This is a genomic window from Streptomyces sp. NPDC001373 (assembly GCF_042895815.1).
Taxonomy (GTDB): Bacteria; Actinomycetota; Actinomycetes; order Streptomycetales; family Streptomycetaceae; genus Streptomyces.
In genome coordinates this window covers 127838-185508 of record NZ_JBIAWQ010000009.1, presented here as the reverse complement: position 1 = coordinate 185508, position 57671 = coordinate 127838, and the positions used below count along the sequence as shown (strand labels likewise).

Genomic DNA, 57671 nt, shown 5'->3' with positions numbered 1-57671 from the left:
GTGCCGGGCCGGACGAGGGCGAGGGCCGCCGCGAGCTCCTCCGTCAGCCGGCCCTCGTCGTAGACCGGCCCCAGCTCGAAGGAGGCCGGCACCACCACGGTGTCGGCCGTGGCGAGCAGCTCCGGGCCGTGCTCGACGTGGATGGCGAAGTCGGCGTCCGTCCGCACCGGGCCGGGAACGAGTCCGCAGGTGAGGATCTCGTACAGGGGCCTTCTCTGCGGGTCCCGGGCCAGACCGAAGATCCGGTGGGGGATGCCGAGTTCGAAGGGCAGCAGCCCGGCGAGGGCGAGGACGACGACACGGTGCGGCTTCACTGCGGGGGCCATGGCCCGATCGTATCGAAGCGTGTCGGTCAGGCCACTGTCCTGCGACTCCCCGCCGACCGGAAACTTTCGGGGTGACGCAGACAGCACCCACCTCCAGCCCCCGGGCCGCCTCCCGCGCGCCCCGCGAGCCCGGCCGGATCCACCGGGCCTGGTTCGCCGCGGCCGTCGCCTTCGTGACGATCATCGGCGCCGCCGCCTTCGCCTCCCTCCCCGGACTGCTCATCGAGCCGCTGCACGGGGAGTTCGCCTGGTCGCGCGGCACCATCGGCTTCGCGGTATCCGTCAACCTGGCGCTCTACGGGCTCACCGCGCCCTTCGCGGCCGCGCTGATGGACCGTTTCGGCATCCGGAAGGTCGTCGCGGTGGCCCTGACCGTCATCGCCGGCGGTTCGCTGGCCACCGTGTGGATGACCGCGTCCTGGCAGCTGGTGCTGTTCTGGGGGGTGCTGGTGGGCATCGGCAGCGGCTCCATGGCGCTGGCCTTCGCGGCGACGGTGACCAACCGCTGGTTCACCGCCCGGCGCGGACTGGTCACGGGCGTCCTGACGGCCGCGGGCGCCTCCGGGCAGCTGATCTTCCTGCCGCTGCTGTCCTGGCTGGTGGAGCGCCACGGCTGGCGCCCGGCCTCGGTCACCGTGGCTCTGGCGGCCCTGTCCGTCGTCCCCTTCGTGTGGCTGCTGCTGCGCGACCACCCGGCGGACGTGGGCCTCGCCCCGTACGGGGGCGCCTACGAGCCCAAGCCCGCGCCGACCCGGGGAGCGGCCCGCCGGGCGGTGAGCGTGCTCTTCCGGGCGGCCCGGACGGGACCGTTCTGGCTGCTGGCGGGCACTTTCGCGATCTGCGGGGCCTCGACGAACGGACTGATCCGCACCCACTTCACACCGGCCGCGCACGACCACGGCATGCCGGTGACGGCAGCCGCCGGACTGCTCGCGGTGATCGGCGTGTTCGACGTGCTCGGCACCATCGCCTCCGGCTGGTTCACCGACCGGTTCGAGCCGCGCCGCCTGCTGGCGGTGTACTACGCCCTGCGCGGGGTGTCCCTGCTGTTCCTGCCGGTGCTGCTGGCGCCCGCCGTGCGCCCGCCGATGGTGTTCTTCATCGTCTTCTACGGACTGGACTGGGTCGCGACGGTCCCACCGACCATCGCCCTGTGCCGGGAACACTACGGGCAGGACAGCGCGATCGTCTTCGGCTGGGTGCTGGCCTCGCACCAGGTGGGCGCGGCGGTCGTGGCGTTCCTCGGCGGAGTGGCCCGGGACGCGCTCGGCTCGTACGACCTGGTCTGGTACGCCTCGGGCGCGCTGTGCGCGGTGGCGGCGCTGATGGCGATGGTGATCCGGCGCCGCCCGGAGCGGGGCGCCGCCGTCCCGGCCGCGGCCTGAGCCCGGCCGGGGCTGCGGCTCCGTGCGGAGCCGCCCGGCGGCGTCGGCGGATCAGGCCCCGGCGGGGGTGGTGGACTTCAGGGTGCCGTCGGGCCCTGCGAGCAGGACCGGGGTGGCCGGGCCGCCGAGGTCGCGGACGGCCGCGCGGTCGGCGGCGGCGGGGGCTTCGGCCGTGCTGACCACGGCCGCGGCCTCCAGGGAGCGGGCACCGCTGGCCACCGCCATGGCGACGGCCGTCTGGAGGGCGCTGAGCTTGAGGGAGTCCAGCTCCACGGTCCCGGCGACGTACGTGCGGCCGGTCTCGTCCCGTACCGCGGCCCCCTCGGGGACTCCGTTGCGGGCACGGGCGCTGCGCGCCAGGGTGATGATCTTGCTGTCCTCGGGGTCGATCCCCGCTCCCACGCTGCTCTCGGTCATAGGCGAAAGCATAGGGAGCACCCCGGCGGTGCCGTGCAACGACCCCGCCGGGGCGGTTCCCCCACGACGCCTCCCCCGGGGCGCAGAACAAACCTAAGCAGCGAAGGGCCCATGCCCTTCGATTCGAAGGTCCCGAACCCGTATGACCTTGGGCCCTAACCGTTCGACGGAGGCTCCGGTGTCACGGCCGGTCCAGCCGGAGCCGCTCCGCCCTCGGCAGCCCCGCGACGACCAGGTCGTACGAGTCCTCCACCAGCTCCCGCACCAGCACGTCCGGCAGGCCGCCGACCGTCACCGTGTTCCAGTGCCGCTTGTTCATGTGCCAGCCCGGGACGATCGCGGGGTGCTGCGCCCGCAGGCGCACCGCCGTCTCCGGCTCGCACTTGAGGTTGACCTTCAGCGGCTCGCCGTCCAGGGCCGACAGGGCGAACATCTTGCCCAGCACCTTGAACACCGAGGTCTCGGGGGTGAAGGGGAACTCCTCCACCGCCGCGTTGAAGCCCAGGCAGAACGCGCGCAGCTCCGCCGGCGTCATTGCGTCTCCTCCCCTTCGGCGTCCTCGGCGAGCACCGGCTCCACGAGCACCGTGACGATCTTGTTCCGGCGGCCCGCCGGGGATTCGGCCGTCAGCCGCAGCGGGCGCCCGTCCGGCAGGTCGACCACCGCCGAGGCCCCGGCGATCGGCACCCGGCCCAGGGCCTTGGCCAGCAGTCCGCCGACGGTCTCCACGTCCTCGTCGTCGAAGGCCAGGGCCCCGAACAGCTCTCCGAGGTCGGTGATGTCGAGGCGGGCCGTGACCCGGTAGCGGTCGTCGCCGAGCTCCTCGACGGGCGGGGTCTCCCGGTCGTACTCGTCGGTGATCTCGCCGACGATCTCCTCCAGGATGTCCTCGATCGTGACGATGCCCGCCGTGCCGCCGTACTCGTCGATGACGACGGCCACGTGGTTGCGCACCGACTGCATCTCGCGCAGCAGGTCCCCGGCGTTCTTGGTGTCGGGTACGAAGACCGCCGGCCGCATCACCGTCGAGACCAGGTCGGTCTCCGCCTCCCGGTTGATGTGGGTGCGGCGGACGAGGTCCTTGAGGTAGACGATGCCGACGATGTCGTCCTCGTTCTCCCCGGTGACCGGGATCCGCGAGAAGCCGGAGCGCAGGGCGAGGGTGGTCGCCTGGCGGATCGTCTTGTAGCGCTCGATGCAGACCAGGTCGGTGCGGGGCACCATCACCTCACGCACGAGCGTGTCGCCGAGCTCGAAGACCGAGTGCACCATCCGGCGCTCCTCGTCCTCGATGAGCGACTCCGCCTCGGCAAGGTCGACCATCGCGCGCAGCTCGGCCTCGGAGGCGAAGGGCCCCTTGCGGAAGCCCTTGCCAGGGGTGAGGGCGTTGCCGATGAGGATCAGCAGCTGCGGGACCGGCCCCATGATCCGCGCCAGCGGGACGAGGACGTACGCGGCCGCCGTCGCGGTGTTCAGCGGGTGCTGGCGGCCGATCGTACGGGGGGACACGCCCACCGCCACGAACGAGACCAGCACCATCACGGCGATGGCCACCAGCAGCGCCGTCCAGTTCTCCCCGAACGCGTCGAGGCAGACGTAGGTGACGAGCACGCCCGCCGCCATCTCGCAGGTGACGCGCACCAGCAGGGCCACGTTGACGTAGCGGGTGGGGTCGCCGGCGACCTGGGCCAGCTTGGCGCTGCCGCGCCGGCCCTCCCGTACGGCCTGTTCGGCGCGGAAGCTGGAGACGCGGGCGATCCCGGACTCGGCGCAGGCCGCGAACCAGGCCACCACGGTCAGCAGCACCGCCCCGGTGATCAGCTGATAGGCGCTGCTCACGAGACGGTCGGGGCCGGGGAGGGGCCGGTCATCCCGCGCTCGCCGCGCCAGCCGTCGACGATGGCCGCCTGGAGGCCGAACATCTCGGCCTTCTCGTCCGGCTCCTCGTGGTCGTACCCGAGCAGGTGCAGCACCCCGTGGACGGTCAGGAGCTGGAGCTCCTCGTCCATGGAGTGCTGCGTCGGGGCTTCCTGGCCCTGCTTCTTCGCCACCTCGGGGCACAGGACGATGTCGCCGAGGAGCCCCTGCGGGGGCTCCTCGTCGTCCTTCGACGGCGGACGCAGCTCGTCCATCGGGAAGGACATGACGTCGGTGGGTCCGGGCAGGTCCATCCACTGGATGTGGAGCTGCTCCATCGCCTCCTCGTCGACGACGATGACGGAGAGCTCGGAGAGCGGGTGGATCCGCATCCGGGTGAGCGCGTAGCGGGCAATGTCGAGGATCGCCTGCTCGTCGACTTCGGTTCCGGACTCGTTGTTGACGTCGATCGACATGGTGCGCTGGGTTCTACTTCCGCTGGTAGCCGTTCCGGGCCGCGCCGGTCTCCCGGGCCGCCTGGCTGTCGTCGTACTTCTCGTACGCGTCGACGATACGGCCGATCAGCTTGTGCCGGACGACATCCTCGGACGTGAGCCGCGAGAAGTGGATGTCGGGCACCCCTTCGAGGATCTCCTGGACCTGGCGCAGACCGCTCCTGGTGCCGGTCGGCAGGTCGACCTGCGTGATGTCACCCGTGATCACGATCTTCGTGTCGAACCCGAGCCGGGTCAGGAACATCTTCATCTGCTCGGGGCTGGTGTTCTGCGCCTCGTCAAGGACGACGAAGGCGTCGTTCAGCGTGTTGTGCGTCAGCAGGTAGTCCTGGGTCACGTACAGCGAGTCCTCGGCTGCCACCTGGATGCACACGGCCTCCTCGCGGCCCGCGGGCTCGATGGAGTCGATGAAGCGCATCGGACGGCCTCCGCCGCCGGCAGCGGCGTAGGCGTCCCGCTTGCGGGCGAGGCGGAACGGCTCGACGCCCTCGGGCAGCCGGATGTCGACGACATGGGCGTCGAAGCGGTGCCCCCCCAGGGCGGTTTCCCGCTTCCGGCCTTCGGCACCGCGGCGGCGGGTGTAGGCGACACCGCCGAGGGACTGCACCAGGGCGATCACGTCGTCCCGCAGGACGATCGACGCGGTGGAGTATTGGATCCGGCAGGTGCGGTCCTGCTGCGTGACCGGACCGCCGTCGGAGTCGAGGAGGCCCTGCAGCACCGCAAGGCGGACCTCGGCGGTGTTGAAGAGGTAGTCGTCCGGCACGAACTTGGAGTGCGAACGGCTGCCGATCAGGTCCAGCTCCCGCATCACCCGCGTGACGGGATTCTCGAGGGTGACCACGTCACCGGGCGACTTCACACGGTTAAGGACGTAGTCGGGGCCGCCCTTGTGCCTCGCCACGACCCCGGGCAGGGCCGCCTCCAGGGAGCGGACGAGGTCTTCGTCCTCGGTGGAGAACGAAGGAGCGGTGGTTCCGGTCAGACAGCCGTCGCCCAGCAACAGACCCAGGGCGTACGGGTCCATGGGGACCTGGCGCTCGGGGAACTCGACCGGCGCGGTGAGCAGCGGCAGCTCGTAGCGGCGGGCGTGCGCCGCGCGGAGGTTGCCGATCATCTCCTTGGTCTCCAGGACCCGCCACGGCTTGTCGCGGCGCCTGTCCGACGCCGTACGGACGGTCCACAGGTGTTCCCCGCAGCACAGGGTCCACGCACCATCCTGGGACGTGACGCGGTAGATATCCTTCTCGCCCTGTGGGTAGACGCCGAGGACCGGCGTCGGCTCACCGTTCGACCCGACCACGAGGTCGCCCACCTGAAGGTCGCCGATCGGGCGCCAGCCGTCCGGTGTCAGGACCTTCGTGAAGACAGGCTGCGCGCGGCCGCGCATGTACGCCAGCGGCGCCACCTCGATGGTGCCCGCGGCCATCAGCCGGGGGATGGAGTCCGGGTCCATCATGTCGTGCAGGGCGTCGTAGAGCGGGCGCAGGTACGGGTCGATCTTGTCGAAGAGCGTGCCCGGCAGGAAGCCGAGCCGCTCTCCCGCCTCGACGGCGGGCCGGGTCAGGATGATGCGGCTGACCTGCTTGGACTGCAGGGCCTGCACCGCCTTGGCCATGGCGAGGTACGTCTTGCCGGTACCGGCGGGGCCGATGCCGAAGACGATGGTGTTCTTGTCGATCGCGTCGACGTACCGCTTCTGGTTCAGGGTCTTGGGCCGGATGGTGCGGCCGCGGCTGGAGAGGATGTTCTGGGTGAGCACCTCGGCCGGGGTTTCCAGCGGGCGCCCCTCGGCGTCGCTGCCGTTCGCCTTGAGCATGGCGATAGAGCGTTCCACTGCGTCCTCCGTCATCGGCTGCCCGGTGCGGAGCACCAGCATCATCTCGTCGAACAGGCGCTGCACGAGGGCGACTTCCGCCGCCTCCCCGACCGCGCTGACCTGATTGCCCCGCACGTGGATGTCGACCCCCGGGAAGGCCTTCTCGATCACGCGCAGCAGCGCGTCACCCGAGCCGAGCACGGTCACCATGGGGTGTGTCGCGGGGACGGTGAAGTGGGCTCGCGCCTGGCCCGGCACGGGGCTGTGGGCTGTCGGTGTCTGAGTCATGGGCCGGCACTGTGGCCTGCGCATACCTCCCGCTGAGGGGCCGCGCCGGTCGACGGCCTCCGGAGTACCAAGGGTACGTCCACCCCGGACCGTCCCCGAGGGGTTTTCCGGCCCGGCCCCGCGCTCTGCCGGGCCTTGGGCTAGGCCGGGCTGCGGAAGCCGATGGTGGGGACGGCCCGGCGGCGGGAGCAGGGGCCGGCGCCCGGCGGGACCAGGGCGTCCAGGAAGGCGTAGCGGCCCCGCAGGGCCTCCGGGGCGGTGCGCCACCAGTGGGCCACCTCGGCCCAGCCGGGGGCGGAGAGGGAGCCGCCGAACTCCTGCACCGAGAGGGCGGCGGTCAGGCCTGCGAAGGCCAGCCGGTCCGCGAGCGGCCACCCGGCGAGGCTGCCGGTGACGAACCCGGCCACGTACACGTCCCCGGCGCCGGTCGGGTCCAGGGCGTCGACGGCGATGGCGGGGACCTCCGCCGTCTCGCCCGTCCGGGAGTCCACGGCGTACGAGCCCTCCGAGCCCATGGTCACCACGGCGACCGGCACCTTCTCGGCGAGCACCCGGGCGGCGGCGCGGGGGCAGTCGGTGCGGGTGTACCGCATGGCCTCACCGGCGTTGGGCAGGAAGGCCTCGCAGTGCTCCAGGTCGGCCAGGGCGCCCAGGTCCCAGCGGCCGGTGTCGTCCCAGCCCACGTCGGCGAAGATCCGCGAACCGCGGCGGGCCGCCTCGCCGATCCAGTCCTCGCGGCGGTCGGCGGCCAGCGAGGCCACGGCGGCGCGGGTCTTCGGCGGGCACCAGGGGAAGGGGCCGGGGCCGGCCGGGGGCGGGGCCTCGTGGCCGTGGGAGACCATCGTGCGCTCGCCCTCGTAGGCCATGGAGACGGTGACGGGGCTGTGCCAGCCGGGGACGGTGCGCGACATGGACAGGTCAATGCCCTCGCCCTGCTCCAGGGCATCCCAGCAGTACTCGCCGTAGTGGTCGTCACCGAAGGCGGCGGCGAGCGAGGTGCGCAGGCCGAGGCGGGCCAGGGCGGTGGCCATGTTGGCGACGCCGCCGGGACTGGAGCCCATGCCGCGCGCCCAGGACTCCGTCCCGCGGACGGGGGCGGAGTCGAGCCCGGTGAAGATGATGTCGAGGAAGACCGTGCCGGTCAGGAAGACGTCGCAGCCCGGCTCGCGGGGGTCGCGCAGCGGGCCCAGCGGGTCGAGTGTTCCGGGGCGGCTGGTGCGGCTGTCCCGACTGGTCACGGTGTACTCCCCGTTGAGGTGTCGTTTCTGCGTTCGGCGGGCGGGCTGCCAGGTCTGCCCGGGCGCCCCGCGGCCAAACCCAGTGTGACGCACCTCACCTGAGCCCGGCTCTCCTGCCGCCCTCGCCCCGCTGGTCCCGCCCTTGACGCGCCGTACGGCTAACGCTTCGGCAGGGGCACCCGGGCCAGGTCGGCCGCGATCGTCAGCTCCCCCTCGAACCCGGCCCCGCGGGCCTCCCGTTCGAACTCCGAGGGGTCCGGGTAGCGCTGGGAGAAGTGCGTCAGCACCAGGTGCCGCACCCCGGCGTCCCGGGCCACCCCCGCCGCCTGCGCGGCGGTCAGGTGCCCGTGGTCGGCCGCCAGGGCGGCGTCCGCGTCCAGGAACGTGGACTCGATGACGAGCATGTCGCAGCCCTGCGCCAGTTCCTCGACCCCCGCGCACAGCCGGGTGTCCATCACGAAGGCGAACCGCTGCCCGGCCCGGTGCTCGCTGACGTCCTCCAGGGTGACCCCGCCCAGCCGCCCCTCGCGCTGGATCCGCCCGACGTCCGGGCCCTTGATCCCGTGCCGCGCGAGCAGCTCCGGGCGCATCCGGCGCCCGTCCGGCTCGGTCAGCCGGTAGCCGAAGGACTCCACCGGGTGCGAGAGGCGCCTCGCCTCCAGGACGTACGAGGGCCCGTGCGCGAGCACCCCGTCCTGTGCCACCGGCTCCTCCCCGAGCCGGACCGTCTCCCGGTAGGCGGTCGCGTACCGCAGCCGGTCGAAGAACCTCTGGCCCGAGGCCGGGTAGTGCGCGGTCACGGGGTGCGGCACCTGGTCGAGGTTGATCCGCTGGATCACCCCGGCCAGGCCCAGGCTGTGGTCACCGTGGAAGTGGGTGATGCAGATCCGGTTGATGTCGTGGGCCGCGACCCCGGCCCGCAGCATCTGCCGCTGGGTGCCCTCGCCCGGGTCGAAGAGGATGCCCTCGCCGTCCCAGCGCAGCAGGTAGCCGTTGTGGTTGCGGTGCCGGGTGGGTACCTGGCTGGCGGTGCCGAGGACCACGAACTCGCGTACGGACACGGACTGCTACCCGGGGGGCCACTGGAGGCCGCGGCCTCCCAGGACATGCAGGTGGGCGTGGAAGACGGTCTGTCCCGCGCCGGCGCCGGTGTTGAACACGACCCGGTAGCCGTGGTCGGCGATGCCCTCGGCGGCGGCGATCTCCCCGGCCTCGCGCAGTATGTCGGCGATCACGGTCGGCTCGGCGGCGGCGAGGGAGGCCGCGTCGGGGTGGTGCACCTTGGGGATGATGAGCACGTGGGTCGGCGCCTGCGGGTTTATGTCCCGGAAGGCGACGGTGGTCTCGGTCTCCCGGACCACGGTCGCCGGGACCTTCCCCTCGACGATCTTGCAGAACAGGCAGTCCGCCTGCGGTTCCCCGGCCATGGCCACGCCTCCCGTGATGTTGATCGGTCGGGGCATGCTACCGGCCCGGCCGCCGTCGCGCGGCGCCTGCCGAGCGGGGCTCGACCCGCCGCCCCGCCCGCCCCGAGCCCCGCCTGCGGTCCGCCCCCGGCTAGCCCCAGCGGCCCGTGCGCGCCAGCAGGACCGCGGTGGCCGCCGTGCCCGCCGTCGAGGTGCGCAGGACGCTGTGCCCCAGGCGGTACGGGCGGGCGCCCGCCTCCGCGAAGACGGCCAGCTCCTCCGGGGCCACCCCGCCCTCGGGGCCGACCACCAGGACCACCGAGCCGGACGCGGGAAGCGCGGCCGTCGCCAGGGGCTCCGAGGCCGCCTCGCGGTCCTCGTGGAGCACCATCGCCAGGTCGGCGCCGGCCAGGAGCGCGGCCACCTGCTTCGTGGACAGCGCCTCGCCCACCTCCGGGAAGCGCACCCGGCGCGACTGCTTGCCCGACTCCCGGGCGGTGGCCCGCCACTTGGCCAGGGACTTGGCGCCGCGCTCGCCCCGCCACTGGGTGATGCACCGCGAGGCCTGCCACGGCACGATCGCGTCGACGCCCGTCTCCGTCATCGTCTCCACCGCGACCTCGCCCCGGTCGCCCTTGGGCAGCGCCTGCACCACCGTGATCCGCACGGCCGGCTCCGGCTCCTCCCGGATCCCGTGCAGGTCCGTGACCACCAGGCGGTCCTTGCCCTCGGCCGCCCTGACCACGCCCTCCACCCAGCGGCCGCGCCCGTCGGTGAGGACCACGTCCTCGCCAGGACCCAGGCGCTTCACGGACACCGCGTGCCGCCCCTCGGGGCCCTCCAGCACGAACTCCGGCCCCGCGGGGACCTCTTCGACCACGAACACGGGGGCCGTCATGACGCTCTCCTCATCTGCAACACCTTCAACGCGTTCTGCGCCTGGGACGTTTCGGCCGCCAGCACCTCCACCAGCTCCCCCGCCGGCAGCGCCCGGGCCAGCCGGTGCCCCTGCCCCGCCCACAGGGCCATGCCCTGCGGGTCCCCGGCCGCGGCCGCCGCAGCGCGCAGCCCCGAGGTCATGTGGTGGATCTGGGGGTAGGCGGCCGGGGCGTAGGGGCCGTGATCGCGCATGAAGCGGTTCACCAGGCCCCGCGCGGGCCGGCCCGAGAAGGCCCGGGTGAGCTCCGTGTGCGGGAACACCGGGTCGGTCAGGGCCTTCTTGTGCAGCGGGTGGGCGCCCGACTCCGGGCAGGCCAGGAAGGCCGTGCCGAGCTGCGCGGACTCGGCTCCGGCCGCGAGCAGGGCGGCGATCTGGGCCCCGCGCATCACCCCACCGGCCGCGATGATCGGCAGTGCCACGGCCTCCCGGACCTGGGTGACCAGGGCGAGCAGGCCGACGCCCGCCGTGCCGTCGGTCTGCGGGTCGTCGCGGTGGGTGCCCTGGTGGCCGCCGGCCTCGACGCCCTGGACGCAGACGGCGTCGGCGCCGGCCGCCTGGGCGACGCGGGCCTCCTCGGGCGCGGTCACGGTGACGATCGTGTACGTGCCGGCCGCCCTCAGGCGCGCGAGCGCGGCGGGTTCGGGACAGCCGAAGGTGAAGGAGACGACCCGCACGGGGTCCTCGATCAGGATGGCGAGCTTGGCGTCGTAGCCGTCGTCGCAGGTGCCGATGATGTCCTCTTCGGCGAGGGAGACGTCGTACCAGCTCGCCTCGCCGGCCAGCTGCCCGCGGTAGGCCTCGACGGCGGCGGGTTCGGCGTGGCCGGTCTGGGGCAGGAGGAGGTTCACGCCGAAGGGCCGCCGGGTGAGCCCGCGCGCCTGCTTGATCTCCTGGTACATGCCGTCGGCGGTCTTGTAGCCGCCGGCCAGGAAGCCTAGCCCGCCCGCTTCGCACACGGCGGCGACGAGCGGCGGGCAGGAGATCCCGCCCGCCATGGGAGCCTGCACGATCGGGTACGGGTGGAGACCGTTCGGTGCGGAGGACATGGACTGCATCGTGCCATGTCCGGGTCACGGCGCCGAATCATGCCATTCGCCTGGCATAGTCCGCTCTCCGGAGCCGGGGGCGGCACCGGCCCCTACGGCGAGGAGCCCGGTTCGGGGTGTCCGTACCGGGCTCCTGCACGCGCTGCCGCCGGGGCGGTCAGCGGCCGTTGAACGCGTCCTTCAGACGGCTGAACAGACCCTGCTGGCCCGGCGCGAACTGGCCCATGGGCCGCTCCTCGCCGCGCAGCTTCGCGAGCTGGCGCAGCAGCTCCTCCTGCTGGGCGTCCAGCTTGCCGGGGGTGGTGACCTCGACGTGGACGATCAGGTCGCCTCGGCCGCCGCCGCGCAGGTGCGTGACGCCGCGCCCGTGCAGCGGGATGGCCTGGCCGGACTGGGTGCCGGGCCGGACGTCGATCTCCTCCATGCCGTCCAGCGTCTCCAGCGGGCACTTGGTGCCCAGGGCCGCGGCCGTCATGGGGATGGTGACCGTGCAGTGCAGGTCGTCCCCGCGCCGCTGGAAGGTCGGGTGCGGCAGCTCGTGGATCTCCACGTACAGGTCGCCGGCGGGGCCGCCGCCGGGGCCGACCTCGCCCTCGCCCGCGAGCTGGATCCGGGTGCCGTTCTCGACACCGGCCGGGATCTTGACCGTCAGGCTGCGGCGGGAGCGGACCCGGCCGTCGCCCGCGCACTCGTGGCACGGGGTCGGGACCACGGTGCCGAAGCCCTGGCACTGCGGGCAGGGGCGCGAGGTCATGACCTGGCCCAGGAAGGACCGGGTGACCTGCGAGACCTCACCGCGGCCGCGGCACATGTCACAGGTCTGCGCGGACGTGCCGGGGGCGGCGCCCTCGCCGGAGCAGGTGCCGCAGACCACGGCGGTGTCGACCTGGATGTCCTTGGTCGTGCCGAAGGCGGCCTCGTCCAGCTCCAGGTCCAGGCGGATCATGGCGTCCTGGCCGCGGCGGGTCCGCGAGCGCGGTCCGCGCTGCGAGGACTGGCCGAAGAAGGCGTCCATGATGTCGGAGAAGTTGCCGAAGCCACCCGCTCCGAAGCCGCCCGCGCCGCCACCGCCGCCCGAGGAGGACAGCGGGTCGCCGCCGAGGTCGTAGACCTGCTTCTTCTGCGGGTCGGAGAGGACCTCGTAGGCCGCGTTGATCTCCTTGAAGCGCTCCTGCGTCTTCGGGTCCGGGTTCACGTCCGGGTGGAGTTCACGCGCGAGGCGGCGGAAGGCCTTCTTGATCTCGTCCTGCGATGCGTCGCGGCGCACGCCGAGTACGGCGTAGTAGTCCGTGGCCACTTACGACTCCGCCAGGATCTGTCCGACGTAACGTGCCACTGCGCGTACCGCTCCCATCGTTCCGGGGTAGTCCATGCGGGTCGGTCCGACCACGCCGAGTTTGGCGACTGCCTCGCCGCCCGAACCGTAGCCGACGGAGACGACCGACGTGGAGTTGAGTCCCTCGTAGGCGTTCTCGTGCCCGATCCGTACGGCCATCCCCGACTCCCCGGCCTCGCCCAGCAGCTTGAGGAGCACCACGTGCTCCTCCAGCGCTTCGAGCACCGGCCTGATCGTCAGGGGAAAATCATGTCCGAAGCGCGTGAGGTTGGCGGTGCCGCCGATCATCAGCCGCTCCTCCGCCTCCTCGGCCAGGGTTTCGAGAAGGGTCGCGAGCACCGCCTTGACGGTCGCCCGGTCGTCGATCTCGAACGACTCCGGAAGGTCCTGCACCAGGTTCGGGACGTCGGTGAAGCGACGTCCGACGACCCGGCTGTTGAGCCGCGCCCGCAGATCGGCGAGGGAGTTCTCGCCGAAGGGGGTCTGGGTGTCGACCATGCGCTGCTCGACCCGCCCGGTGTCGGTGATCAGGACGAGCATCAGCCGGGCCGGGGCCAGCGACAGCAGCTCGACGTGCCGGACGGTGGAGCGGCTCAGCGACGGGTACTGGACGACGGCGACCTGGCGGGTCAGCTGCGCGAGCAGCCGTACCGTGCGGCCGACGACGTCGTCGAGGTCCACGGCCCCGTCGAGGAAGTTCTGGATGGCGCGGCGCTCGGGCGTCGACAGCGGCTTGACGCCGGCCAGCCTGTCGACGAAGAGGCGGTAGCCCTTGTCGGTGGGGATCCGGCCGGCGCTGGTGTGGGGCTGGGCGATGTAGCCCTCCTCCTCCAGCACGGCCATGTCGTTGCGCACGGTGGCCGGTGAGACGCCCAGCTTGTGCCGCTCGGTGAGGGCCTTGGAGCCGACGGGCTCCTCCGTCCCGACGTAGTCCTGGACGATGGCGCGCAGCACCTCGAGTCTGCGTTCACTGAGCATCGCGCACACCTCCTGATGCGGTCGGTCGTCGGGCGGTCCTGGTCGGGCGGTCCCGGTCGGACCGTCCTGCGGCGGTGATCGGCTGGCACTCTGCTCGCCCGAGTGCCAGAGACCCCCCGGTCAGTGTACGGCCGGGCAGTACGGCGCAGGCAAGGGCGGCCCGCCAGGTAGCGTCGCGGCATGGAGACGCGATGGGAAGAGGCGGGCTGGGAACGGCTGACCGGGCGGGCGGGGCGGCGACGGCTCCCGGTGTGGGACTGCACGGTGGGGCTGGTGGTGGGGGACGACTCGGTACTCCTGATCGACCCCGGGTCGAGCGTCCGGGAGGGGGCAGGGATCCGCGCCGAGGCGGAGCGGCTGACCGGCCGGCACGTGACCCATATCGCATTCACCCACGGACATTTCGACCACGTACTGGGCGGTTCCGCCTTCGCGGGTGCCCAGGTCTACGGCGCGGTCGGCCTGGACCGGCTGCTGGCGACGCCCCGGGGCCGCGAGGAGCTCCGCTGCAGTGCGGTGGCCCACGGCCTGGCGCAGGACGCGGCCGCCGAGGCCTGCGGCCTGCTCAAGGCGCCGGAGCACCTGGTGTCGGGCGAGTGGACGCTGGAGCTGGGCGGCGTTCAGGTGCTGCTGGCCAACGTGGGGCCCGCGCACTCCCAGCACGACCTGGCGGTCTTCGTGCCGGGCGAGCGGGAGACGGTGTTCTGCGGGGACCTGGTCGAGGAGTCCGGGGAGCCGCAGGCCGGCTCGGACGCGGTGCCGGGCCAGTGGCCAGCCGCCCTGGACCGGCTGCTGTCGCTGGGCGGGGAGGACGCGCTGTACGTACCGGGGCACGGAGCGGTGGTGGACGCGGACTTCGTGCGTGCGCAACGCGACACACTGGCGGACCGGTTCGGCGTGTCGCGGGCGTGAGCGCGGCGGCGCTCCTAGTGTCGGCCGGATGCGTGAGTACTCCCCCGACCTGACCCCGCAGTGGAAGCGCCCCAAGGCCGTGCCGGAGGTGCCGGCCGACCCCGACCTGGTGGTCGAGGTGGCGGGTACGGACTTCTGCGGCGCGGTGGTGGCGTGCGAGGCGGGCACGGTGACCCTGGAGGACCGGTTCGGCAAGCGGCGGGTGTTCCCGCTGGAGCCGCGGGGCTTCCTGCTGGACGGGGCGGTGGTGACGCTGACCCGCCCCTCGCGGGCTCCGGCCGCGCCGGCCCGTACGGCCTCGGGCTCCCTCGCCGTCCCGGGGGCGCGGGCCCGGGTGGCGCGGGCGGGGCGGATCTACGTGGAGGGACGGCACGACGCCGAGCTGGTCGAGCGGGTCTGGGGCGACGATCTGCGGATCGAGGGCGTGGTGGTGGAGTACCTGGAGGGGATCGACGACCTCGCGGCGGTGGTGGCGGAGTTCGCCCCGGATCCGGACGCCCGTCTCGGGGTCCTGGTGGACCATCTGGTGCCGGGTTCGAAGGAGTCCCGGATCGCGGCCTCGGTGACCTCGCCGGACGTGCTGGTGGTGGGCCACCCGTACGTGGACGTCTGGCAGGCGGTGAAGCCGTCGGCGCTGGGCATCCCGGCGTGGCCGGAGGTCCCGCGCGGCCAGGACTGGAAGACGGGCGTCTGCCGGTCCCTGGGCTGGCCGCAGAACACGGGGGCCGCCTGGCAGCACATCCTGTCCCGCGTGACGTCTTACAGGGACCTGGAGCCGACGCTGCTGGGACGGGTGGAGGAGCTGATCGACTTCGTCACGGACAGCGGCGGGGCCTGACTCCTTGGAAGGTGCCGGACTCGCTCGTGTCCAGCTCGATGCCGAGCAGTTCCAGCGGCAGCGGCTCTCCGAACTTCGAGACCCGTTGCGAACGGGTGGTCGGCGCCGTCTCCCTTGCCGACGGGGACGGTCAGCAGGACGCATCGCCCGACGACCGGGTCCACGATCAGGCGACCGGGCACCCGGCCCGCGGGCATTCACCCCACCGGGTGATCAGTCCACCAGGTCCCGCACCACCGCGTCCGCCAGGAGCCGCCCCCGCAGGGTCAGGACCGCGCGCCCGGCCTCGTACGGGGCCGCCTCCAGGAGGCCGTCGGCCAGGGCGCGGCGGGAGGCCGCCAGGCCCGCCGGGGCCAGCAGGGACAGCGGGACGCCGTCGACGAGGCGGAGCTCCAGCAGGATCCGCTCCACCCGCCGGTCCTCCTCCGAGAGGAGCTCGCGCCCCGCGCCCGGGGAGCGTCCCTCCGCCAGGGCGGCGGCGTAGGCGCCGGGGTGCTTGACGTTCCACCAGCGGACCCCGCCCACGTGCGAGTGGGCTCCGGGGCCGGCGCCCCACCAGTCGGCCCCGCGCCAGTACAGCTCGTTGTGCAGGCAGCGGCCGGCTTCGGAGGTGGCCCAGTTCGACACCTCGTACCAGGAGTACCCCGCCCGCTCCATGACCTCGTCGGCGATCAGGTACCGGTCGGCGTGGACGTCGTCGTCGGTCATCGGGACCTCGCCGCGGCGGATCCGGCGGGCCAGCTGGGTGCCCTCCTCGACGATCAGGGCGTAGGCGCTGATGTGGTCGGGCCCGGCCCCGAGCGCGGCCTCCAGGGAAGCCCGCCAGTCGTCGTCGGACTCGCCCGGGGTGCCGTAGATCAGGTCGAGGTTGACGTGCTCGAAGCCCGCCGCACGGGCCTCCGCCACGCAGGCCTCGGGGCGGCCGGGGGTGTGGGTGCGGTCGAGGACCTTCAGGACGTGCTGCCTGGCGCTCTGCATGCCGAAGGAGATCCGGTTGAACCCGCCCGCGCGCAGCTCGGCCAGGTAGGCGGGGTCCACGGACTCGGGGTTGGCCTCGGTGGTGATCTCGGCGTCCTCGGCCAGGCCGAACTCGTCGCGGATCGCCGCGAGCATGCGGACGAGGTCCCGGGCGGGCAGCAGCGTGGGCGTGCCGCCGCCGACGAAGACGGTCCGCACGGCGCGCGGGTCGTCCCCGAGCACCTTGCGGGCCAGGCGGACCTCGTCGATCAGGGTGTCGGCGTAGTTCTCGCGGGAGGCGAGGACGCCGCCGGTGCCGCGCAGCTCGGTCGCGGTGTAGGTGTTGAAGTCGCAGTACCCGCAGCGCGTGGCGCAGTACGGGACATGGAGGTAGAACCCCAGCGGCCGCCGCCCGGCGCCCGCCAGGGCATGCGACGGCAGCGAGCCGTCTTCGGGCATGGGTTCACCGTCGGGCAGTGCGGAAGGCATGGGCCCATTGTCCCGCACCGCCCCATGGTCGTTTACGCCCTCGTCTACGCCTCGCGGGACCCGGCGTACATCTCGTCGATGAGGTGCTTGAACTCGCGCTCGACGACCGGGCGCTTCAGCTTGAGGCTGGGCGTGAGGTCGCCGTGCTCGACGTCGAGGTCGCGCGGGAGGATCCGGAACTTCTTGATCGTCTGCCAGCGCTGGAGGTTCTCGTTGAGGGTCTGGACGTAGGTCTCGACCAGGCGGTCGGTCTCGGGGGCGGCCAGGACCTCTGCGTACGTCCTGCCCTCCAGGCCGTTCTCGGCGGCCCAGCCGAGGATGGCGGGCTCGTCGAGGGCGACCAGGGCGGAGCAGAAGTTCCGGTCGGCGCCGTGGACGACGATGGTGGAGACGTACGGGCAGATCGCCTTGAACTGGCCCTCGATCTCGGCCGGGGCGACGTACTTGCCGCCCGAGGTCTTGATCAGGTCCTTCTTGCGGTCGGTGATGCGCAGGTAGCCGTCCGGGGAGAGCTCGCCGATGTCGCCGGTGTGCAGCCAGCCGTCGCTCTCCAGGACCTCGTCGGTCTTGTCGGGCTGGCAGTGGTAGCCCTGCATGATGCCGGGGCCGCGCAGCAGGACCTCGCCGTCGTCGGCGATGCGGACCTCGGTGCCGGGCAGGGGCTTGCCGACGGTGCCGGTGCGGTAGGCCTCGCCCGGGTTGACGAAGGAGGCGGCGCTGGACTCCGTCAGGCCGTAGCCCTCCAGGATGTGGATGCCGGCGCCGGAGAAGAAGTAGCCGATCTCGGGGGCCAGCGCGGAGGCGCCGGAGACGGCGGCGCGCAGTTTGCCGCCGAAGGCCTCGCGGAGCTTGGAGTAGACGAGCGCGTCGGCGACCTTGTGCCGGGTGGAGAGGCCGAAGGGGGCGGTGGCCCGGCCGGTGCGGCGGTAGTTGTCCTGGGTGACCTTGGCGTACTCGCGGGCGACGCCGGCCGCCCACTGGAAGATCTTGTACTTGGCGCCGCCGCCGGCCCGGGCCTTGGCGGCCACGCCGTTGTAGACCTTCTCGAAGATGCGGGGGACGGCCGCCATGTAGGTCGGCTGGACGACCGGCAGGTTCTCGATGATCTTGTCGATGCGGCCGTCGACGGCGGTGACGTGCCCGACCTCGATCTGGCCCGAGGTGAGGACCTTGCCGAAGACGTGCGCGAGCGGCAGCCACAGGTACTGCACGTCATCGCTGTGGATCATCCCGGTGGCGACGGTGGCCTTGGCCATGTACGACCAGTTGTCGTGCGGGAGGCGGACGCCCTTGGGGCGGCCGGTGGTGCCCGAGGTGTAGATGAGCGTGGCGAGCTGGTCGGCGGTGATGGCCGCGATCCGGTCCTTGACGGCCGCCGGGTGCTGCTCCAGGTACTCCTTGCCGCGTGCCTCCAGGTCGGCGAGGGAGAGCACCCAGCCCTCCGGGTCGCCCTCGGCGGCGACGGCGTCGGCGGCCTCGACGACGACCACGTGGGCGAGGTCGGGGAGGTCGGCGCGGCACTCGCGGGCCTTGGCCAGCTGGGCGGCGTCCTCGGCGATCAGCACCCGGCTCTCGGAGTCCGAGAGGATGAACGCGGACTCCTCCGCGTTGGTGCTGGGGTAGATGGTGGTGACGGCGCCGCCGGCGCACATCACGCCCAGGTCGGCGAGGATCCACTCGACGCGGGTGTTGGAGGCGAGGGCGACGCGCTCCTCGGGGTGCAGGCCGAGGGCGATCAGGCCGGCCGCGATGGCGAAGACCCGGTCGGCGGCCTGACCCCAGCTGAGCGACTTCCAGTCGTCGGGGCCGCCCTCGGGGCGGGCCGAGGGCACGGGGTAGCGGTAGGCCTCCCCGTTCGGCGTGGCGGCGACGCGGTCAAGGAAGAGGGCCGCCACGGTGGGCGGGCGGTTCTCGATCAAGGTCTGTGTGTCGCTCACGACATCCTCCGGACCGGGTCCACGCGGACAGGGCGTGGGCGTGGGGCGCTTGGGGCTGGCGGGTGCAGCCGCCGGGTACGCGACCGCAGTGCTTCGTTACCGGCCGGTTAACTGGCCGGTAACCGTCGGGCTTTGATCAGGGTAGAGGTCGCCCGGCCGGTGCGTAAGGGCCCCCGAGCGGCCGCTTCATAACGAAAAGGGCCCCCATGCGTGTGCATGTGGGCCCCTTCGCGCGACATGGGACGGCGCGGCTACTTCTTCTTGCCGCTGGACTCGTCGCTGGAGAGGACGGCGATGAAGGCCTCCTGCGGCACCTCCACGGAGCCGACCATCTTCATGCGCTTCTTGCCCTCCTTCTGCTTCTCCAGCAGCTTCCGCTTACGGGAGATGTCACCGCCGTAGCACTTGGCGAGGACGTCCTTGCGGATCGCGCGGATGGTCTCGCGGGCGATGACGCGGGAGCCGACGGCCGCCTGGATCGGCACCTCGAAGGCCTGCCGCGGGATGAGCTCGCGCAGCTTGGCGACCAGGCGCACGCCGTAGGCGTAGGCGGCGTCCTTGTGGCAGACGGCGGAGAAGGCGTCGACCTTGTCGCCGTGCAGCAGGATGTCCACCTTGACCAGGCTGGAGGCCTGCTCGCCGGTGGGCTCGTAGTCCAGGGAGGCGTAGCCGCGCGTCTTGGACTTCAGCTGGTCGAAGAAGTCGAAGACGATCTCCGCGAGCGGGAGCGTGTAGCGGATCTCGACGCGGTCCTCGGAGAGGTAGTCCATGCCGAGCAGGGTGCCGCGGCGGGTCTGGCAGAGCTCCATGATCGCGCCGATGAACTCGGTGGGCGCGAGGACCGTGGCCCGGACGACCGGCTCGAAGACGTCCTTGATCTTGCCTTCGGGGAACTCGCTCGGGTTGGTGACGGTGACTTCCTTGCCGTCCTCCAGCACCACCCGGTAGACCACGTTGGGCGCGGTGGCGATCAGGTCGAGGCCGAACTCGCGCTCCAGGCGCTCGCGGACCACGTCCAGGTGGAGCAGGCCGAGGAAGCCCACGCGGAAGCCGAAGCCGAGTGCCGCCGAGGTCTCCGGCTCGTAGACGAGCGCGGCGTCGTTGAGCTGGAGCTTGTCCAGAGCCTCGCGCAGCTCCGGGTAGTCCGAGCCGTCGAGCGGGTACAGGCCCGAGAAGACCATCGGCTTCGGGTCCTTGTAGCCGCCGAGGGACTCGGTGGCGCCGCCGACCTGCTGGGTGATGGTGTCGCCGACCTTGGACTGGCGGACGTCCTTCACGCCGGTGATCAGGTAGCCCACCTCGCCGACGGACAGGCCGTCGGCCGGCAGCATCTCGGGCGAGTTGGTGCCGATCTCCAGCAGCTCGTGCGTGGCGCCGGTGGACATCATCCGGATGCGCTCGCGCTTGTTGAGCGTGCCGTCGACGACACGCACGTAGGTGACGACGCCCCGGTACGAGTCGTAGACCGAGTCGAAGATCATCGCGCGGGCGGGGGCGTCCTTGACACCGACCGGGGCCGGGACGGTGTCGACGACGCGGTTGAGCAGGGCGTCGACGCCGAGGCCGGTCTTCGCCGAGACGCGCAGGACGTCGTCGGGGTCGCAGCCGACCAGGTTCGCGAGCTCCTCGGCGAACTTCTCCGGCTGGGCGGCCGGCAGGTCGATCTTGTTCAGGACCGGGACGATCGCGAGGTCGTTCTCCATCGCCAGGTACAGGTTGGCGAGGGTCTGGGCCTCGATGCCCTGGGCGGCGTCCACCAGGAGGATCGTGCCCTCGCACGCCGCGAGGGAGCGCGAGACCTCGTAGGTGAAGTCGACGTGCCCGGGGGTGTCGATCATGTTCAGGATGTGCGTGGTCCCCTGGCCCTCGCCCTCGGTGGGGGCCCACGGCAGACGGACCGCCTGGGACTTGATCGTGATGCCGCGCTCACGCTCGATGTCCATGCGGTCGAGGTACTGGGCGCGCATCTGCCGCTGGTCGACGACACCGGTGAGCTGGAGCATCCGGTCGGCGAGGGTCGACTTGCCGTGGTCGATGTGCGCGATGATGCAGAAATTGCGGATCAGCGCCGGGTCGGTACGGCTCGGCTCGGGCACGTGGCTGGGGATGGCGGGCACGCAGTGTCCTGATTCTCGGGTCGCTGTCGGATCTGCTGTCGAACGGTACGCAGGGTCCCATGGTCCCATGGACCGGGCGATGCGCTCGGTTTGGGCCGGTCGGAGCGCGCCTGGTAGCCTGGGTGGCTGTGTCTCGCATGCCCTCTCGGTTGGGGGTACCTCCCAGCGGTAGCTGGGGGAGAGACACATCCGGAAAAATACTCTGAACCTGAAAAGGCTCTTTCGTGGCGAACATCAAGTCCCAGATCAAGCGGAACAAGACCAACGAGAAGGCCCGCCTTCGCAACAAGTCGGTCAAGTCCGAGCTGCGCACCTTCATCCGCAAGGCCAACGAGGCCATCCTCGCCGGCGACGCTGAGAAGGCCACCGCTGCGGCCCGCCTGGCTTCCAAGAAGCTGGACAAGGCCGTCTCGAAGGGTGTCATCCACAAGAACGCCGCCGCCAACAAGAAGTCGGCGCTGGCCTCCAAGGTTGCCGCCATCTGAGTTCCGCACTCGATGTGAACGCCGGGACGGACCCAGCGGGCCCTCTCATCCGCTCCTGACCGGCACCCCGCGCCGCACGCGGCCTGCGTTCGCCACGCGGGTGCGGCGCACACAGCAGTGACCGAAGGCCCCGGCCTCCGCCCTTCCCCAGGGCGGCAGCCGGGGCCTTCGCGTGTCTGCCGTCCGCCCGCCCGGGAGGGGCCGGCAGGACCTCGGCGAGGCCCCTGCGGCACTCCCCGAGCCCTCTCTCCCCGAGCCCCGAGCGCCTCAGCGGCGCTGCGGCCTGGCGGCCCGGGCCACCGCCACGACGGCCTTCTCCAGCGCGTACCCGGGGTCGTCCCCGCCGCCCTTGACGCCCGCGTCGGCCAGGGCGACGGCGCGCAGCGCCTCCGAGACCCCGTCCGCCGACCAGCCGCGCATCTGCTGCCGGACCCGGTCGATCTTCCACGGGGGCATCCCGAGGTCCCGGGCGAGGTCTCCGGGACGCGCTCCGCGCGGGGCGGAGGCCAGCTTGCCGATCGCCCGGACGGCCTGCGCCAGCGCGCTGGTGATCAGCACCGGCGCCACCCCGGTGGCCAGGGACCAGCGCAGGGCCTCCAGGGCCTCCGCCGCCCGCCCCTCCACCGCCCGGTCGGCCACGGTGAAGCTGGAGGCCTCGGCCCGGCCGGTGTAGTAGCGGCCCACCACGGCCTCGTCGATGGTGCCCTCGACGTCCGCGCACAGCTGCGCCGCCGCGCTCGCCAGCTCCCGCAGGTCACCGCCGATCGCGTCGACCAGGTTCTGGCAGGCCTCGGGGGTGGCCGAACGCCCCAGCGCCCGGAACTCCCCCCGGACGAAGGAGAGCCGGTCCGCGGCCTTCGTCATCTTCGGGCAGGCGATCTCCCGGGCCCCCGCCTTACGGGCGGCGTCGACCACGGCCTTGCCCTTCACCCCGCCCGCGTGGAGGAGGACGAGCGCGATCTCCTCGTACGGGGCGGCGAGGTAGGCCTTGACCTCCTTCACCGTGTCCGCGCCCAGGTCCTGCGCGTTGCGCACGATCAGGACCTTGCGCTCGGAGAAGAGCGACGGGCTCGTCAGCTCCGCCAGGGTGCCCGGCTGGAGCTGGTCGGAGGTGAGGTCCCGCACGTCCGTGTCGGCGTCGGCCGCGCGGGCGGCCTTCACCACGTCCCGGACGACGCGGTCGAGCAGCAGGTCCTCCTGCCCCACCGCGAGGGTGATCGGGGCGAGAGGATCGTCGGTGGGGTTCTTCCTGGTGGCCATCGGCTCCAGCATCCCACGCCGCACTGACAGCGCCCGGCCCCCGGTGCCCGAGAATGGTCCGGTGAACCTGCGACATGTACTGGTCCTGCCCGACCGCGACGCCGCCGAGGAGGTGGCCCAGGAGGCCGTCGACCGCTTCGGACTCCCCGAGGAGCCCCAGCTGGTGCGCGACGCCCTGGCCGGCGAGGACGACGCCGAGGACGCCCAGTGGCTGGTGGTCGTCGAGGACCCGCAGGAGCGCCTCGACACCGCCGTACTGGACGAGCTCGCCGCTGCGTACGAGGGCTGGCTGGAGGCCCCCTGAGCCGGACGGCGCCGCCCTCAGGCCTTGTGGACGATCTGGACGTCCAGCGCCACTTCCACGTTCGAGCCGATCGCCGCGATCCCCTGCGCCAGCACCGACTGCCAGTTCAGGCTGAAGTCCTCGCGGTGCAGCTCGGCCGTGGCCCGGCAGGCGGCGCGCGGCTCGCCCTCCAGGCCCGTGCCGACGCCCAGGTACTGGGTGTCGAGGGTGACGGAGCGGCTCACTCCGTGGAGGGTCAGGGCGCCCGCGACCGCCCAGCGGCTGCCGCCGCGGTGGATGAACCGCTCGCTGTAGAACTCCACCGTCGGATGGCGGGCCGCGTCCAGGAAGTCCGCCGAGCGCAGGTGGTCGTCGCGCATGCGCAACCCGGTGTCGATGCTCGCCGCGTCGATGATGACGTGCATGGAGGAGTCCTCCATGCGCTCCGCGATCCGCACCGCGCCGGCGAAGGTGGTGAACCGGCCGTGGATCCGGGCGAAGCCGATGTGCTTCGCCGTGAACCCGATCGAGGAGTGGCTCGGGTCCAGCTCCCAGTGGCCGGGCTGCGGGAGCACCGGCGGCTCCACCGAGTCCAGGATGATCTCCGCGGTGCCGGGCTGCGCCGGGTCCCCCACGAGGGTCGCGCCGTGGAACGGGGCGTAGCCCTCGGCACTGACCGACAGCCGGTACTCCCCCTCCGGCATGGCCGCGGTGAACCCCCCGTACGGGTCCGTCTCCCCGCTGACGACCCGTCGGCCGATCGGATCGGTCACCTCGAACTTCGCCTGCCGGATGGGCTGGTGGACCGTGTCGAGGACCCGGCAGCTCAACAGGCGGGCCGTGGGCGGCAGTGTCAGTGTGGCGGACGTCTGCGAACTGCCGCTCCCGGCCGAATCCGTCCCCCGTCGGCGACCGAACATGGCTGATGCACCCCCGTGCTGTGTGTACTTGGTCGGTTCTGGCGAAGAGGCATTCGATCATGCTGTCGGGTTGTGGGCAAACAGAGCGGTCGCGCCCGGTATGACCGCGCCTTTTCGGACGCCGTCCAGCAGGGAAGGCGCGCATCCCCGCACCGCCTCCGCAGACGGCCACGGAACCGTCCTCGTCGGTGCGCAACACCGCCGCCCCAAGGGCTTTGAGCCGTGCGAGGGTGCCCCGCGCCGGATGCCCGTAACGGTTGCCGGCGCCGACCGGGACCAGGGCCAGCCGTGGCCGGATCCGATCGGTGAGGCCGGGGTCCTGGTGCGCCGAACCGTGGTGGGCGACCTTGAGCACGTCCACCGGACCCAGTCCCGGATGCTCCCTCAGCAGGGCCTGCTGGGCAGGCGGCTCCAGGTCCCCCAGCAACAGGAACGTCAGCCCCGCGGTGCGCGCCAGCAGGGCCACACTGGCGTCGTTGGGCCCCTGCGGCGGCGGCGCGGACGCCGACGGCCACAACACCTGCCACTCCAGCCTTCCCGCCCTTCGCCGCTCCCCCGCCACGGCCGGGATCACGGGCACCCCCGCCCTCGCCGCCGCCCGCCGCACCAGGGCCGCCTGGGCGGGCGGATCCGCGAACGCGGTGGTCTGGATCACACCCACCGATCGGCCCCGCAACACCCCGGACAGTCCGCCCACGTGGTCGGCGTGAAAGTGCGTCAGCAGCAGCAACGGGACGCGTTTCACACCGAGGGCGCGCAGGCAGGCGTCCACCGGCCCCGGCTCGGGCCCGGCGTCCACCACGACGGCCTCCTCCGGCCCGGCGGCGAGCACGGAGGCGTCTCCCTGGCCCACCGCGCACTGGACGTAGCTCCAGTCCGGCGGCGGCCAGCCGGTGAGCACACGGGTCAGCTGCGGCGGCCGCACCACCGCGACGAGCAGCACCACCACCACGGCAGCACGGACCGCGCGCCCCCGCCCGAACCGGACTCCCAGCCACACGAGGGCGCCCGTGACCGCCGCCAGCAGCGCACCCCCTCCCGGCCCGCCCGGCCACGGCAGCTCCGCCCCGGGAAGCCGCGCCCCGGCCCGCGCGACGGCTGCGATCCACCCGGCCGGCACCCCCGCGCACCGGGCGAGCAGCTCCGCGACGGGCATGCTCAGCGGGGCCGCGGCGAGCGTGGCGAAGCCGAGCACCGTGGCCGGCCCGGCGGCCAGCTCCGCCAGGAGGTTGCAGGGCACGGCGACCAGGCTCACCCGGGCCGACAGCACGACCACCACGGGGGCGCACACGGCCTGCGCCGCGGCGGCGGCCGCCAGGGCCTCGGCGAGCCGCGGGGGCACCCCCCGCCCCCGCAGCCCCGCCGCCCAGCGCGGCCCGAGGGTGAGCAGCGCCCCGGTGGCCAGCACCGAGAGGAGGAACCCGTACGCGCGGGCCAGCCAGGGGTCGTACAGCACGAGCAGCAGCACCGCCGCGGCCAGCGCCGGGAGCAGCGGCCTGCGCCGCCCCGTGGCCAGGGCCAGCAGGGTCACACCTCCGCAGGCCGCCGCCCGCAGCACGCTCGGGTCGGGCCGGCACACCACGACGAACCCCAGCGTCAGGACCGCCCCGCACACGGCGGTGAACCGCAGCGACAGCCCCAACCGGGGTGCCAGCCCGCTCCGCTCCGCATACCGCGCCCGTCCCGGCGGCCCGATGAGCAGGTACAGCACCACGGTCAGGTTGGAGCCGGAAACGGCCAGCAGGTGCAGCAGGTCCGTGGCCTCGAAGGCGTCGTGCAGGTCGGGCGGAACCCTGGAGGTGTCCCCCACCACCAGCGCCGGCAGCAGGGCACCGGCGTCCCCGGGGAGTCCCTCGGAGGCCTTGCGCAGCCCGGCCCGGAGCGTCCCGGCGATCCGCTGCGCGGGGTCCGGGCCGCCCCTCACCCGGGGCGGGACGTCCCCGGCGGGCCGGAGCAGCGCCATGGCCCGCTCGCCGTCCCGTGCCGGGGCCAGCCGGGCCGCCACCTCGACCCGGGTCGAGGGCTGGAGCCGGGCCCACGCCGGATGCCCGGCCAGCACGCGTACCGGCGTCCGCACCCGGGTGGAGGCGCCGTCCGGACCGGTCACCCCGGTCACCACCGCGTCCAGCACCACCACGGGCGGCCCGCTCCCGCTCCGGGCGGCCCGGGGATCGGAACCCACGGTGAGCTCGGCGCGCACCGTAGCGCGCTCTCCGGCCAGCCGGGCCACGGGCCCCGCCCGCGCCTCGGCCCGCTCCAGTCCGGCCACCCCGGCCCCGGCGGCCGCACACAGCAGGGCGGCGGCCGCGGCCGTACCGACCTGCCACACCGGACGCGACCCGCGACACCCCGCCACCAGCAGCATCCCCGCCGCGACCACCGCGGCCCCGGCCCCCACGGCGCACCACCGCCCCGGAATCACGAGCCCCAGACCGGCCGCCGCCCACGCGGCCACGGCGGGCCCCACGAGCCGCAGGTCCACCGGAACGCCCCGCTCGCTCCCGGCCCCTTCCGGCCCGCCCGGCTCCGGGCCGCCGCGGCCCACTGCCCGGGCCCCTCCGGGCTCCGCCGCCCCTTCCGACCCGGCGCCCACGCGACCGCCCCGTCCCGGACCGGCACCCGGCGCCCCGGGCGCCCTCACAGCCGCACCAGCTTCCGCAGCTCGGCGAACCTGCGCTCGCCGATGCCGTCGACCTGCCGGAGGTCCTCCACGGCCCGGAACCCGCCCCTGGCGGAGCGGAACTCCACGATGTGCCGGGCCAGTACGGGGCCGACCCCCGGCAGCCCGTCCAGCTGCTCGACGGTCGCGCTGCCGAGACTCAGCGGGCCGGGGCCCGGTCCGCCGCCGGACCCCGCGCCGCCGGGCGGCGCAGGCTGTGCGGTGACGCCCACCAGCACCTGTTCACCGTCCACCAGGAGCCGGGCCCGGTTGAGCCCGGTGGTGTCCGCCCCCGGCCGCACTCCCCCGGCCGCGGCCAGGGCGTCCTCCACCCGCGAGCCGGCGGGCAGCCGCCGCACACCGGGATCGCGGACCTTGCCCCCGACGTCCACCACGATGCGGCCGCCGGGGCCGCCGGACCCCGCTCCCGGCACCGGCGGCGGGGTCGCGGGCGGCGCCGGGGCGAGCACCGCGGGCGCCGTCACCGGCTGCGGCCGGGCCGCCGCGTACTGCTGGACGGCGAACCCCACCGCCACGGTCAGCACCACGCCCACGGCGGCCACCGCCCGGGGCTCCACCCCGCACCGGGCCTGCACCCACACCGGCAGCCGCTCCCCCACCGCCGGCCACCTCCCCGCCCCGGGCCCGGGCTCCGGTGGCGAAGCCCCGGGCAGGGCACCGGCCGGCCCCGCGCCGGCCCCCCGCTCCGCAACGGGCACAGCCGTGGGCGAAGGCACGGGAGGCTCGGACCGCGCCCGCTCCGGAACCGCCGCCGGAACCGGCCCCGGCGGCGGAGAAGCCCCCGCCAGCAGCACCTCCGCCCTGCGCCGCACGGCGGCGGGGTCGGGTCGGGGCCGGGACCGGGACCGGGCACCGCGCCGCTCGTGCGGAGCGGCGGGCGGCCACCGGCGTTCGTGGGATCCGGAGCGTCCCGAGGGGCGCTGAGCACGCGTTCGAAGAGTCATGCCCCGACGCTAGGGCCGGTCCCCGGCACCCCGCTCGGACCCCTCGATTCCGGTGCACAACCACCCCGTTGTGGACAACCCCGCCACTCGTTCCGGTGACCGTCATGGCGAGGGAAACCGCCCGCGAACGAGGAAACCCGCCGGCGAAGGCGTCAGCGCGGCGAGACGACGGCCGCCAGCAGCCCCGGCCCGGTGTGTGCGCCGATCACCGCGCCGACCTCGCTCACGTGCAGCTCGACCAGCCCGGGAATCCGCTCCCGCAGCCGCTCCGCGAGCTTCTCGGCGCGTTCCGGGGCCGCCAGGTGGTGAACGGCCACGTCGACGCTGCGCGTCCCGGCACGCTCGACGGCGAGCTCCTCCAGCCGCGCGATGGCCCGGGAGGCCGTCCGGACCTTCTCCAGCATCTCGATCCGCCCGCCGTCCAGCGTGAGCAGCGGCTTGACCGCGAGCGCCGACCCGAGGAGGGCCTGCGCCGCCCCGATCCGGCCGCCGCGCCGGAGGTAGTCGAGGCTGTCCACGTAGAAGTACGCCGACATCTCCGCGGCCCGCTTCTCGGCGGCGGCCACGGCCTCGTCGACGGAGCCGCCCGCCCCGGCCGTCTCGGCGGCGGCGAGGGCGCAGAAGCCGAGGGCCATCGCGACCATGCCGGTATCCACGACCCGGACCGGGACCGGGGCGGTCTTCGCCGCGACCACCGCGGCGTCGTAGGTGCCGGAGAACTCGGCGGACAGGTGCAGGCTCACGATGCCGGTCGCCCCGGCGTCCGCCGCCGCCCGGTAGGCCCGTACGAACTGCTCGGGGCCCGGGCGGGAGGTGGTGACCGGGCGGCGCTTCTGCAGGGCCGCGGCCAGGCTGCGGGCCGAGATCTCGGTGCCCTCCTCGAGGGCCTCGTCCCCCAGGACGACGGTCAGGGGGACGGCGGTGATCCCGTGCCGCGCCATCGCCGGAGGAGGCAGATAGGCCGTGGAATCGGTGACGATCGCGACATGGCGGGACATGAGCCGGAGGTTACCGCCCGAGGACGTGATCCGGCAGCCCGGGCCCCATCCGTCACCCCCGCCTCTCGGGATCACCCGGTCCGGCCTCCCCGGTCCCGGCCCCGCCCCGCCCCGGGAGCTCCGCTCAGGAAGTGGCCTCCGGCCTGGGGGTCTTCTGCCAGGGGTGGCCCACCGCAGGCGTGGAGGCGTCCAGCGCGGGCCGATGCTGCTGCCCCGGGGCCCGCCCCTGCGCCGACGCGCCGGCCGCACCACCACCGGCACCACCGGCAGCCGACCGCAGACCCTGGCCCTGGCCCTGGTCGGCGTCCCACGCCGCCGCGGCGGCGGCCAGGTCGTCGACCGACTCCCGGGACCAGTCGCGCAGCGCGCTCGACTCCACCTCGATCTGCGCCGACAGCGTGGCCAGGTCCTCGTCGGCGAACTGGCGGGCCCGGTCGCGCGCCGCCCACCGCAGCGAGTCGGCGGACTCGGTGATCTTGGCGGTGCGCTCCCGCAGCTCGGGCAGCCGCTGCGCGATCCGCTTGCGGTCCGGCTCCTGCTCCAGCCGCTTGAGCTCGTCGTCCAGCTCGTGTCCGTGCCGGCTCAGCCGCTCGAAGAGGGCGATCGACTCCTTCAGCGAGCCGTCCGCCTGGACGCCCTGGTAGAGGGCCGCCTGCGTGGCCCGCATCGAGGCCCTCAGGTCCAGCCGCAGCTGGGCCAGCCCGGCCGTGACCCCGACCTGGCCGAGGCTCCTGGCCTTGAGGGTGGTGTCCTCGACCGTCCGGCGGGCCTGCGTGATCGTCCGGTCCACGCCGCGCTTCGCGGCGCCGACCGCCTTGACCGTGGCCCAGGCGCCCAGCCCCAGGAAGGCGAACAGCACCACCAGGGCAAAGATGATGACCAACGCGCCTACCTCCATGAGGTTCCCTTCCCCGGCCTTTTCCCGTCACCTCCACCGTAAACGCCACGGGCAGGTCGGGGGTCCTGTTCCAACCCCCAACCTGCCCGTACGGGATCACCCCGAGAGGCCGGCGCTCAGCCGGCCCCCGGAGCGGCCGGTGCTCAGATGACGATGTTCACCAGCTTCGGGGCGCGGACGATCACCTTGCGGATCCCGGCGCCGCCCAGCGCGGCCACGACGGCCGCGTCGGTGACCGCCAGCTGCTCCAGGTCGGCCTCCGAGATGGCCGGCGGCACCTCCAGGCGGGCCTTGACCTTGCCCTTGACCTGGACGACGCAGGTGACCGTCTCGTCCACGACGTACGCCGGGTCCGCCACCGGGAAGTCCTGGTGGACCACCGAGTCGGTGTGGCCCAGGCGGTGCCACAGCTCCTCGGCGATGTGCGGGGCCAGCGGGGCGATCAGCAGCACCAGCCGCTCGGCCACGGACCGCTCCAGCGGGCGGCCGGCCTTGGTCAGCGTGTTGTTCAGCTCGGTGATCTTGGCGATCGCGGTGTTGAACCGCAGGCCCGCCATGTCCGAGCCGGCCCCGTCGATGGCCTTGTGCAGAGCGCGCAGCGTCTCCTCGGCGGGCTCGGCGTCGACGACCGTCACCGCGCCCGTCTCCTCGTCCACCACGTTGCGCCACAGACGCTGGAGCAGCCGGTACTGGCCGACCACGGCGCGGGTGTCCCAGGGACGCGAGACGTCCAGGGGGCCCATCGCCATCTCGTACAGGCGCAGCGTGTCCGCCCCGTACTCCTCGCAGATCTCGTCCGGGGTGACGGCGTTCTTCAGGGACTTGCCCATCTTGCCCAGCTCGCGCCTGACCGGCTCGCCCTGGAAGAAGAACGCGCCGTCGCGCTCCTCGACCTCGGTGGCCGTGACCGGGAAGCCGCGCTCGTCGCGGTAGACGTAGGCCTGGATCATGCCCTGGTTGAACAGCTTGTGGAACGGCTCGACCGAGGAGACGTGGCCCAGGTCGAACAGGACCTTGGACCAGAAGCGCGCGTACAGCAGGTGCAGCACCGCGTGCTCGGCGCCGCCGACGTACAGGTCGACGCCGCCGTGCGGGGCGCTCTCGCGCGGCCCCATCCAGTACTGCTCGATCTCCGGGTCGACCAGCGCGTCCGCGTTGTTCGGGTCCAGGTAGCGCAGCTCGTACCAGCAGGAGCCGGCCCAGTTCGGCATGGTGTTGGTCTCGCGGCGGTACGACCGCACGCCGCGGCCGTCGCCCAGGTCCAGCTCGACGTTGACCCAGTCGGCCTTGCGCGACAGCGGGGTCTCCGGCTGGGATTCCGCGTCGTCGGGCTCGAAGGTGCGCGGCGAGTAGTCCTCGACCTCCGGCAGCTCCAGCGGCAGCATCGACTCGGGCAGCGAGTGGGCGACGCCGTCCTCGTCGTAGACGATCGGGAAGGGCTCGCCCCAGTAGCGCTGGCGGCTGAAAAGCCAGTCGCGCAGGCGGAAGTTGACGGTGCCCTCGCCGAGGCCCCGCTCGGACAGCCATTCGGTGATGGCGGCCTTGGCCTCGACCACGCCCAGGCCGTCCAGGGAGATGCCCTCGCCGGCCGAGTTGACCAGCTTCGCGTCGTAGGAGCCGAAGGCGTCCTCCCACTCGGCCGGGTCGGTGCCCCGGCCGTCCGTGGGCTCGACCACGCAGCGCATCGGCAGCTCGAAGGCGCGGGCGAACTCGAAGTCGCGGGCGTCGTGTGCCGGGACGGCCATGATCGCGCCGGTTCCGTAGCCCATCAGCACGTAGTCGGCGATGAAGACGGGCACGTTCTCGCCGCTGACCGGGTTGACGGCGTACGCGCCGGTGAAGACGCCGGTCTTCTCCTTGGCGTCGGCCTGCCGCTCGACGTCCGACTTGGAGGCGGCCTGCTTGCGGTACGCGGCGACGGCCTCGGCCGGGGTGGCGTGCCCGCCGGTCCACGCGCCGTGGGTGCCCTCGGGCCATGCGGCCGGGACGAACTCCTCGACCAGCGGGTGCTCGGGCGCCAGCACCATGTAGGTGGCGCCGAAGAGGGTGTCCGGGCGGGTGGTGAAGACGGTGATGGCCTGGTCGCCCAGGGCGAAGTCGACGCGCGCGCCCTCGCTGCGGCCGATCCAGTTGCGCTGCTGCAGCTTGATGGCCTCGGGCCAGTCCAGCGCGTCCAGGTCGTCCAGCAGCCGGTCGGCGTACGCGGTGATGCGCATGTTCCACTGGCTCAGGCGGGACTTGAAGACCGGGAAGTTGCCGCGCTCGGAGCGGCCGTCGGCGGTGACCTCCTCGTTGGCCAGCACGGTGCCCAGCCCGGGGCACCAGTTGACGGGCGCGTCCGAGGAGTAGGCGAGGCGGTAACCGTTCAGGACGTCGGCGCGCTCGGCGGCGGTCAGCTCGGCCCAGGCACGGCCGCCGGGGACCTCACGGGAGCCGTTCTCGAAGGCGGCGACCAGCTCGGCGATCGGCCGGGCCTTGTTCGCGTCCGCGTCGTAGTAGGAGTTGTAGATCTGCAGGAAGATCCACTGGGTCCACTTGTAGTACTCGGGGTCGATCGTCGCGAACGAGCGGCGCTTGTCGTGGCCCAGGCCCAGGCGGCGCAGCTGGGCCTTCATGTTCTCGATGTTCGCCTCGGTCGACACGCGCGGGTGCGTGCCGGTCTGCACGGCGTACTGCTCGGCCGGCAGGCCGAAGGCGTCGAAGCCCAGGGTGTGCAGGACGTTGTGGCCGGACATGCGCTGGTGGCGGGCGAAGACGTCGGTGGCGATGTACCCGAGCGGGTGGCCGACGTGCAGGCCCGCACCGGAGGGGTACGGGAACATGTCCATGATGAACTTCTTGGGCCGGGCGACCACCGCCGGGTCGCCGGCCAGGTCACCGCTGGGGTTGGGTGCCTCGTAGGTGCCCTCCGCGTCCCATACGTCCTGCCAGCGTGCCTCGATGTCGGCGGCCATGGCAGCCGTGTAACGGTGCCCCTCGGCCGCCTCGGGGGCCGGGGTGTTCGTCTCGCTCATGATTCCTGAAGCTCCATCGATCGTCTCTGCCGTCTCTGCCTGCCCAAACGAAAAAACCCCTCGCACAGGAGGGGACGCCGCGCCGATGCCGACCTTCTCGGGGTCGGTGCTGCTCAGCGCGGCTCGGTAAGCAGAAGGCGTACGGCACGCATGGCGTCAGGGTACCGCAGGGGCCCCGACGGCCGCTCGATCGTTCCGCGCAGCGAACACGGTGCGGACGGCCCCGCGAACGGAAAGGGGCCACGACGCGAAGAGGGCCACCCGAACCGGGTGACCCTCTTCCACACTGTGGAGCTAAGGAGAATTGAACTCCTGACCTCCTGCATGCCATGCAGGCGCTCTACCAACTGAGCTATAGCCCCTTGTTTCTCTCTGCCGCCGGGCCCCTTCTCGGTTTCCCTTGCCGGTTCCCCCTGGCGACATCGAGAACATTACACGGTCCTGGCCCCAGACCAAAAATCGGTTTCCCGGGGCCCCGTTATGTCCGATTCATCCCTCATTGACCCCCGTCAAGCCCGGGCGAACTGGTAGAAGCGCTTGAGCGTGCAGTGCTCATCGAGGAGCCGTCCGTAGATCGGCTCGCCCTCCAGCTCCCGGTACGTCTCGATGGGGTCGCCTTTTATGATCAGCGCCCGCGCGCATTCCTCGCACCAGTACTGGTAGTCGGAGTTGACCGGCTCCATGTCACGAACGATCGGCGTGCCGTTGTTGCACCAGTCGCACCGCCGCCGGTGTGCACCCATCCGTCAGCGACTCCCTCCCGCGTCGGACCGTCGTGTCCCCCTCCGGCCGTCCGATTCTGCCACGCCGGTCCCGGCGGGGGCAGCAAGCGCAGAGGGAACAAACGCAAGGATCCCGCCCCCTGTTGGGGACGGGATCCTGATTGTGGAGCTAAGGAGAATTGAACTCCTGACCTCCTGCATGCCATGCAGGCGCTCTACCAACTGAGCTATAGCCCCGCTCTCCGCGGCGTTCCCCCCGTTTCCGGTGTTCTTCGCTGCGAACAAGAAGAACTCTAGCCTGTGACCAGCCGGAAAGTGAAATCCGGGGCGGAGCGGCCCCGCGGAGGGGCTCAGTCGTCGTCGCCGAGCACCGGTTCCGGCAGGGTGCCCGCGTTGTGTTCGAGCAGCCGCCAGCCTCGCGCGCCCTCGCCGAGGACGGACCAGCAGCAGTTGGAGAGCCCGCCCAGGCTCTCCCAGTCGCGCGCCTCCAGCCGCAGCAGGCGGCCGATGGTCGTGCGGATGGTGCCGCCGTGGCTGACGACGACGAGCGTGCCGCCGTCGGGCAGCCGGTCGGCATGGCTCAGCACCACGGGGGCGGCCCGGTCGGCGACCTCGGTCTCCAGTTCGCCCCCGCCGCGGCGGACCGGTTCGCCGCGCTTCCACGCCGCGTACTGCTCGCCGTACTTCTCGACGATCTCCTCGTGCGTCAGGCCCTGCCACTCACCGGCGTAGGTCTCGCGCAGCGCCTCGGTGTGCGCCACGGGCAGGCGCGTCACGGCGGCCAGCTCGGCGGCGGTGGCCGCGGCGCGCCTCAGGTCGGAGGCCACGATGGCGTCCGGCTTCAGCGAGGCGAGCAGCCGGGCGGCGCGGCGCGCCTGCGCCAGCCCCGTCTCGGTCAGCTCGATGTCCGTGGAGCCCTGGAAGCGGCGGTCCAGGTTCCAGGAGGTCTGGCCATGCCGCCAGAGGACGATCTTCCTGCCGGTGCGGGCGGAGCCGCCGGCGTGCCCTCCCGTGCTGGTGGCCGCGCTCAGAACAGATCACCGTCCAGGTCGTCGTCGCCCTGCGCCTCGCGCAGCTTGGCGTGCTCCTCGGCCTTGCCGATGGTGAGCTTGGCGTCCTCGGGCAGCTCGATCTCGGGGCAGTCCTTCCACAGGCGCTCCAGCGCGTAGAAGACGCGCTCCTCGCTGTGCTGGACGTGGACCACGATGTCGACGTAGTCGAGCAGGATCCAGCGGGCGTCGCGGTCGCCCTCGCGGCGCACCGGCTTGGCGCCGAGCTCCTTGAGGAGCCGCTCCTCGATCTCGTCCACGATCGACTTGACCTGGCGGTCGTTGGGCGCGGAGGCGAGCAGGAAGGCGTCGGTGATCGACAGCACGTCGCTGACGTCGTACGCGATGATGTCGTGCGCGAGCCGGTCGGCCGCGGCCTGGGCGGCGGCGGTGATGAGCTCGATGGAGCGGTCCGTGGCGGTCACTGGCCATGCTTTCGGGTTGGCGGGCAGATCCCTACAAGGGTCTCATGTACTGCCGGCACCGCCGGGTCAGGACGGCTTGTAGTCCTTGCCCAGGGTCACCACGACGTCCGCGTTCACCACGCTCTCGGCCTTCTTCACGACCGTCTCCGGCAGCCCCAGCGTCTTGGCGACCTCGACCGCCCGGCCCCGCTGGCCCTCGTCCTGGTAGGTGACCTGCGTGGTCGCGGCGGCCCGGTCGGCCTTGCCGCCGTCCACGAAGGAGTAGCCGCCGTTGAGCAGGGCCGCCTTCGCCGCGAGCTGCGCCTTCTCGTCCCCGGTGGCGTCCTTGAGGCCCACGCGCGGGGCCGCGCCGGGCTGGGCCGCCGTGACGGTGCCGCCGAGGAGGTCCTTGACCACCTTCTTGGAGGCGTCGTCGGTGAGGCCGCCGTCGGGCTTCACGGAGAGCGTCTCGGTGCGGTAGGCGGCCACCTTGGCGTGCTCGCCGATCCGCGACAGGAGGCCGCCGAGGTTCTGCGCGTCCAGGCCCGGGTCCAGGATCTGGCCCATGCTCTCGACGGTCGTGGCGGCCGCCTTCGGGTCGGAGGGGATCTTGCGCAGGACGGCGTACAGGACCCGGCCGGTGCGCTCCAGCTGCCTGGCCTCCGGCTCGCCCTGCGCCCGGTAGGTGGCGTAGGCGACGGCCATGGCGCCGGTCAGGCTCTGCCTGGGACCCTGCCCGACCGCCGGGGTCTTGGCCTGGTCGTCGGCGGGGACGGCGGTGTCGGTGTCGACCTCGATGCCGCCGACCAGCTCGACGAGCCGCTCCAGGAAGGGGGTGTCCAGGCGCCAGGTGCCGCCGATCCGGGTCCCGAGGGCGGTGTCGAGGGCTTCGCGGGTGCCGATGCTGCCGCCCTCGACGGACTTGCCGAGGGTGGTGGCCGTGCCGTCCTCCTTGGTGACGGCGAGGGCGTTGGGCAGCAGGACGGTGGCGCCCTGCCGGGTGGTGACGTTGTCCACGAGGAGGGCGGTGGAACTGCCGCCCCGCCTGGTGTTGCGCAGGTGGACGACGATCATGTCCCGCTTCTGGGCGGCCGCGGCAGCTGCGGGGCCCTTCTTCTGTCCGGGTCCGTCGAGGAAAGGCAGCGCGCCCGAGTACCAGAGCCAGCCGAGGCCGCCGACGAGGAGGAGGGCCAGGACGACGCCCAGCGCGACGACCCGGTTGCGGCCGCGGCGGCGGGCCTCCTCGCGGCGCTCGGTGCGGCTCTCGGTGAAGGCGAGCCAGTCGATGACGTCCTCGGAGTCCTCGTCCTGCTGGTCGAGGAAGGCGAACTGTTCGGTGCGGTAGCCGGCGGCCGGGCCGCCCGGGGCCGGGTCCGCGCCGGCGGGAGCCGCACCGGCCGGGTCCGCCTGGTCCGCGCGGCGCGGCTCGGGGACGGGGGCCGGGGAGGGGGCGGCCGGCGGGGCGGGGGCCTCCGGGGCGGCGGCCTGCTGCGGGATCCACTGCTGCGGCTGCTGGGCGTCGTACCCGCGGGAAGGGGCCTGGGCGTACCCGTGAGACTGTTGTCCGTAGTCGTACTGCTGTGCGTGGGATTCCTGTGCGTACGACGGCCCGTACGGGGGCTCGTACCGCTGTTCGTACGGCGGCGGGGCGGGCTGGAGGGGCTGCTGCGCGGGCACCTGGCCGTACAGCGGCCGGCCGTACGGGTCGTAGCCGATGAGCTGCTGCTGGGCGGCGTACGGGTCGTACGGATCCTGTGGGTCGTTCACCGCGGGCCTCTCGTTGTTCCGGAAGCTCAGGCTCCCCGGTACAGCTCACGCTTGTCGATGTAGCGGACCACGCCGTCCGGGACCAGGTACCAGACGGGATCGCCCTCGGCGACGCGGGCGCGGCAGTCCGTGGAGGAGATCGCGAGGGCGGGCACCTCGACGAGCGAGACGCCGCCCTCGGGCAGGCCGTCGTCGGTCAGGACGTGGCCGGGCCGGGTCACGCCGATGAAGTGGGCGAGGGAGAAGAGCTCGTCGGCGTTGCGCCAGGTCAGGATCTGCGCGAGGGCGTCGGCGCCGGTGATGAAGAAGAGGTCGGCGTCCTGGTTGAGGGCGCTCAGGTCCCGCAGGGTGTCGATCGTGTATGTCGGTCCGCCGCGGTCGATGTCGATGCGGCTCACCGAGAACTGCGGGTTCGAGGCCGTCGCGATGACGGTCATCAGGTAGCGGTCCTCGGCGGGCGAAACGGCCCGCTGGGACTTCTGCCACGGTTCGCCCGTGGGGACGAACACCACCTCGTCGAGGTGGAAAAGGGCGGCCACCTCGCTGGCGGCCACCAGGTGTCCGTGGTGGATCGGGTCGAACGTCCCGCCCATCACGCCGAGCCGGCGCTTGACCGGGCCCGTAGGCATTTCCTGCTCTCCCATGAGCGCAGAGCCTACTGGCCCGGTGGCACGTGCGCGGAGGCCCGGTCCGAACGAGTGGTTCAGCGGTCGCGGTTCAGACGCGTGGTCACCCAGAGCATCAGCAGCAGGATGAAGAGCGCGCCGCCACCGGTCAGGTAGGGGCTCAGGCTCTCGTGGTTGCCGCCGTGCTGCTCGGCGCCCTCCGAAGCGAGGACGACGAGGTTGTGGGCGGTGGTGGAGAGGCTCATCAGGCAGGTACCTATCGGGTCGGGGAGCGGGCGGAGACTTCCCTCACATCGTATGCGGGGCCCCGGGGCACGCTCACGCCGACTCAGGCGTTGGAGAGGATGGACGCAGTGCAGCACAGGCCGATCCAGGGGGAGGCGCCATGACGGACACCGGACTCGAGAAGACACCGGCCCGCGACCGCAGGAGGTTCCCGGGGATCTCCTCCCGGGCCTACGAACACCCTGCGGACCGCTCGGCGCTGGTCGCCCTGCGGAAGCTGAGCGGCTTCGACACGGTCTTCAAGGCCCTCAGCGGGCTGCTCCCGGAGCGGAGCCTGCGGCTGCTGTTCCTGTCGGACTCGGTGCGCGTGGGCGAGACCCAGTTCCCGCATCTGTACGGGATGCTGCGCGACGCCTGCTTCATCCTGGACCTGGAGAAGGTCCCCCAGATGTACGTGCAGCAGGACCCGCGGCCGAACGCCATGTGCATCGGGCTGGACGAGCCGATCATCGTGGTGACCACCGGGCTGGTGGAGCTGCTCGACGAGGAGGAGATGCGGGCGGCCGTGGGCCACGAGGTGGGCCACGCGCTGTCGGGCCACGCCGTGTACCGCACGGTGCTGCTGTTCCTGACGAGTCTGGCGCTGAAGGTGTCGTGGATCCCGCTGGGCAACATGGCGATCTCGGCGATCGTCACCGCGCTGCGGGAGTGGTTCCGCAAGTCGGAGCTGTCGGCGGACCGGGCCGGGCTGCTGGCGGGCCAGGACGTGAACGCCTCGATGCGGGGGCTGATGAAGATCGCGGGCGGCGGCAACCTGCACGAGATGAACGTCGACGCCTTCCTGGCCCAGGCCGAGGAGTACGAGTCGAGCGGCGACCTGCGCGACTCGGTCCTGAAGATCCTCAACGTGCTGCCGCGCACGCACCCCCTGACCGCGGTGCGCGCGGCCGAGCTGCGCAAGTGGTCGCTGAGCCGGGACTTCCAGCGGATCATGGACGGGCACTACCCGAAGCGGGACGAGGACAAGGACACCTCGGTGACCGACTCCTTCCGTGAGTCCGCCTCGCACTACGCGGACTCGGTGCGCGCGAGCCGGGATCCGCTGATGAAGCTGGTCGGCGACATAGCGGGCGGTGCGGGCGACCTGGGCGGGAGGCTGCGCGACCGGTTCACCGGCGGGTCCGGGTCCGGCGGCGACCCCTCCGCCCCGGCGGGCGGCGGGGACAAGGGCGCTACCGGACCGGGCTGACGGAGGCCGGAGGCGACGCCTGGGACCCGGCCGCGGGCGCCGGTCCGCCGTCCGGCCGGGCGGGCTCCGCGGACTGCGGGAGCCGGGCGGACGGCGGCTGCACGGACGGGGGCTGGGCCGTCGTGGCCGCCGCCGGGTCCATGATCCCGCACAGCCCGGCCGTGCGCCGGGGGTGGCCGCTGGCGTACGGGTCGCTCACGGGCGGGCCCACCGTGGTGGGACCGGCTCCGGCCAGCAGCGGGCGGAAGCCTCCGGCCGGGTCGGCGGCGCAGTCCTGGGGCCCGGCCATCGCGTAGGAGGAGGCCACCTCCGCCCGCCGGGCGGTGAGGTCGTCGTGGTCGAAGCGCAGCCTCAGCTCGCGCCGGACGGTGAAGAGCGAGGCGCCGTCGGGCCCGCTGGGCGGCCCGGACGCGCTCCGTACGGCGTACACGAAGGTGTGGTCGGTGGTGACCACCAGCGCCTCCGGGCCGATCTCCTCGAAGGCGAGGGTCCCGCTGACCCGGACGCGGGAGTCGGCCAGGGCGGCGGTCTGCGGGTCGAAGCGGACCAGCCAGCCCGTGGCGGCGTGCCGGCCGTCCCCCGAGGGCGTGGTCATGCTCTCGTCGAACTGGGCCAGCTGGCCGGGGTCCAGGAGCACCCGGACGGGCCGGGTGGCGGTGCCGGAGAGCACGTCGGGGTCCAGGGAGGACTGCACGAGGTAGTCCTTGGCGATGGACAGCGCGGCGAGGACCTGGCTCTCGGTGAAGTGCTGGGTGCGCCGTACGGCCGGCAGGGTGATCCCGGCCGCCCCGGTCCGGTAGTCGGCCGCGGGGCTCCGGGCGTAGAGGTCGGCCGGCTTCCCGCCGGGTACGGCGGAGGACGGCGTCAGGGGCACGACGGTGCTGCCGAGCGGCTCGGCCTCGCCGCCGGCCGGGGGCACGTAGGGGTTGCGCAGGCCCAGGTAGACGGCGACCGCGAAGGCCGTGGCGATGAGCAGGACGAGCAGCATGCCCTGGCGGGCCCCCCGGCCCGGGGTGCCGGTGCCGCGGCCCGGGGAGCCGCCCGACCAGATGGAGCGGCTGCGGACGGCCCGGGCGTGCTCGCCCATGCGTTCCTGGGCGGAGAACTCCTGGAGCCGGGCGGCACGGACGAAGTCCTCGTCGAACACCACCGACCGGTACTCCTCCGGGCGCAGCTCGTCGTCACCCCCGCCGATTCCCTCGGGGGTGCCGTTGGGCGGATCTCCTGGTACGGCCATCGCTTCTCCCCGCTGTCCCCGCTCCAGAGAAGCCCCCGGCTCCGGAACGGGCGAGCGGGGTCGTATCTTCAGGGTTGGCGGCCGACGGGGTACGTAAACGCGCCGACGCCGGCGACTTCCCCGAGCGGGGTACTGGCGGGGGCGGGTGCGGGGTCCGCTTCGCCCGCGGCGCTGCGGTAGACGGCGCTGAAGGCCAGCGCGACCATGCCGAGCCCCATGACGACGGCGAGCACCCAGGCGACCGGCCTCAGCCAGCCGGCCCGGCCGCGGTAGGGCCGCAGACTGCCGCCGTAGGCCCCGTACGGGCCCTCGGGGTAGCCGTAGTGGCCGCCCTCCCAGGCGGGGTCGTCCAGGGCGTAAGCGTCCGGGTGGCCGTGGTCGTCCTCGCCCGCCCAGCCTCCGGCGACGCGGGCGGCCTCGGCCTCGGCGCGGGCCCGGTCGGCGGCGCGCTGGCGTTCGGCCGCGCTCGGTTCATGGATCTCGGCGTTCCGGACGAAGTCCTCGTCGAACACCACGGAGGCGAAGTCCTGATCCGCGCCTCCGCGGTCGTCGTCGGGCTCCCCGTCGTCCGGGAACGGCTTGCCCCCCACGTCGTCCGGCACGGGAACAGCGTAGACCTGGGGGGCGGCTTTGGGCAGGGTGAAAGCCCGAATCCGGCCACACCGGGTCGAGGGCCCGGTTACCGGATGTGACCGTCGCCGGTGACGATGTACTTGGTGGAGGTGAGCTCGGGCAGGCCCATCGGGCCGCGGGCGTGCAGCTTCTGGGTGGAGATGCCGATCTCGGCGCCGAATCCGAACTGGCCACCGTCGGTGAACCGGGTCGAGGCGTTCACGGCGACGGTGGTCGAGTCGACCAGCTGGGTGAAGCGGCGCGCGGCGGCCTGCGAGGTGGTGACGATCGCCTCGGTGTGGCCGGAGGTCCAGCGGCGGATGTGGGCGACGGCGTCGTCGAGGGAGTCCACGACGGCGGCGGCGATGTCGTACGACAGGTACTCGGCGGCCCAGTCCTCGTCGGTGGCGGGCAGGGCGGTGACCTTGCCGCCCTCGGCGGCGGCCAGCACCCGCTCGTCGCCGTGGACGGTCACGCCGGCGTCGGCGAGGGCGTCGAGGGCGCGGGGCAGGAAGGCCTCGGCAATGCCGCGGTGGACGAGGAGGGTCTCGGCGGCGTTGCAGACGGAGGGACGCTGCGCCTTGGAGTTGACGAGGATGTCCACGGCCATGTCGAGGTCGGCCTGCGCGTCGACGTAGACGTGGCAGTTGCCGGTACCGGTCTCGATGACCGGGACGGTGGACTCCTCGACGACCGTCTTGATGAGGGAGGCGCCGCCGCGCGGGATGAGCACGTCGACGAGGCCGCGGGCGCGCATCAGCTCACGGACGGAGTCGCGGGACTCGCCGGGGACGAGCTGGATCGCGTCGGCGGGCAGGCCGGCGCTCTCGATGGCGTCGCGCAGGATGCCCACAAGGGCGGTGTTGGAGGCGTAGGCGGAGGAACTGCCGCGCAGCAGAACGGCGTTGCCGGACTTCAGGCAGAGCGCGGCGGCGTCGACGGTGACGTTGGGGCGGGCCTCGTAGATGATGCCGACGACGCCGAGGGGGACGCGGATCTGGCGCAGGTCGATGCCGTTGGGGAGGGTGGAGCCGCGGACGACCTCGCCGACGGGGTCGGGGAGGGCCGCGACGTCGCGCACGTCGGAGGCGATGGCGGCGACCCGCTCCGGGGTGAGGGTGAGCCGGTCGATGACGGTCTCGCTGGTGCCGGCGGCGCGGGCCTTGTCGATGTCCCTGGCGTTGGCCGCGACGATCTCGTCGGTACGGGCCGTCAGCGCGTCCGCGATGGCCAGGAGGGCCGTGTCCTTGGCGGACCGCGGGAGTGGGGCGATGGCCGCGGCGGCGGTGCGGGCGGCTGCCGCGGTGGCGAGGACGGGGGAGGTCGCGGTGGCGTCGTCGAGCGAGGTCATGCGGCCCAGGGTAATCCCCGGGCCCCCGGGCCCTCACGGGAGTTCCACCCCGCGAGACGACCCGGTGGCCGGAACCCGTGGCCGCTGCGCGGAGCCGTCTGCCCGCCCCGCCCTTTTACCGTTCCCGCCTCGGACGCCGGCGCGGCTGAAAGACCCTGGGGCTCCCCCCAGGCCCCACGCCTCAGACGTCGGCGGGGCTGGACCGGGCCGCCGGCCCCGGCCGGGGCCGGCGCCCCCGCCACCGGCGCGTCTAGTAGGGGTGCACGCCCACCGGATGGGCCGGGGGTGGGCCGTAGCCTTCCGCCACGCGTTGGTGGTACGTCGTGCGGTCGATGACCTCCAGCCCGACGATCTCCCAGGGCGGCAGCTGCGCCGTCGACCGGTGCTCGCCCCACAGCCGCAGGGCGACTGCCGCCGCGTCGTGGAGGTCTCGGGCCTCCTCCCAGTACCGGATCTCCGCGTGGTCGTCGGCGTACCGGCTGGTCAGCAGGAAGGGATGGTCGTGCGCGAGCTGCTCCAGCCCGCGCCGCACCTCCGGCAGCGGCGTCGGCTTGCCCGAGACGCTCAGCGTCACGTGCCAGAGGCGGGACACCGGGCCCGGTTCCCCACCGCCGGCGCCGTCCCCGGTACCGACGCTGGTCAGCGCTCGTCTCACCAGCCGCCTCCTGTCTGCGCTACGCGTGTCCGCACCTCACAGTTGACCAGTCCCCGGCCCGCCGCGCGGTGGTTTTCCCGAACCTCAGCCCTGCAGCAGGACCAGATCGTCCCGGTGCACGACCTCCCGCTCGTACGCGGGTCCGAGCTCCCGCGCAAGCTCGCGGGTGGAGCGTCCGAGGAGCTGCGGGAGTTCCTTGGCGTCGAAGTTGACCAGGCCGCGGGCCACCGCGACCCCCTCGGCGGAGCGCAGCTCGACGGGGTCGCCGGCCACGAAGTCGCCCTCGACGGCGGCGATCCCCGCGGGGAGCAGGGAGCTGCCGCGCTGGGTGACGGCGCGGACGGCGCCGTCGTCCAGGACGAGGTGCCCCTGCGGGGTCGAGGCGTGCTGGAGCCACAGGAGCCGGTCGGCCGAGCGGCGGCCGGTGGGGTGGAAGAGGGTGCCGGTCTCGCGGCCGGCCAGGGCGTCCGCCGCCCGGCTGGCGGAGGTGAGGACGACGGGGACGCCCGCCGCGGCCGCGATCCGGGCGGCCTCGACCTTGGTGACCATGCCGCCGGTGCCGACGCCCGCCTTGCCGGCGCTGCCGATGGAGACGTGGGCGATGTCCTCGGGCCCGCGCACCTCCTCGATGCGGGTGGTGCCGGGCAGCGAGGGGTCCCCGTCGTAGAGGCCGTCGACGTCGGAGAGCAGGACGAGGAGGTCGGCGCGGACCAGGTGGGCCACCAGGGCGGCCAGCCGGTCGTTGTCGCCGAAGCGGATCTCGTCGGTGGCGACGGTGTCGTTCTCGTTGACGACGGGCGTGGCACCCATGGCCAGGAGCTGGTCCAGGGTGTTGAACGCGTTGCGGTAGTGCGCGCGCCGGCTGGTGTCGTCGGTGGTGAGCAGCACCTGGCCCACGCGGACGCCGTAGCGGGCGAAGGAGGCGGTGTAGCGGGCGACGAGCAGGCCCTGTCCGACGCTGGCGGCCGCCTGCTGGCGGGCCAGGTCCTTGGGGCGGCGGGCCAGGCCGAGCGGGGAGAGTCCGGCGGCGATGGCTCCCGAGGAGACCAGGACGATCTCCTTCTCGCCGCCGCTGCGGGCCTTGGCCAGCACGTCGACCAGCGCGTCCACGCGGTCGGCGTCGAGCCCGCCCGCCGCGGTGGTGAGGGAGGAGGAGCCGACCTTGACCACGATCCTGCGGGCGTCCACGACACCCTGCCTAGCCGCTGACACGTCTTTCCCCTCGCACACGCACGAAACCGACCAACCAACGGGTCAATCTACGGGGTCGCCCGCCGGCCCCGCCCGCCGGTTTCAGCCCCTGGACGCGGAACCCGCCCCGGCACGCTCCGGTGCGGCCGCCGCGGCGGCGCCCGTGCCCGGGATGAGGATCCTGCGGGAGAGCAGGAAGGTGAACGGGATGGCCACGACGGCGGCGGCCAGCGGGGCGATCCGCGTGTCCATGCCCGCCCAGCTCACCAGGGCGTAGAGGCCGACGGACTGGATCGCGTAGTTGGTGACGTTCGTCAGCGGGAAGAGCAGGAACTTCTTCCAGGTGGGGCGGGTGCGGTAGGTGAAGTAGGTGTTCATGAAGAACGAGCCGACCATCGACAGCAGGAAGGCGAGGGTGTAGGCGGCGAAGTACGGCATCCACGGGTGCAGCAGCAGGTAGATGCCGAAGAACGTGCCGGTGTTGACCCCGCCGACCAGGGCGAAGCGGAAGATCTGGCCGAGCTGGTCGCGGCGGGCGGGGGCGCTCATCGGCCGCCGCGCTCCGCGACGACCGGCTCCGACGCCGCGGAGGCCGGGCCGGCGCCGTGGGCCTCCTTGACCAGGAAGTGCGGGCGGCGCTTGGTCTCGTAGTAGATGCGGCCGATGTACTCGCCGATCAGACCCAGCATGATCATCTGCATTCCGCCGATGCCGGCGATCATCGCGATGATCGTGACGTAACCGGGGGCGTCGATGCCGTTGGTGATCGCCATCACAGTGATCCACAGCGCGTACAGGCCGGTCAGCGCGACCAGCGACACGCCGAGCCAGATGCCGATGCGCAGCGGGCGGTTGTTGAAGGAGATCAGCCCGTCCATGCCGTAGTTCAGCAGGGAGGCGAACTTCCACTTGGTCTCGCCCGCCTCGCGCTGGGCGTTCTGGTAGTCGAAGTGGACGGTGTCGAAGCCGATCCAGGAGAAGAGGCCCTTGGAGAAGCGGTTGTACTCGGGGAGCGCGAGCAGGGCGTCCACGGCGGCCCGGGACAGCAGCCGGAAGTCGCCGACCCCGTCGGTGAGCTCGACGTCGACCCAGCGGTTGACCCCGCGGTAGTAGAGGCGGCTGAGGGCCGAGCGGAGCTTCTTGTCCCCTTCGCGGGTGCGCCGGGCGATGACCTGGTCGTGGCCCTGGCGGTAGTGCTCCAGCATGGTGGCGATGAGCTCCGGCGGGTGCTGGAGGTCCGCGTCCATGATCACCACAGCGTCGCCGGTGGCTTCGCGCAGGCCGGCGAGCATGCCCGCCTCCTTGCCGAAATTGCGGCTGAAGGAGACGTAACGGGTACGGTCGCCGTGCTCGGCGGCGATCTTCCGGAGTTTGCCGAGGGTGCCGTCGCGGCTGCCGTCGTCGACATAGCAGACCTCGTACTCGACGGGCAGGGCGTCCAGAACCTTGCGGATCTCCTCGTCGAAGCGGTCGATGACGGCTTCTTCGTTGTAACAGGGGACAACTACCGACAGCTTGGTCATGGGCACTTCCTGCTGGGGTCCGAACGGGTGATTGTCGGCGACCGGACCCGCGACTCACCTCTTCCTTAGAAGTATGCACGGCGGAGGTCGCCCTGCCCGAGTTGTGTGCGGCACACGGTAGCTTTGACGGGATAAGCGGAATGGAACGAAGGGATCGAGGTGCACGTGCCTGACGTCTCCGTGGTCGTCATCGTCTACAACGACGCAGAGCGTCTGCCGACAGCCGTCCGGTCGGTTTTGGACCAGACCCTCAGCGGGGTCGAAGTCGTGATCGTGGACGACTGCAGCAAGGACCGGTCCTACGAGGTGGCCCGGGAGCTCGAAGCGGCGAACCCGGGGCGGGTCCGCGCCTTCCGGCTGCCCGAGAACAGCGGCGGCTGCGGCGCGCCCCGCAATCACGGCATCCAGCAGGCCGCCGGCACCTACGTCATGTTCCTGGACAGCGACGACGTCCTGGAGCGCAACGCCTGCCGCAACATGCTGGCCGCCGCCGAGCGCACCGGCTCCGACCTGGTCTCGGGCATGTGCGTGCGCGTGCACCTCGACAACCGCTGGGGCAAGACCACCGAGTGGTACCCGTGGATCTACGCGCGCACCCGCACGCTGGAGTCGATCACCGAGTACCCGGACCTGCTGGTCTACGACACCCTCTCCACGAACAAGTGCTACCGGCGCTCGTTCCTGCTGGAGCAGGGCCTGGAGTTCCCGGTCGGCATCCACTACGAGGACCTGCTGTTCTCGGCCCAGGCCTACGTCGCGGCCCGCCGCATCACGCTGATCCCCAACCACGTCTACTACTGGAACGTGGTCGAGAAGGCCGCCGCCAAGTCGATCAGCAACCGGCGCCACGAGATCGCGAACTTCGTCCACCGGATGGAGATCCACCGCCGGGTCGACAGGCTGCTGGCCGCCAAGGGCCACACCGCCATCAAGTCCGCCAAGGACGCCAAGTTCCTCAAGCACGACCTGGTGCTGCACCTGCGGGACCTGCCGCTGCTGAGCGACGCGTACCGCCAGGAGTTCGCCCGGCTCGCCAACGGCTACCTGGCCGGCATCGACCCGGGCGCGTACGAGCACGTCACCCACCTCCAGGCCATCTGCGCCTACCTGCTGGGCAAGGAGGACTGGAAGAACCTCCTCGCGGCCGCCGACGCGATGACCAACAAGGGCCGCCTCTCCTCCCCGCTGGCCGAGCGCGACGGGCGGATCTACTGGTGCGCCGGCCACCTCGACGACGCCGAGGGCCGCCGGATACTGGACGTCACCGACCAGGGCTTCCACACCGCGCCGCTGTCCTCCCTGGCCCTGGGCAACCGGCTGACCTCGTACGAGGACGACGGACGCGGCACCGTCACCCTCTCCGGCGCCGTCGTCAACCCGCTGGGCCGGATCGCTGAGGACGTCCCGCTGTCCGCCTCCCTGGAGTTCCGGGCCCGACGGCAGATCGGCGTGCGCTCCTTCAGCTTTCCCGTGGCAACCGTGCGCCACGCAGGCGACACGATCGAGTGGAGCACCACCGCCGACGTCGGCGGCACCGTCCGCCCCCTCGGCATCATCGACGCCGTCTGGGACGTACGCCTGAAGCTGACCGCCGGCAAGAACCGGATGACCACCCGCGTCTCGGTCGGCGGCGTGGACCTGGACTCCGCGGCACGCCTGCGGGTCCGCCCGCGCCTGACCCGGCTGGTCTCCGACCGCTTCGAGCCGGAGATGACCAAGAAGGGCAACCTCTCCTACGTCCTGACCGCCGAGGGCCCCGCCGCCGTCCGCACCCAGTCGCTGATCAGCAGCGCGATGCACGGCAGAACCGCCGGAGTGGTCAAGCGCAGCCTGCGCCGGGCCCTGAAGGCGCGCCGCAACATCGGCTCGGGCGAGCAGAAGGTGAAGGTCTACCACGAGGTCTTCTCGAAGCTGCCGGTCAAGAAGGGCACGGTCGTCTTCGAGAGCCACATGGGCAAGCAGTACAGCGACAGCCCGAAGGCCATCTACGAGGAGCTGGTCCGCCAGAACGCCCCCTTCGAGGCGATCTGGTCCTACGCGGGCGCCAAGCCCACCGGCTTCCCCAAGGAGGCCACGCTGGTCAAGCGCTGGAGCTGGCAGTACCTGCGGGCGCTGGCGCAGGCCGAGTACTGGGTCGACAACCAGGGCTTCCCGCTGGCGCTGTCCAAGCGCCCGGGGACCACGTACATCCAGACCTGGCACGGCTCCGCCCTCAAGCGGATGGGCTTCCACGAGCCCCGCACCAAGGCCCAGGGCAAGCCCGCGCAGGACCGCTTCCAGGCGGCCGTCAACCGCTTCGACCACTTCCTGGTCCGCTCCGAGCACGACGTCCGCACCCTCGCCAAGGGCTTCCGGCTCCGCGACGAGGTGCTGCTGCGCACCGGCTACCCGCGCAACGACGCCCTCGTCGAGGCGCACCTCGCCGAGGCGGACAGCGGGGAGCGGGTGCGCGGGCCGCTCGCCGCCGAGCTGGGCCTCGACCCCGACAAGCGGGTCCTGCTGTACGCGCCGACCTTCCGGGCCACCGCGGACGGCGCGGTGGAGGGATTCGAGTTCCCCTTCGACGTGGAGGAGTTCGCCGACCGGCTCGGCGACCGCTGCACGCTGCTGGTGCGCACGCACTACCTCAACAGCGTCTCCCTGCCGCCGTCGGTCGCGGGCCGGGTGATCGACGTCTCCCGGCACCACGACATCACCCCGCTGCTGGCGCTCGCGGACGGGCTGATCACCGACTACTCGTCCGTGATGTTCGACTACGCGGTGCTGGACCGGCCGATGATCTTCTTCGCGTACGACTACGAGGAGTACCGGACCGACATCCGCGGCACCTACTTCGACCTGAAGGACAAGGCCCCCGGCCCGGTGGTGGCCACGGCGGACGAGCTGATGCAGGCCGTCGCCGCCTTCGACGAGGCCGATGCCAAGTACGCCGAGGCCCGCCAGCGGTTCCTCGCCGAGTTCGGCGAGTACGACCGCGGGGACGCCGCCCGCCAGATCGTCGAGAAGTTCTTCACCAGGAGCGCCAAGTGAGCCGGGACATCTTCATCGTCTCCAACAGCGTGGACGAGCTCGGCGGTGTGACCACCTGGTCCCACCAGATGGCCCGGCTGTTCACCGACCGCGGCCACCGCGTGCACATCGTCGGCATCGCCCCCGTCGCCGAGGAGATCCGGCAGAAGCTGCCCGCCGGCCTCCCGTACGAGACGACCACGCTGTACGAGACCCACCCGCCGAAGGCCCGCCGGCTGCACGGCATCAAGGGCCGCCTCAACGCCCCCGAGCGGCGCCGCCAGGCGGCCCGGCGGGCCGGCATGCGGGCCAGGGCCGAGCAGCTGAGCGAGATGTTCCGGGCGGCCGGCCCGGGCGCCGTCGTGATCGTCACCCAGGTCTGGGCGATGGAGTGGGTGGCCCTCGCCGACACCAAGGGGCTCTCCGTCATCGGCATGAGCCACGAGTCCTTCGAGGCCAGCCAGAAGTCCACCCGCGGCGACCGGGTCCGCCGCTGGTACCCGGAGGTCGACCGGCTGCTCGTCCTCACCCCGGAGGACGCCGACCTGTGGATCCGGGCCGGCATGGAGAACGTCGACAGCATGCCGAACCCGCTGCCGTTCATGCCGGACTCCCCCGCCCCGCGCACCGCGAAGGTCGTCGCGAGCGTCGGCCGCCTCGCCTTCGAGAAGGGCGTGGACCTGCTGCTCGACGCCTGGGCGGACGCCGCACCGCGCCACCCCGACTGGACCCTGCGGATCTACGGGGCGGGCACCGAGGAGGACACCCTGCGGGCGCACTGCGCCTCCCTCGGGCTGGACGACTCCGTGAAGTGGATGGGCAGCACCGACGACGTCCTGGGCGCGCTGAGCGGGGCCTCCGTCTTCGCCCAGGCCTCCCGGGCCGAAGGCTTCCCGATCACCCTGCTGGAGGCGATGGCGGCGGGACTGCCCGTGGCCGCGTTCGACTGCGCGCCGGGCGTGCGGGAGATCGTGCGGCACGGCGAGGACGGCCTGCTGGCCCGCCTCGGCAACACGATGGAGCTGGCCGGACACCTCGACACCCTGATGTCGGACGCCGACACCCGCGACCGGCTCGGCGACGAGGCCTTCCGCAGCGTGCGCCGCTACTCCAGCGCGGAGATCACCGACCGGTGGGAGAAGCTGTTCGCCTTCCTGGAGCGCTGACCGCCCGCACACCGTACGAAGCCGCCCGCCCCGGACCTGTTCCGGGGCGGGCGGCTTCGTGTGCGGCAGAGCCCCGTCAGACCGTGTGGGCGTCCTTGCGGCGGTCGCGGCCCGTGCCCGCGCGGTTGGCCTCCCAGCCCGCCCAGGCCGAGCTGATCATCTCGCGGACGTCGTGCCGCGCCTTCCAGCCCAGCTCCGCGGCGATCCGGTCGGCCGAGGCCACGACCTTCGCCGGGTCGCCGGGACGGCGCGGGGTGACCACCGGCGCGTACGTGTGCCCGGTGCCCTCGTTCAGCAGCTCGACCATCTCCTTCACGGAGACGCCCTCGCCGCGCCCGATGTTGACGGTGAGGTCCTTGTACTCGCCCGCCACGCCCCACTCGGCGAGCCTGCGGGCCGCCACCACGTGGGCGTCCGCCAGGTCCTCGACGTGGATGTAGTCGCGGATGCAGGTGCCGTCCGGGGTCGGGTAGTCGTCCCCGAAGATCCGGGCGCCCTCGCCGGCGTCGTAGCGCTCGAAGACCATCGGGACCAGGTTGAAGACCCCGGTGTCCGCGAGCTCGGGAGCGGCCGCGCCCGCCACGTTGAAGTAGCGCAGGCAGGCCGTGGAGATGCCGTGGGCCCTGCCCGCGGCCCGGACCAGCCACTCGCCGGCCAGCTTGGTCTCGCCGTACGGGCTCAGCGGCTTGCAGGGGGTCTCCTCGGTGACCGAGTCCACGTCGGGCATCCCGTACACCGAGGCGGAGGAGGAGAAGAGGAAGTTGCGGATGCCGGCCTGGGCCACCGCCGCGAGCAGGACCTGGAGGCCCTCCACGTTCTCGTGGTAGTAGTACAGCGGCTTCTCGACGGACTCGCCGACCTGCTTCTTGCCCGCCAGGTGCACCACGCCGGTGATCTTGTGCTTGGCGAGGGCCTCGTCCAGGGCCTTGCGGTCCAGCACCGAGGCCGTCACCAGGGGCACTCCTTCCGGTACGCGGTCCTCGCGGCCGGTGGACAGGTCGTCGAAGACCACGACCTGCTGCCCCGCGAGCAGCATCGCGCGGACGACGTGCGCGCCGATGTATCCGGCGCCACCGGTGATCAGAAACGTCATGCGTGTCTCCCGAGCTCTAGCGTGACCTGCGCGTGCGGGCGCGGTCGAGGCGGTTGCGTACGAAGGTCAGCGCGCCCCCGGCACCGGGGGCGAGGCGCAGCGCGAGCGCGCCGGAGGCCGTGCGGTAGGGCTGCGCCAGCAGAACACCGTACCGGCTGCTGGGCAGGGCCCTGCGGCGGAGCAGTCCGCCCAGGGGGCGCAGCGAGGTGACGGGGGAGCTCCCGTCGGCGCAGTCCACGCCGGCCCGGACGTCCCAGCTCTGCATCCCGCGCAGGCCCCGGCGGCGGCCCTCGGCGGCCAGCGCGGCGAGCCTGAAGGGGACCTCGGCGGTCCAGCCGTCCCCGTCGGCGGCGGGCCGCAGCTCCGCCGGGCGCACCAGGACGGGATCGCCGCCGGTGCGGGGCAGGAAGCTCAGCCGGACGGTCCGCGGGCCGGCCACGGCGAGCCGCCCGTACAGGTCGCGCACCCGGACCCGGACGGCCGCTCCCCCGGCGGGCCGGGCGTCGACGGTCAGGGGGAGCTCGGCGACGGGCAGGGCGGCGAGCCCGTCCAGCGGGACCGGCACCTCCTGGCTCCACACCGGCTCCCCCGCGGCGTCCGCGGCGTACGGCGGCAGCAGCCGGGCGGGCTCGGCGGCGAGGCCGGTCATCAGCCGCTCGACGTCGGCGGGCGGGGCCGCGGAGGCCAGCAGCACACGGGCGGTCCAGCGGGCGCGGGCGGGGGCCGCGTCGAGGTCGGCCGCGTCGAAGCCGGCCAGGTAGTCGCGCGTCAGGGTCCACCAGGCGGCCCGGTAGCCGGGGTCCTTGCCGAGCTCGCGCAGGTACATGCGCAGGTCGTAGTCGAGGAACTTCACCCGGCAGGCGTGCCCCAGCTCCGGGGAGGCCGCGGCGAGGATGTCGGCGGCGGTGCGGTGGGCCTCGACGCGGGAGCTCCAGTTCCCGATGTCCTTGCGGTCCAGGGAGATGGACACCTGGGCGGCGCTCCGGCGCACGTGCCACACGTAGACGAGGTCGCCGACGACCGCGATGCGGGGGGCGGCGGCCAGGACGCGGGAGGTGAAGACGAAGTCCTCGTAGACGAACCGGCCGTCGGGGAAACGGATGCCGTGCCGGTCCAGGAAGGCGCGCTCGTACAGCTTGTTGACGCAGAGGGTGTCGCGGACCAGCTCCGGCCGGTCGGCGGGCGTCTCGACGACCTCGCCCGGGGTGTAGAGCCCGGGCATCCACGGCACGTCGCGGCCCTCCGGCAGCTCGCGCCGGACGCACGCGCCGACCGTGACGGGGGCGCGGTGCTCCTCGGCCGCCCGGACCAGGGCCTCGGCCGCGCCCGGCGGCAGGACGTCGTCGCTGTCCAGGAAGAGGACGTACGGGGAGGTCGCGGCGGCGATCCCGTCGTTGCGCGGGGTGCCGCAGCCGCCGCTGTTCTCCGTACGGTGGACGACCTTCAGGCGCGGATGGGACGCGGCCAGCTCGTCCAGGACCCGCGCGGTCGCGTCCGAGGAGGCGTCGTCGACCGCGATGACCTCGGCGACCACCGGGCCCTGGGCGAGGGCCGAGGAAACGGCCTCGCCCACGAGCCCGGCGTCGTTGTACGCGATCACGACCACGGACACCGAGGGGGTGTCACTGCTGGAATTGCTGCTGCTCACCCGCAGGATCCTAGGCGAACGGCGTAAAGCCGGCTTCAATCCGCCGTGACGGACCTCCACGGCCGGCCCGGAGGGGACGGCCGTGGAGGGGGACGGATCAGAGCGGACGGATCAGAAGGGACGGAACTCGTCGTACTCCTGCTGGGCGGCGTCGCCGCGCTTGGCTTCCTTCTCCTTGCGGCGCTGGGTGGCCGGACGCGGGGCCTCCATGCGGTGGTCCTCACCGCGGCGGCCCAGCATCTCGGCGCCGGCCATCATGGTCGGCTCCCAGTCGAAGACGACCGCGTTGTCCTCGGAGCCGATGGCGACGCCGTCGCCCGCCTTGGCACCGGCCTTCTTCAGCGCGTCCTCGACACCGAGGCGGTTGAGCCGGTCGGCGAGGTAGCCGACGGCCTCGTCGTTGTTGAAGTCGGTCTGGCGGACCCAGCGCTCCGGCTTCTCGCCGCGCACGCGGTACACGTCCTCGGCCTCGTCGTAGGTGACGGTGAAGCCGGCGTCGTCCACGGCCTTCGGGCGGATGACGATGCGGGTCGCCTCCTGCTTGGGCGTGCGGGCGCGCGCCTTGGCCACGACCTCGGCGAGGAAGTAGGAGAGCTCCTTGAGGCCCGTACGGGCGACCGCGGAAACCTCGAACACCTTGTAGCCGCGGGCCTCCAGGTCCGGGCGGACCATCTCGGCGAGGTCCTGGCCGTCGGGGATGTCGACCTTGTTGAGCACCACCAGGCGGGGGCGCTTCTCCAGGCCGCCGCCGTAGAGCTTGAGCTCCTCCTCGATGAGGTCGAGGTCGCCGACCGGGTCGCGGTCCGACTCCAGGGTGGCGGTGTCCAGGACGTGCACGAGGACCGAGCAGCGCTCGACGTGGCGCAGGAACTCCAGACCGAGGCCCTTGCCCTGGCTGGCGCCGGGGATCAGGCCGGGGACGTCGGCGATCGTGTAGACGGTCGAGCCGGCGGTGACCACGCCCAGGTTCGGGACGAGGGTCGTGAAGGGGTAGTCCGCGATCTTCGGCTTGGCGGCGGAGAGCACCGAGATCAGCGAGGACTTGCCGGCGCTGGGGAAGCCGACGAGCGCCACGTCGGCGACGGTCTTCAGCTCCAGGACGATGTCGCCCGTGGTGCCGGGGACGCCGAGCAGCGCGAAGCCGGGGGCCTTGCGGCGGGCGGAGGACAGCGCGGCGTTGCCGAGGCCGCCGCGGCCGCCCTCGGCGGCCACGTACGTGGTGCCCTGGCCGACGAGGTCGGCGAGGACGTTGCCCTCCTTGTCGAGGACGACGGTGCCGTCCGGCACGGGCAGGATCAGGTCCTGGCCGTCCTTGCCGGAGCGGTTGCCGCCCTCGCCGGGCTTGCCGTTGGTGGCCTTGCGGTGCGGGCTGTGGTGGTAGTCCAGCAGGGTGGTGATCGCCTGCTCCACCACCAGGACGACGTCACCGCCGCGGCCGCCGTTGCCGCCGTCGGGCCCGCCCAGGGGCTTGAACTTCTCCCGGTGAACGGAGGCGCAGCCGTGGCCTCCGTTACCCGCGGCGACGTGCAGCTCGACGCGGTCCACGAAGGTGGTCATGGGTGTTCCTCCAGATACTTACGGGAATGTCCCGGACAGGCCTTGCTGCCCATTAAACGTTGTCTGTGTGACAACGCGCCGAGGGCGGACCTCTCTTCCCGGCATGCGCCAGGAGGAGTTGAGATCCGCCCTCGGGGTGTTACGAACGCGTGTGATTCAGCAGGAGCTGGATCAGGCGGCCGGAACGATGTTGACGACCTTGCGGCCACGGTGCGTACCGAACTGCACCGCACCCGGCAGCAGCGCGAACAGCGTGTCGTCGCCACCGCGACCGACACCCGCACCCGGGTGGAAGTGGGTGCCGCGCTGGCGGACGAGGATCTCGCCGGCGGAAACGACCTGACCGCCGAAGCGCTTCACGCCGAGCCGCTGAGCATTGGAATCGCGCCCGTTCCGGGTGGACGATGCGCCCTTCTTGTGTGCCATGTCTCAGTCCCTCTTACTTCGCAGCCGCGGGGATACCGGTGACCTTGATCGCCGTGTACTGCTGACGGTGACCCTGGCGACGGCGGTAGCCGGTCTTGTTCTTGTAGCGCAGGATGTCGATCTTGGCGCCCTTGTGGTGGTCCACGACCTCGGCCTGGACCTTGATGCCCGCCAGGACCCACGGGTCGCTGGTCACGGCGTCGCCGTCGACAACGAGCAGGGTCGAGAGCTCGACCGTGTCGCCAACCTTGGCAGTGGAAATCTTGTCAACCTCAACGATGTCGCCGACAGCAACCTTGTGCTGGCGACCACCGCTGCGCACGATGGCGTACACGCGGATCTCTCTCTCACTCGGGGCGGATACTCCTGAAGCCAGCCGCTCACGCGGGCCGGGGCCCACGGTGATCCGGAATGGACGAGCGGCCTCTCCCGTGTCCCGTCCGCTTGCGCGGAGAGTGCGGGAGGAAGGTGCTCAGGAGCGCGGCGCGCGCTGCACGGTAAACGTCCAGGACACGCCGACGGTCTAGGTTACGGGGCCGGTTCCGGAGGGTCAAACCGGGCCCCGCGCGCCCGTGGGGCCCCACCCTTCGGCGGGGCCCCGCGGACAGGGCGTCGATCAGGCCTCGGCCGGAGCCGAGACGGACGGCGGGGTCTGCTGCTCCGCCGCCGCGGTCTTCTTCGTCGCCCGCTTCGCGGCGGTCTTCTTGACCGTCGTCGTCTTCTTCGCAGCGGTCTTCTTCGTGGCCGCCGCCTTCTTGGCGGGGGCCTTCTTCGCCGTGGCCGCCTTCTTGGCCGGAGCCTTGCGGGTGGCCTTCTTGGCCGGCGCCGGGGCCTCGGCCTCGGCGTCCGCCTCGACTGCGGGCTCGGCCGCGGCCTCGGGCTCGACCGGAGCGGCGGCCTCGGCCGCGGGGGCCTCGACGACCACGATGGCGGCCTCCGCCGCACCGGCCGGTGCGGTGGCCCTGCGGACGGCACGGCGGCGCGGACGCGCCGGGGCGGCCTCCACGACCGGCTCCGGCTCGACGACCGGCTCCGGCTCGACCACGGCCGGGGCGGCCGGCTCGGGCTCGGCGGCGGCCTCCACGACCGGCTCCGGCTCGGGCTCCGCCTCGACCACGACCTCCACGACCGGCTCGGGGGCCGGGGCGGTGGCCTTGCGGGTCGCCCGGCGACGGGTACGGCCCTTCGGCGCGGCCTCCTCGGCCACCGGAGCGGCCTCGACCGTCTCCACGGCCTCCACCGCCTCGGCGGCGGCCTCCACGGCCGGCTCCAGCACCGTGTCGGCGGGCTCGGTGACCGGCTCGTCCACGACGACCGGGGTCACCGGCGCCGGGGCGGCCTGCCGCTCACCACCGCCGCGCGGGGTGCCCGCCGGAGCGGTCGCCTTGCGGGTGGCGCGGCGACGGTTGCGCCGCCCGCTGATGCCCGCCGCGGCCTCGGCCTCGGCCGGGCTGCTGTACAGCTCCTCACCCGGGACGAACTCCGGCTCCGGCAGCGCCCGCGGCGCGGCGGCCTCGGCGGCCACCTCCGCCTCGGTCTCGGCCTCCAGCACCTCGGCCTCGACGGTCTCGACCGTCTCCAGCTCGTGCTCGTGCTCCAGGGCACGGCCGCCGCGGCGCTTGGCGCGCTTGCCGTTGCCGCCGCCGCCGACCGCGGCCGGGGTGTCCATGTGGACGATGACACCGCGGCCGTTGCAGTGGACGCAGGTCTCGGAGAAGGACTCCAGCAGGCCCTGGCCCACCCGCTTGCGGGTCATCTGGACCAGGCCCAGCGAGGTGACCTCGGCCACCTGGTGCTTCGTGCGGTCGCGGCCCAGGCACTCCAGCATCCGCCGCAGGACCAGGTCGCGGTTGGACTCCAGGACCATGTCGATGAAGTCGATGACGACGATGCCGCCCAGGTCGCGCAGCCGCAGCTGGCGCACGATCTCCTCGGCCGCCTCCAGGTTGTTCCGGGTGACGGTCTCCTCGAGGTTGCCGCCCTGACCGGTGAACTTGCCGGTGTTGACGTCGATGACGACCATCGCCTCGGTCTTGTCGATCACCAGGGAGCCGCCCGAGGGCAGCCACACCTTGCGGTCGAGCGCCTTGGCGAGCTGCTCGTCGATCCGGTACGTCGCGAAGACGTCCACCTCGGAGGTCCAGCGGGACAGCCGGTCGGCCAGGTCCGGGGCCACGTGGGACACGTAGCCGTGGATGGTCTCCCACGCCTGGTCACCGCTGATGATGACCTTGGAGAAGTCCTCGTTGAAGATGTCGCGCACGACGCGGACGGTCATGTCCGGCTCGCCGTACAGCAGGCTCGGCGACGAGGTCGTGATCTGCTTCGACTTCTTCTGGATGTCCTCCCACTGCGCCTGCAGACGCTCGACGTCGCGGCGCAGCTCGTCCTCGCTCGCGCCCTCGGCGGCGGTGCGCACGATGACGCCCGCGTCCTCGGGGACGATCTTCTTGAGGATGGTCTTCAGGCGCGCGCGCTCGGTGTCGGGCAGCTTGCGGCTGATGCCGGTCATCGAGCCCTCGGGCACGTAGACCAGGTAGCGGCCGGGCAGCGAGACCTGGCTGGTCAGGCGGGCGCCCTTGTGGCCGATCGGGTCCTTGGTGACCTGCACCAGGACCGACTGGCCGGACTTGAGGGCGGACTCGATGCGGCGCGGCCCGTTGGCCATGCCGAGCGCCTCGAAGTTGACCTCGCCGGCGTACAGGACGGCATTGCGGCCCTTGCCGATGTCGATGAAGGCGGCCTCCATCGACGGCAGCACGTTCTGGACCTTGCCCAGGTAGACGTTGCCGACGTACGAGGTGGCCTCTTCCTTGTTGACGTAGTGCTCGACGAGCACGTTGTCCTCGAGGACGCCGATCTGGGTGCGCTCGCCGGCCTGGCGGACGACCATCACGCGCTCGACGGCCTCACGACGGGCCAGGAACTCGGCCTCGGTGATGATCGGCACGCGGCGGCGGCCCTGCTCGCGACCCTCGCGGCGGCGCTGCTTCTTCGCCTCCAGGCGGGTCGAGCCCTTGATGGACTGGACCTCGTCGGACGGCTCGGCCTTCTCGCGTGCCGGGCGCGGCTCGCGGACCTTGACGACGGTGCGGACACCGTCCTCCTCGCCCGCCTCTACCTCGGCGGCGTCACCGCTGCGGCGGCGACGGCGACGGCGACGGCGGCTGGAGGAGGAACCGAGGGCCTCTTCGGCCTCCTCGTCCTCTTCCTGCTCGGCCTCCTCGTCGGCGGCCTCGGCCTCCTCCTCGGCGGACTCGTCGAGGTCGGCGGCCTCACCGCGACGGCGGCGACGGCCACCACGGCGACGGCGGCGCGAGGGGCGGTCGCCCGACTCGTCACCCTCCTCCTCGTCGAGCTCGGCGGCCTCGGCCTCCGGCTCCTCCTCGGCGGACTCCGCCTCGGCCACGACGTCGGCCAGGGTCACGGGCTCGGCGGCGCCACGACGGCGACGGCGACGACCGGCAGGCTGGGCGGCGACGGGGGCCTGGACCTCGGCGGCCTCGGCCTCTTCCCCGGCCTCTTCCTCCTCGGCCTCCTCGGCGGCGGCAGCGGCCGCGGCGGCGAGGGCGGCGGTCTCCGGGGTCTGGAACATCGGCTCGGCGAAGACCGGGGCCTGGAAGACGGCCACGGCCGGACGTGCGGCGCGGCGGGCGGCACGGTTCGGGGCGGCGGGCGCCTCCGGCTCGGCGGCGGCCTCGGGCTGCGCCGGGGCGGCGGCCGGGGCGGCGGCACGGGTGGCGCGGCGACGGCCCCGCTTGGGGGCGTCAACGGCGTCGGCGACGGTGACGGCGCGGGTGGCGGCCCTGGGGGCCTCCTCCACGGCCGGGACCTCCTCGGCGGGCTCCTCCGCCGGGGCCGGGGCGGCCTCGGCGGCA

49 protein-coding genes, 2 tRNA genes and 1 pseudogene (1 of these 52 cut by a window edge) are annotated in these 57671 nt (G+C 72.8%); 8 read left to right on the top strand and 44 right to left on the bottom strand.

Annotated features, from left to right (window positions below; translation table 11 throughout):
• On the bottom strand, positions 1 to 326 hold the beginning of the coding sequence (locus ACFY15_RS21630; protein ID WP_390689073.1) for a GlxA family transcriptional regulator. The gene continues 712 nt to the left of window position 1, outside the view; only the first 326 of its 1038 coding nucleotides appear in the window; it begins with the start codon at positions 324 to 326; its stop codon lies off the left edge, out of view.
• Between the two features lie 71 nt (positions 327 to 397).
• On the opposite strand from ACFY15_RS21630, the gene ACFY15_RS21625 reads away from it, so the two are divergent.
• Positions 398 to 1711, top strand: coding sequence for an MFS transporter (locus ACFY15_RS21625; RefSeq protein ID WP_390689072.1), 1314 nt, complete (start codon positions 398 to 400; stop codon positions 1709 to 1711).
• 51 nt (positions 1712 to 1762) lie between these two features.
• Here the strand turns inward: ACFY15_RS21625 and ACFY15_RS21620 are convergent, their stop codons facing one another.
• From ACFY15_RS21620 to hrcA, 12 genes are all read right to left on the bottom strand, one after another.
• Positions 1763 to 2128: a cytidine deaminase gene (locus ACFY15_RS21620; RefSeq protein WP_390689071.1), complete on the bottom strand. Its 366-nt coding sequence runs from the start codon at positions 2126 to 2128 to the stop codon at positions 1763 to 1765.
• A 181-nt stretch (positions 2129 to 2309) separates the two neighbouring features.
• Complete coding sequence (locus ACFY15_RS21615; RefSeq protein ID WP_390689070.1) at positions 2310 to 2663, bottom strand: MmcQ/YjbR family DNA-binding protein; 354 nt, start codon at positions 2661 to 2663, stop codon at positions 2310 to 2312.
• The gene (locus ACFY15_RS21610) at positions 2660 to 3967 is read right to left on the bottom strand and encodes a hemolysin family protein (RefSeq protein WP_390689069.1); all 1308 of its coding nucleotides are present in this window, start codon (positions 3965 to 3967) and stop codon (positions 2660 to 2662) included. The genes ACFY15_RS21615 and ACFY15_RS21610 overlap by 4 nt, the downstream gene beginning before the upstream one ends.
• Positions 3964 to 4461, bottom strand: a complete 498-nt coding sequence (gene ybeY, locus ACFY15_RS21605) for an rRNA maturation RNase YbeY (protein WP_390689068.1) — start codon at positions 4459 to 4461, stop codon at positions 3964 to 3966. Before ybeY ends, ACFY15_RS21610 begins: the two co-directional genes overlap by 4 nt.
• A gap of 13 nt (positions 4462 to 4474) precedes the next feature.
• Positions 4475 to 6607, bottom strand: a complete 2133-nt coding sequence (locus ACFY15_RS21600; RefSeq protein ID WP_390689067.1) for a PhoH family protein — start codon at positions 6605 to 6607, stop codon at positions 4475 to 4477.
• 140 nt (positions 6608 to 6747) lie between these two features.
• A complete protein-coding gene (locus tag ACFY15_RS21595) occupies positions 6748 to 7845 on the bottom strand; it encodes a carbohydrate kinase family protein (RefSeq protein WP_390689066.1) in 1098 nt (365 codons plus the stop codon).
• Between the two features lie 158 nt (positions 7846 to 8003).
• Entirely contained in the window at positions 8004 to 8906 is a 903-nt protein-coding gene (locus tag ACFY15_RS21590) for a ribonuclease Z (protein WP_390825945.1), read from the bottom strand.
• Between the two features lie 6 nt (positions 8907 to 8912).
• Positions 8913 to 9272, bottom strand: a complete 360-nt coding sequence (locus ACFY15_RS21585) for a histidine triad nucleotide-binding protein (RefSeq protein WP_390689165.1) — start codon at positions 9270 to 9272, stop codon at positions 8913 to 8915.
• A 130-nt stretch (positions 9273 to 9402) separates the two neighbouring features.
• A complete protein-coding gene (locus ACFY15_RS21580) occupies positions 9403 to 10149 on the bottom strand; it encodes a 16S rRNA (uracil(1498)-N(3))-methyltransferase (protein WP_390689064.1) in 747 nt (248 codons plus the stop codon).
• Complete coding sequence (locus ACFY15_RS21575) at positions 10146 to 11237, bottom strand: nitronate monooxygenase (RefSeq protein ID WP_390689063.1); 1092 nt, start codon at positions 11235 to 11237, stop codon at positions 10146 to 10148. The genes ACFY15_RS21580 and ACFY15_RS21575 overlap by 4 nt, the downstream gene beginning before the upstream one ends.
• Positions 11238 to 11394: 157 nt before the next feature.
• On the bottom strand, positions 11395 to 12534 hold the full coding sequence (gene dnaJ, locus ACFY15_RS21570; RefSeq protein WP_390689062.1) for a molecular chaperone DnaJ: 1140 nt from the start codon (positions 12532 to 12534) through the stop codon (positions 11395 to 11397).
• Complete coding sequence (gene hrcA, locus ACFY15_RS21565) at positions 12535 to 13551, bottom strand: heat-inducible transcriptional repressor HrcA (RefSeq protein WP_390689061.1); 1017 nt, start codon at positions 13549 to 13551, stop codon at positions 12535 to 12537.
• Between the two features lie 180 nt (positions 13552 to 13731).
• On the opposite strand from hrcA, the gene ACFY15_RS21560 reads away from it, so the two are divergent.
• Both ACFY15_RS21560 and ACFY15_RS21555 read left to right on the top strand, forming a co-directional pair.
• Entirely contained in the window at positions 13732 to 14463 is a 732-nt protein-coding gene (locus ACFY15_RS21560) for an MBL fold metallo-hydrolase (RefSeq protein ID WP_390689060.1), read from the top strand.
• A gap of 28 nt (positions 14464 to 14491) precedes the next feature.
• Complete coding sequence (locus ACFY15_RS21555) at positions 14492 to 15301, top strand: DUF3097 domain-containing protein (RefSeq protein WP_390689059.1); 810 nt, start codon at positions 14492 to 14494, stop codon at positions 15299 to 15301.
• Positions 15302 to 15514: 213 nt separating this feature from the next.
• Here the strand turns inward: ACFY15_RS21555 and hemW are convergent, their stop codons facing one another.
• From hemW to lepA, 3 genes are all read right to left on the bottom strand, one after another.
• Complete coding sequence (hemW, locus tag ACFY15_RS21550; protein WP_390689058.1) at positions 15515 to 16747, bottom strand: radical SAM family heme chaperone HemW; 1233 nt, start codon at positions 16745 to 16747, stop codon at positions 15515 to 15517.
• A 44-nt stretch (positions 16748 to 16791) separates the two neighbouring features.
• Positions 16792 to 18684, bottom strand: coding sequence for an AMP-dependent synthetase/ligase (locus ACFY15_RS21545; protein WP_390825944.1), 1893 nt, complete (start codon positions 18682 to 18684; stop codon positions 16792 to 16794).
• Positions 18685 to 18935: 251 nt separating this feature from the next.
• Complete coding sequence (gene lepA, locus ACFY15_RS21540; RefSeq protein WP_366453052.1) at positions 18936 to 20801, bottom strand: translation elongation factor 4; 1866 nt, start codon at positions 20799 to 20801, stop codon at positions 18936 to 18938.
• A gap of 224 nt (positions 20802 to 21025) precedes the next feature.
• Here lepA and rpsT point away from each other — a divergent pair, with 224 nt between their 5' ends.
• Positions 21026 to 21286 (top strand): 30S ribosomal protein S20, encoded by a 261-nt coding sequence (gene rpsT, locus ACFY15_RS21535; protein ID WP_030030523.1) that lies wholly within the window; start codon positions 21026 to 21028, stop codon positions 21284 to 21286.
• A 267-nt stretch (positions 21287 to 21553) separates the two neighbouring features.
• Here the strand turns inward: rpsT and holA are convergent, their stop codons facing one another.
• Positions 21554 to 22546, bottom strand: coding sequence for a DNA polymerase III subunit delta (gene holA, locus ACFY15_RS21530; protein WP_390825943.1), 993 nt, complete (start codon positions 22544 to 22546; stop codon positions 21554 to 21556).
• Between the two features lie 61 nt (positions 22547 to 22607).
• Between holA and ACFY15_RS21525 the strand changes: the two genes are divergently transcribed.
• Positions 22608 to 22850, top strand: coding sequence for a hypothetical protein (locus ACFY15_RS21525; protein WP_366453050.1), 243 nt, complete (start codon positions 22608 to 22610; stop codon positions 22848 to 22850).
• Between the two features lie 17 nt (positions 22851 to 22867).
• On the opposite strand, the gene ACFY15_RS21520 is transcribed toward ACFY15_RS21525, so the two are convergent.
• The 14 genes and pseudogenes from ACFY15_RS21520 to ACFY15_RS21455 form a co-directional block, all read right to left on the bottom strand.
• Positions 22868 to 23749 (bottom strand): YceI family protein, encoded by an 882-nt coding sequence (locus tag ACFY15_RS21520; protein ID WP_390689054.1) that lies wholly within the window; start codon positions 23747 to 23749, stop codon positions 22868 to 22870.
• A gap of 136 nt (positions 23750 to 23885) precedes the next feature.
• Positions 23886 to 26114, bottom strand: a pseudogene (locus ACFY15_RS21515) (ComEC/Rec2 family competence protein); the annotation flags it as partial.
• A 272-nt stretch (positions 26115 to 26386) separates the two neighbouring features.
• The gene (locus ACFY15_RS21510) at positions 26387 to 27028 is read right to left on the bottom strand and encodes a helix-hairpin-helix domain-containing protein (RefSeq protein ID WP_390825942.1); all 642 of its coding nucleotides are present in this window, start codon (positions 27026 to 27028) and stop codon (positions 26387 to 26389) included.
• 497 nt (positions 27029 to 27525) lie between these two features.
• A complete protein-coding gene (locus ACFY15_RS21505; protein WP_390825941.1) occupies positions 27526 to 28371 on the bottom strand; it encodes a DegV family protein in 846 nt (281 codons plus the stop codon).
• A 124-nt stretch (positions 28372 to 28495) separates the two neighbouring features.
• Positions 28496 to 29269, bottom strand: a complete 774-nt coding sequence (locus ACFY15_RS21500; RefSeq protein WP_390825940.1) for a hypothetical protein — start codon at positions 29267 to 29269, stop codon at positions 28496 to 28498.
• Between the two features lie 143 nt (positions 29270 to 29412).
• On the bottom strand, positions 29413 to 32283 hold the full coding sequence (gene leuS, locus ACFY15_RS21495) for a leucine--tRNA ligase (RefSeq protein WP_390689050.1): 2871 nt from the start codon (positions 32281 to 32283) through the stop codon (positions 29413 to 29415).
• 289 nt (positions 32284 to 32572) lie between these two features.
• A tRNA-Ala gene (locus ACFY15_RS21490) sits at positions 32573 to 32645 on the bottom strand.
• A gap of 147 nt (positions 32646 to 32792) precedes the next feature.
• Entirely contained in the window at positions 32793 to 33026 is a 234-nt protein-coding gene (locus ACFY15_RS21485; protein ID WP_073915042.1) for a hypothetical protein, read from the bottom strand.
• Between the two features lie 143 nt (positions 33027 to 33169).
• Positions 33170 to 33242: transfer RNA gene (locus ACFY15_RS21480), tRNA-Ala, on the bottom strand.
• Positions 33243 to 33355: 113 nt separating this feature from the next.
• Positions 33356 to 34036 (bottom strand): histidine phosphatase family protein, encoded by a 681-nt coding sequence (locus ACFY15_RS21475; RefSeq protein WP_390689164.1) that lies wholly within the window; start codon positions 34034 to 34036, stop codon positions 33356 to 33358.
• Positions 34033 to 34479, bottom strand: coding sequence for a ribosome silencing factor (gene rsfS / locus ACFY15_RS21470; RefSeq protein ID WP_042815634.1), 447 nt, complete (start codon positions 34477 to 34479; stop codon positions 34033 to 34035). The genes ACFY15_RS21475 and rsfS overlap by 4 nt, the downstream gene beginning before the upstream one ends.
• Positions 34480 to 34545: 66 nt before the next feature.
• Complete coding sequence (locus tag ACFY15_RS21465) at positions 34546 to 36225, bottom strand: LCP family protein (protein ID WP_390825939.1); 1680 nt, start codon at positions 36223 to 36225, stop codon at positions 34546 to 34548.
• A 26-nt stretch (positions 36226 to 36251) separates the two neighbouring features.
• A complete protein-coding gene (gene nadD / locus ACFY15_RS21460) occupies positions 36252 to 36869 on the bottom strand; it encodes a nicotinate-nucleotide adenylyltransferase (protein WP_390689048.1) in 618 nt (205 codons plus the stop codon).
• Positions 36870 to 36928: 59 nt separating this feature from the next.
• Positions 36929 to 37096, bottom strand: coding sequence for a hypothetical protein (locus tag ACFY15_RS21455; RefSeq protein ID WP_366453043.1), 168 nt, complete (start codon positions 37094 to 37096; stop codon positions 36929 to 36931).
• Between the two features lie 140 nt (positions 37097 to 37236).
• On the opposite strand from ACFY15_RS21455, the gene ACFY15_RS21450 reads away from it, so the two are divergent.
• On the top strand, positions 37237 to 38325 hold the full coding sequence (locus tag ACFY15_RS21450; protein ID WP_390689047.1) for a M48 family metallopeptidase: 1089 nt from the start codon (positions 37237 to 37239) through the stop codon (positions 38323 to 38325).
• Here ACFY15_RS21450 and ACFY15_RS21445 read toward each other — a convergent pair.
• The 7 genes from ACFY15_RS21445 to ACFY15_RS21415 all read right to left on the bottom strand — a co-directional run bounded on the left by ACFY15_RS21445 (position 38309) and on the right by ACFY15_RS21415 (position 44894).
• On the bottom strand, positions 38309 to 39562 hold the full coding sequence (locus tag ACFY15_RS21445) for a hypothetical protein (RefSeq protein ID WP_390689046.1): 1254 nt from the start codon (positions 39560 to 39562) through the stop codon (positions 38309 to 38311). The genes ACFY15_RS21450 and ACFY15_RS21445 overlap by 17 nt on opposite strands.
• 68 nt (positions 39563 to 39630) lie before the next feature.
• The gene (locus ACFY15_RS21440; RefSeq protein ID WP_390689045.1) at positions 39631 to 40164 is read right to left on the bottom strand and encodes a hypothetical protein; all 534 of its coding nucleotides are present in this window, start codon (positions 40162 to 40164) and stop codon (positions 39631 to 39633) included.
• Positions 40165 to 40241: 77 nt separating this feature from the next.
• Entirely contained in the window at positions 40242 to 41525 is a 1284-nt protein-coding gene (locus tag ACFY15_RS21435; protein ID WP_390825938.1) for a glutamate-5-semialdehyde dehydrogenase, read from the bottom strand.
• Positions 41526 to 41775: 250 nt separating this feature from the next.
• Positions 41776 to 42183, bottom strand: coding sequence for a hypothetical protein (locus ACFY15_RS21430; RefSeq protein WP_390689163.1), 408 nt, complete (start codon positions 42181 to 42183; stop codon positions 41776 to 41778).
• A gap of 81 nt (positions 42184 to 42264) precedes the next feature.
• Complete coding sequence (proB, locus tag ACFY15_RS21425) at positions 42265 to 43392, bottom strand: glutamate 5-kinase (RefSeq protein WP_390689043.1); 1128 nt, start codon at positions 43390 to 43392, stop codon at positions 42265 to 42267.
• Positions 43393 to 43473: 81 nt separating this feature from the next.
• Complete coding sequence (locus ACFY15_RS21420) at positions 43474 to 43920, bottom strand: GtrA family protein (protein WP_390689042.1); 447 nt, start codon at positions 43918 to 43920, stop codon at positions 43474 to 43476.
• A complete protein-coding gene (locus ACFY15_RS21415) occupies positions 43917 to 44894 on the bottom strand; it encodes a glycosyltransferase family 2 protein (protein ID WP_390689041.1) in 978 nt (325 codons plus the stop codon). Before ACFY15_RS21415 ends, ACFY15_RS21420 begins: the two co-directional genes overlap by 4 nt.
• A 159-nt stretch (positions 44895 to 45053) precedes the next feature.
• Here ACFY15_RS21415 and ACFY15_RS21410 point away from each other — a divergent pair, with 159 nt between their 5' ends.
• Positions 45054 to 47924 (top strand): CDP-glycerol glycerophosphotransferase family protein, encoded by a 2871-nt coding sequence (locus tag ACFY15_RS21410; protein WP_390689040.1) that lies wholly within the window; start codon positions 45054 to 45056, stop codon positions 47922 to 47924.
• A complete protein-coding gene (locus ACFY15_RS21405; protein WP_390689039.1) occupies positions 47921 to 49069 on the top strand; it encodes a glycosyltransferase in 1149 nt (382 codons plus the stop codon). Before ACFY15_RS21410 ends, ACFY15_RS21405 begins: the two co-directional genes overlap by 4 nt.
• 76 nt (positions 49070 to 49145) lie before the next feature.
• Here the strand turns inward: ACFY15_RS21405 and galE are convergent, their stop codons facing one another.
• From galE to ACFY15_RS21375, 6 genes are all read right to left on the bottom strand, one after another.
• The gene (gene galE / locus ACFY15_RS21400; protein WP_390689038.1) at positions 49146 to 50162 is read right to left on the bottom strand and encodes a UDP-glucose 4-epimerase GalE; all 1017 of its coding nucleotides are present in this window, start codon (positions 50160 to 50162) and stop codon (positions 49146 to 49148) included.
• A gap of 16 nt (positions 50163 to 50178) precedes the next feature.
• Positions 50179 to 51810 carry a glycosyltransferase gene (locus ACFY15_RS21395; RefSeq protein ID WP_390825937.1) on the bottom strand — a complete coding sequence of 544 codons (1632 nt, stop codon included), beginning with the start codon at positions 51808 to 51810 and terminating at the stop codon, positions 50179 to 50181.
• Positions 51811 to 51921: 111 nt separating this feature from the next.
• Entirely contained in the window at positions 51922 to 53367 is a 1446-nt protein-coding gene (gene obgE / locus ACFY15_RS21390) for a GTPase ObgE (RefSeq protein ID WP_390689036.1), read from the bottom strand.
• 171 nt (positions 53368 to 53538) lie between these two features.
• The gene (gene rpmA / locus ACFY15_RS21385; protein WP_007264038.1) at positions 53539 to 53793 is read right to left on the bottom strand and encodes a 50S ribosomal protein L27; all 255 of its coding nucleotides are present in this window, start codon (positions 53791 to 53793) and stop codon (positions 53539 to 53541) included.
• Positions 53794 to 53806: 13 nt separating this feature from the next.
• Positions 53807 to 54127, bottom strand: a complete 321-nt coding sequence (gene rplU, locus ACFY15_RS21380; RefSeq protein ID WP_042812502.1) for a 50S ribosomal protein L21 — start codon at positions 54125 to 54127, stop codon at positions 53807 to 53809.
• A 282-nt stretch (positions 54128 to 54409) separates the two neighbouring features.
• On the bottom strand, positions 54410 to 57671 hold a 3262-nt coding region (locus ACFY15_RS21375), incomplete at its 5' end, for a ribonuclease E/G (protein WP_390825936.1).

Bases quoted from the DNA above. Each gene is read 5' to 3' on its own strand.
- ACFY15_RS21620 (WP_390689071.1), bottom strand. From the start codon at position 2,128: ATGACCGAGAGCAGCGTGGGAGCGGGGATCGACCCCGAGGACAGCAAG.
- ACFY15_RS21615 (WP_390689070.1), bottom strand. From the start codon at position 2,663: ATGACGCCGGCGGAGCTGCGCGCGTTCTGCCTGGGCTTCAACGCGGCG.
- ybeY (WP_390689068.1), bottom strand. From the start codon at position 4,461: ATGTCGATCGACGTCAACAACGAGTCCGGAACCGAAGTCGACGAGCAG.
- ACFY15_RS21600 (WP_390689067.1), bottom strand. From the start codon at position 6,607: ATGACTCAGACACCGACAGCCCACAGCCCCGTGCCGGGCCAGGCGCGA.
- ACFY15_RS21585 (WP_390689165.1), bottom strand. From the start codon at position 9,272: ATGGCCGGGGAACCGCAGGCGGACTGCCTGTTCTGCAAGATCGTCGAG.
- ACFY15_RS21580 (WP_390689064.1), bottom strand. From the start codon at position 10,149: ATGACGGCCCCCGTGTTCGTGGTCGAAGAGGTCCCCGCGGGGCCGGAG.
- ACFY15_RS21575 (WP_390689063.1), bottom strand. From the start codon at position 11,237: ATGTCCTCCGCACCGAACGGTCTCCACCCGTACCCGATCGTGCAGGCT.
- hrcA (WP_390689061.1), bottom strand. From the start codon at position 13,551: ATGCTCAGTGAACGCAGACTCGAGGTGCTGCGCGCCATCGTCCAGGAC.
- ACFY15_RS21560 (WP_390689060.1), top strand. From the start codon at position 13,732: ATGGAGACGCGATGGGAAGAGGCGGGCTGGGAACGGCTGACCGGGCGG.
- ACFY15_RS21555 (WP_390689059.1), top strand. From the start codon at position 14,492: ATGCGTGAGTACTCCCCCGACCTGACCCCGCAGTGGAAGCGCCCCAAG.
- hemW (WP_390689058.1), bottom strand. From the start codon at position 16,747: ATGCCTTCCGCACTGCCCGACGGTGAACCCATGCCCGAAGACGGCTCG.
- holA (WP_390825943.1), bottom strand. From the start codon at position 22,546: ATGGCCACCAGGAAGAACCCCACCGACGATCCTCTCGCCCCGATCACC.
- ACFY15_RS21520 (WP_390689054.1), bottom strand. From the start codon at position 23,749: ATGTTCGGTCGCCGACGGGGGACGGATTCGGCCGGGAGCGGCAGTTCG.
- ACFY15_RS21505 (WP_390825941.1), bottom strand. From the start codon at position 28,371: ATGTCCCGCCATGTCGCGATCGTCACCGATTCCACGGCCTATCTGCCT.
- ACFY15_RS21500 (WP_390825940.1), bottom strand. From the start codon at position 29,269: ATGGAGGTAGGCGCGTTGGTCATCATCTTTGCCCTGGTGGTGCTGTTC.
- leuS (WP_390689050.1), bottom strand. From the start codon at position 32,283: ATGAGCGAGACGAACACCCCGGCCCCCGAGGCGGCCGAGGGGCACCGT.
- ACFY15_RS21485 (WP_073915042.1), bottom strand. From the start codon at position 33,026: ATGGGTGCACACCGGCGGCGGTGCGACTGGTGCAACAACGGCACGCCG.
- nadD (WP_390689048.1), bottom strand. From the start codon at position 36,869: ATGGGAGAGCAGGAAATGCCTACGGGCCCGGTCAAGCGCCGGCTCGGC.
- ACFY15_RS21455 (WP_366453043.1), bottom strand. From the start codon at position 37,096: ATGAGCCTCTCCACCACCGCCCACAACCTCGTCGTCCTCGCTTCGGAG.
- ACFY15_RS21450 (WP_390689047.1), top strand. From the start codon at position 37,237: ATGACGGACACCGGACTCGAGAAGACACCGGCCCGCGACCGCAGGAGG.
- ACFY15_RS21445 (WP_390689046.1), bottom strand. From the start codon at position 39,562: ATGGCCGTACCAGGAGATCCGCCCAACGGCACCCCCGAGGGAATCGGC.
- ACFY15_RS21435 (WP_390825938.1), bottom strand. From the start codon at position 41,525: ATGACCTCGCTCGACGACGCCACCGCGACCTCCCCCGTCCTCGCCACC.
- ACFY15_RS21420 (WP_390689042.1), bottom strand. From the start codon at position 43,920: ATGAGCGCCCCCGCCCGCCGCGACCAGCTCGGCCAGATCTTCCGCTTC.
- ACFY15_RS21415 (WP_390689041.1), bottom strand. From the start codon at position 44,894: ATGACCAAGCTGTCGGTAGTTGTCCCCTGTTACAACGAAGAAGCCGTC.
- galE (WP_390689038.1), bottom strand. From the start codon at position 50,162: ATGACGTTTCTGATCACCGGTGGCGCCGGATACATCGGCGCGCACGTC.
- obgE (WP_390689036.1), bottom strand. From the start codon at position 53,367: ATGACCACCTTCGTGGACCGCGTCGAGCTGCACGTCGCCGCGGGTAAC.
- rpmA (WP_007264038.1), bottom strand. From the start codon at position 53,793: ATGGCACACAAGAAGGGCGCATCGTCCACCCGGAACGGGCGCGATTCC.